Here is a 41197-nt window from a genome sequence, read left to right on the forward strand (position 1 = left end):
CGGCCTGCGCGGCGTGGTGCACAGTTTTTCCGGCAGCCCCGAACAGGCCGCGCAACTGCACAGGCACGGCTTCCTGCTGGGCCTTGGCGGTCCGCTGACCTACGAGCGGGCGCAGCGCCTGCAACGGCTGGTACGCGGGATGCCGCTGGAGCAGCTGCTGCTGGAAACCGACGCGCCCGACCAGCCCGACGCAGGGGTCCGCGGCCAGCGCAACGAACCGGCACGGCTGGCAACCATTGCCCGGCACGTGGCCGCGCTGCGCGGAATGGAGCTGGAGGCCCTGGCACAGGCCACGACAGAGAATGCACGGCGGCTGTTCGCGCTGCCGGCAATGTGACGGCGGGGGCCCGACCTTGGCCGGCACGCTGTAACGACGGCGACGAACCCGATGCCGGCCAGCGGCCGGCACCACCGTCACGCGTCGGCGTAAGCCTCGGCCACCTCGGTTTTCGCCTTCTTCGGCTCCAGCAGCATCTCAAGCGCCTTGCCCACCGCCGCAAAGGCGAACGCGCCGGTGATGTGGGTCGCCGCGCCCAGACCGGCGCCGCAGTCCAGCTTCAACGCCGCATCGGCACCCAGGTTCGGACGAATCCCGCAGACGCTGCCATCGGCCTGCGGGTACTTCACATTCTCCAGCGAATACACCGCCGGCACGCCGAAATAGCGCTTGGCGTTCTTCGGGAAGTTGAACTCGCTGCGCAGCTTCTTGCGGATCAGCGCCAGCATGGCGTCATGCTCGGTGCGCGAGACATCGCGGATACGTACCAGGGTCGGGTCGGTGCGGCCACCGGCAGCGCCGATGGTCAGCAGCGGCAGCTTGCGGCGGCGGCACCAGGCGATCGTCTCGACCTTGACCCGGAAGCTGTCGCAGGCATCGATCACCAGATCGAACCCGCGGTCCAGCAGCTCAGCCATGTTGGACATCGTCAGGAATGCCTGCACGGCATCGACGTCGATCCCCGGATTGATCGCACGGCAGCGCTCGGCCATCGCCTCGGCCTTGTTGCGCCCGTAATTGCCTTCCATCGCCGGCAGCTGCCGGTTGGTGTTGGACACGCAGATGTCGTCGGCATCGATCAGGGTCAGATGACCGACCGCCGAACGGGCCAGCGCCTCCACCACCCACGAGCCGACGCCGCCCATGCCGACCACCGCCACGCGGCTGCCCTGCAGGCGCTCGAGCGCACCCACGCCATACAGCCGTTCGATGCCGGCAAAGCGTTGTTTGACCTGTTCGTTCATCGGGCTATTTTAACGTGCAGGTGCCAGCCCCCAAAGCACGCCGGCGTCGAACCCACCGTTGCACGCCCGGAGAGCCCGCATGAACGCCAGCCCGCCCCGCCGCCTGTCCCCTGCCCATCGCTACCTGTTCGTACTGTGCCTGGGCCTGCTGATCGGCCTGGTCGCCACGGTGATGGTAGGCCGCGCCCTGCAGGCGCGTCGCGACCCGTTCCCGGACAGCCTGATGCAGGTGATGCAGCGGCAGTCGCAGCTGCTGCAGCGGGCCCAGCAGCAGAACCGCTGCAGCCTGGCCGACAGCGTGCCGCGGCTGCAGGCGCTACGCCTGTTGTCCAATGACCTGGACCTGGCGTTTCCCGGGCTGAAGGACAGCACGCAGTTCCAGCAGCACGCCAGCCGACTTCGCGGCAACCTCAACACGGCGCTGGCTGCACCGCCAGGCGACTGCAGGGCCTTGGCCCAGCTCGTGGAAACGCTGCAGGCCGATTGCCGGGCCTGCCACCAGGATTTCCGCTGAGGCGCGTTCATCCTGCAGCCGGGCATCGGGTGCGTGGTTGGCGCGTTGTTCACGTTCGAAGGGAGAGGATTCGTCCACCCTGCTGCATGACGCAGTACCACCCAACATACCCGCCTTCACGGCCAGGAGACGCCCCATGAAGATCCAGCTCATCGCCGCCAGCGCCATCGCTACCCTCGCGCTGGCCGGTTGTGCCACCTCGCCCGGTTACAGTGGCGGTGGTTACAACAACGGCTACAACAACGGCGGCTACGGCAACAACGGCGGCTACAACCAGGGCCGCTGCGCGGACTGTGGCATCGTCACCCGCATCAACACCGTGCCCTCGGGCCGCACCGCGCCCAGCGCGACCGGCGCGATCCTCGGCGGCATCGTTGGCGCCGTGGCCGGCCATGAAATCTCCGACCACACCGGTGGCAGCCGTGGCAACAAGAACATTGCCGCCGCTGCAGGCGCAGTCGGTGGCGCCCTGGCCGGCAACCAGATCCAGAAGAATGTGACCAGCGATACCTACGACATCAGCGTGCGCATGGATGATGGCCGCACCATCGTGGTCAACCAGCGTGACCTGGGTGGCATCCGTGAGAACACCTATGTGCGCGTGGTCAACGGCAAGGTCATCCTGCGCTGACCTGCAGCGGGCCAAAAGCAAAGAAAAAGGCCCGCTTGCGCGGGCCTTTTTTCATGCCGACGGACGGCAGGTGTTACATCGGCTGGACCTTGTCAGCCTGCAGGCCCTTCTGGCCCTGCACGACTTCAAAGCTCACACTCTGGCCTTCCTTGAGGCTCTTGAAGCCCTGGGTCTCGATGGCGCGGAAGTGCACGAACACGTCCTCGCCATTCTGCCGGCTGATGAAGCCGAAGCCCTTCGCATCATTGAACCACTTTACGGTACCGGTCTCGCGATCAGCCATCTCACTAACTCCCTTTGACTCTCTCTTGTTGTTGGAAACGCCTGGTGGGCGGCTGACAAGCAAGGGGGAAGCGAGGTGCATCGATGCAGCGGATCGGGAAGATCTTGCTTCATCAGGCCACGATCCACGGTGACCTTGCCAAGCTCAGCGACTGCAACTTAACCCGGCCAAAACGAAAAAGCAACTGGCAAAATCTTTCACTGTCAACCCCAAAACGGACTCCATACGGGACAGCATGGGACTCTCATTCATCTTGTATCTGCTAGCGGTCATTTTTGTCCTGATAGGCATCGCCGGCATCATCCTGCCGGCCCTCCCGGGCATCCCGCTGGTGTTCATCGGACTGCTGCTGGCCGCCTGGGCCGACGGCTTTGCCCACGTCGGCTGGCCTACCCTGGTCGCGCTTGGGTTACTGACCCTGCTTTCGCTGCTGGTGGACGTGCTGGCCACGGTGGTCGGCGCGCAGCGTGTCGGTGCCAGCCGCAAGGCGCTGTGGGGAACCTTCGTCGGCAGCATCGTCGGCCTGTTCTTCATGCCCATCGGCCTGTTCGCCGGACCGCTGGTCGGTGCCCTGCTCGGCGAGTACTGGCACACCCGCGAACTCGGCCGCTCGACCAGGGTCGGTCTGGCCACCTGGCTCGGCATCCTGCTTGGCCTGGCACTGAAACTGGCGGTTGTGATCGCGATGCTGGGCCTGTTCGCGTTCGCCTGGTTCTTCTGAGCCACCGGGCCTTCACGCCACGCGCACGCTGTGACCGTGCATAAACCGTGGGGCTGGCCGCGATCCGGCACAGCCGCCACACTGTGTGATTCCCGAATTCATCGAAGGGCCTGCTGCAATGACCCTCCCCACGCTGTTTCCCCGTCTGGCGCCGCTGGCGCTTGCCCTGGCCAGTGCACCGCTGGCTGCGCAGGAGTTCGCGCCCACCGCCGATACCTCACCGGCCGCCTGCGCGGCAATTACCACCGACGCGGCCCGGCTGGCCTGCTATGACCGCCTGTTCGGGCATACCCCGGAGGCTACCGCCGCCGCTGATGCTGCCGCCGAAGCGGCTGCACAGGCCCGCCGCGAAGAACGGGAGACCGCGCGCGTGAGCCAGGGCGAGGAAAAGCTGCGCGAGCGGGTGAGCGACCTGTTCCGCCCGGCGACGCCGGACAGCGCGCTGGCCAACGCCGGCCGCGGTTCGCTGCTGGACAGCCGCTGGGAACTGGCCGAGGACTCCAAGCTGGGGCCGTTCCAACTGCGCGCCTACAAGCCGGTGTACCTGCTGCCCGCCTTCTGGACCAGCGATCGCAACACCATGCCGCACTCGCCGAACCCGGCCAACAGCGTAACCACCCCGCAGGTACTCGACAGTGCCGAGCTGAAGTTCCAGATCAGCTTCAAGACCAAGATCGTCGAGAACCTGTTCGGCGACAACGGCGACATCTGGGCCGGCTACACCCAGAGTTCGCGCTGGCAGGCCTACAACAGCGAGGATTCGCGCCCGTTCCGCGAAACCAATTACGAGCCGGAAGTGATGATGGTGTTCCGCAACGGCTACTCGATCGGTGGCTGGCGCGGGCGCATGACCGGCATCGCGCTGAACCACCAGTCCAATGGCCGCGCCGACCCGCTGTCACGCAGCTGGAACCGGGTCATGCTCAACATCGGCCTGGACCGCGAGAACTGGGCGCTGGTGCTGCGTCCCTGGTACCGCATTCCGGAAAGCCGCAGCGAAGACAACAATCCGGACATCGAGGATTACATGGGCCGCGGCGACGCCACCCTGACCTGGAACCGCAATGGGCATGAGGTCTCGCTGATGGCGCGCCATTCACTGCGCACCGGAAGCCGTTCGCACGGTGCGCTGCAGCTGGACTACGGCTTCCCGATCAGCAACCTGCTGCGTGGCCATGTGCAGGTCTTCGACGGCTACGGCGAAAGCCTGATCGACTACAACCACAAGGCCACCTACGTGGGTGTGGGCGTGTCTCTGCTGGAGTGGTTCTGATGGACGTGACGATCTGGCACAACCCGGCCTGCAGCAACTCGCGCGGCGCACTGAAACTGATCCGCGATGCGGGCTTCGAGCCGGTGGTGATCGACTACCTGGGCAACCCGCCGGACGCAGCCACGCTGCGCCAGGTACTGGCCGAATCCCGGCTGCACGCACAGGAACTGGTACGCAGCAAGGAGGCGCTGTTCGCCGAACTGGGCCTGGACGGCGCCGACGACGCCACGCTGCTGGCGGCGATGAGCGAACATCCCCGCTTGATCAATCGCCCCGTGGTGCGCACGACCAAGGGCACGCGGCTGTGCCGCCCACCGGAAACAGTGCTGGAGATCCTATAGCCCGGAAAAGGGGACGGAGGGAATTAAGTCGTTTGTGCACAAACGACTTAATTCCCTCCGTCCCCTTTTTTGGTTACCGCCAGTCGGTGATGCCTTCGCGGCGGTAGACCTCGGCGAACGCCGGGCGCGCCTTCATCGAGGTGGCATGCGCCTTGAGCACCGGCCAGGTGTCACTGGGCCTGGGCATGTTGCGCGACCAGCGCATCAGCATCACCAGCATGTAGTCGACCACGCAGGGCGTGGCGCCCAGCAGGTACGGGCCGTGCGCCTGCAGGTGAGCGGCAACGTGCTGCCAGGCCGCTTCGAGCCGCTGACGCGCCCTCTCGCGGCTGGCCTCGACGTTCGCCTGGCCGGCCATTTCATGCGGATAGAACCAGGCCCGATAGGCCGGCTGCAGCGTATTGGCACACCAGAACATCCAGCGGTAGGCATCGCCACGCTGCGGCGTGCCCGGTACCGGGAGCAGGCCGGCCTCCGGGTGGCGATCGGCCAGGTACAGGGCGATGGCCGCCGCTTCGGTCAGTACCAGGCCATCGATCAACAGTGTCGGCACCACACCGGCCGGATTGAGCGCCAGGTACTGCGCCGACTTGTGCTCGCGCGCGTCGAAATCCAGCAGCACCAGTTCATGCTCGATGCCGAACTCGATCAGCAGCCAGTGCACGACCAGCGCGGCGGTACTGGTCGAACCATACAGCGTGGTGCTCATGCGGAAGATCCTGTGCAGGGGGATCAGCCGATTATGCGCCCACGCGCGCGATCGTTGCTCAGCCGCAGCTGCTCATGCAGGAATCCCGGCGCTCGCCACAGGACATCATCGGCGCGCGCATCGCGCAGTCGTGCGTCTTCAGTTCGCAGGCACGGCGCAGGTCCGGATTGTCCACGTCCTTGCAGCGTTTGTCCGGCGCCGGCACCACCTGCTGCTCGCAGTTGCTCTGGCGGCTGCCGAAGGAGTCATTCTGCGCCATGCAGCTGCGATAGCCGGCCTGGCACTGCACGCGGCATTGCGCGGATGCTGGGAAATCCGCGCCTTCGTATGACGCCGGGGTGCTGCAACCGGCCAGGGCCAGCAGCACGCCTACCACGATGAACCGATGCAGCGCCATGGACACGTCCTGTGCGAGGGTGTACCGACCGTAGCAGAACAGAGGCTACAGGCGCGTTAATCCTTCTGCCCACACAACAACGGCGCCACAGGGGCGCCGTTGTCTGCTCCGGGATGGAGGGCTTACTCCACAACCACCGGAATCTTGCCGATGCGGGCCTGCCATTCGCGCGGGCCGGTCTTGTGCACCGATTCGCCGGTGGAATCCACCGCCACGGTCACCGGCATGTCCTGCACGGTGAACTCGTAAATCGCCTCCATGCCCAGGTCGGCGAAACCGACCACCTTGGCGGCTTTGATGGCCTTGGACACCAGGTAGGCCGAACCACCAACGGCCATCAGGTAGGCCGACTTGTGCTTCCTGATCGCCTCGATCGCGGCCGGGCCGCGCTCGGCCTTGCCGACCATGCCCAGCAGACCGGTCTGCGCCAGCACCTGCTCGGTGAACTTGTCCATGCGGGTCGCCGTGGTCGGGCCGGCCGGGCCCACCACTTCGTCGCGCACCGGATCGACCGGGCCGACGTAATAGATGAAGCGGCCCTTCAGGTCGACCGGCAGTTCCTCGCCCTTGTTGAGCATGTCGACCATGCGCTTGTGCGCGGCATCGCGACCCGTCAGCAGCTTGCCGTTGAGCAGCAGGGTCTGGCCCGGCTTCCAGCTGGCCACGTCTTCCGGGGTGATCGTGTCCAGGTCCACGCGGGTGCCCTTGGACGCGTCATAGGTCAGTTTCGGCCAGTCTTCCAGCGACGGCGGGTCCAGCATCACCGGGCCACTGCCATCCAGGGTGAAGTGCGCATGGCGGGTGGCGGCGCAGTTCGGGATCATCGCCACCGGCAGGTTGGCCGCATGGGTCGGATAGTCGTTGATCTTGATGTCCAGCACAGTGGTCAGGCCGCCCAGGCCCTGCGCACCGATGCCCAATGCATTGACCTTCTCATACAGCTCCAGGCGCAGCTCCTCGATGCGGTTGGAGGCACCACGGGCCTGCAGCTCGGTGATGTCGATCGGTTCCATCAGCGCCTCCTTGGCCAGCAGCATCGCCTTCTCGGCGGTGCCACCGATGCCGATGCCGAGCATGCCCGGCGGGCACCAGCCGGCGCCCATGGTCGGCACGGTCTTCAGCACCCAGTCGACGATGGAGTCGGACGGGTTGAGCATGGCGAACTTGGTCTTCGCTTCCGAACCACCGCCCTTGGCGGCAACGATGACGTCGACCTTGTTGCCCGGCACCACCTTGACGTTGACCACACCCGGGGTGTTGTCCTTGGTATTGATCCGCTTGCCGGCCGGATCAGCCAGCACCGAGGCGCGCAGCTTGTTGTCCGGATGCATGTAGGCGCGGCGAACGCCTTCATTGGCCATGTCTTCCACGCCCATGGTGGCGTCATCCCAACGCACGTCCATGCCGATTTCCAGGAACACGGTGACGATGCCGGTGTCCTGGCAGATCGGACGGTGGCCTTCGGCGCACATCCGCGAATTGATCAGGATCTGGGCCATCGCTTCCTTCGCGGCCGGCGACTCCTCGCGCTCGTACGCGGCGGCGAGGTTCTTGATGTAGTCGACCGGGTGGTAGTACGAGATGTACTGCAGCGCGTCGGCGATGGACTGGATGAGGTCTTCCTGCTTGATCGATGTCACGGCTTGCTCGCTTGCTCGAGGCTGGCGGGGGTAATCCGCCCATTTTACCCCCTCCCCCGGCCCCGGGGTGGTAGTGCCGGCCGCTGGCCGGCAAGATTCCCCCCGACGCTCTGTCACGCCACGCGCCACTGCGGCGTCCTTGCACACATGAACGCCGAAACCGTTTTCCAGACCCACCGCCCGCGCCTGATGGCGCTGGCCTATCGCCTGCTCGGCAGCCGCGCCGACGCCGAAGACGTGGTCCAGGACGCCTGGCTGCGCTGGTCCGGCGCCGATCCCGCCAGCGTCCGCGATGCAGAGGCCTGGCTGGTCACCACCACCACCCGGCTCGGCCTGGACCGCCTGCGAGCGGCCAAGCGCGAGCGTGTCCACTATGTCGGCCCATGGCTGGCCGAACCGCTGGCGGTCACCCTGGAGCCTGACCCCTCGCCCGGCCCGGCCCAGCTGCATGCGCTGGCCGACGAGGTCTCGGTCGCCTTCCTGACCCTGCTCGAACAGCTCGGCCCCGAAGAACGCGCCGCCTTCCTGCTGAAGGAGGCCTTCGACCACGACTACCGTGAGATCGCCGATCTGATCGGCCACAGCGAAGCCAACTGCCGGCAGCTGGTGCACCGTGCCCGGCAGCGCCTGCAGGCCGGACGGCCGCGCTTCAACGCCGATGCCATCCAGCACCGGCAGTTGCTGGCGCGCTTCATGGATGCCTCGCAGCGCGGCGACAGCGAAGCGATCCAGGCCCTGCTGCACGCCAATGCGGTACTGGTCTCCGACGGCGGTGGCGTAGTCACTGCGGCGGTACGGCCCCTGCTGGGCGCCGAACGCATCGGCCGCCTGTTCTGGGCCATCGCCCGCCGCGGCGCGGCGCATCCGGCGCAGCTGGGCTACGTCAACGGCGAACCGGCGATCCTGCGTTTCCAGGGTGACCGCCTGCACTCGATCACCACCATCGAAGTGGTCGATGGTCGCATCGCCAACGTGTACAGCGTGCTGAATCCAGAAAAATTGCCGAAGGTTGTCACGCACCACGACGCTGCGGCGTCCTTGTGATGAAAGGCGGCCATCGTGGCCGCCGTGGAGCCCACGATGTCCGATCACACCTTCCCCCGCGTCCCCTACACCCGCCTGGCCGCCGAGGCCTTCAAGGGCCTGCTGGCCACCAGCCAGGCGGTGCATGACAGCTCGATCGACCCGACCCTGATGGAACTGGTGTTCCTGCGCGTGTCGCAGCTCAACGGCTGCGGCTACTGCATGGACATGCACGGCACCGCGCTGCGCAAGGGTGGCATCGAGCCGCGCAAGCTGGACACCCTGCCCGCCTGGCACGAAAGCCGCTTCTTCGATGCGCGCGAACGCGCAGCACTGGGCTGGGCCGAGGCGCTGACCCGCTTGACCGACGGAGCGCCGTCGCAAGCGGCGTTCGATGCACTGGAACCGCACTTCGATGCGAAGGGCATCAGCGACCTGAGCATGGGCATTGCGGTGATCAATGCCTGGAACCGGCTGGGTGCGGGGCTGCTGCCACCGCTGCCGTAACGGAGAGCGGGGTCGGATCCCTTCGCATGGCGAAGGGCTCTGACTCCGAGGCGCGGTGGCGGGATCAGAGCCCTTTGCGCTGCAAAGGGATCTGACCCCATATGACCCCATCTGCACGCCGTGCGCGCGCACAATGGCGGCATGCCTACTGCCGCCGCGAAGAAACCCAGCCTGCGCCAGCGCTTCAGGGCGATGCGCAATCTGCCCCCCTTCCTGCGCATGGTCTGGAAGACCAGTCCGGCGCTGACCCTGGCCAGCCTGGGGCTGCGCCTGATCCGTGCGCTGCTGCCGGTGGCGATGCTCTACGTCGGCAAGCTGATCATCGACAGCGCCCTGCACCTGAGCCAGCACGATGCCGGCTTCCCGCCGCTGGGCGAGGCGCTGTCCAGCGGCCTGCTCAATCCACTGCTGGGCTTGCTGGCACTGGAATTCGGCCTGGCCATCGCCTCAGACCTGCTCGGCCGGCTGGTCAGCTATGCCGACGTTCTGCTTTCCGAACTGTTCGCCAACGCCACCAGCATCCGCCTGATGGAACACGCCGCGACGCTGGACCTGGAGGATTTCGAAGACCCGGACCTGCAGGACAAGCTGGACCGTGCGCGCCGCCAGACCATGGGCAGGATGAACCTGATGAGCCAGCTGTTCGGCCAGGTGCAGGACGCGATCACCGTGGCCAGCCTCGCCGTCGGCCTGCTGGTCTACGCGCCGTGGCTGATCCTGCTGCTGGCGCTGGCACTGGTGCCGGCCTTCATCGGCGAATCGCACTTCAACGCGGCCGGCTACAGCCTCAACTTCCAGTGGACGCCCGAGCGCCGCCAGCTCGACTACCTGCGCCAGCTGGGCGCCAGCGTGGAAACGGCCAAGGAAGTGAAGATCTACAACCTGCACCGCTTCCTGGTGGAGCGCTACCGGCGCCTGTCGGTGGCATTGTTCCAGGCCAACCGCGCCCTGGCACGGCGCCGCGCGTTCTGGGGCACGCTGCTGGCTGCGCTGGGCACGCTGGGGTATTACACCGCCTACGCCTACATCGCATGGCGCACGGTGCGCGGGGACTTCTCGATCGGCGACCTGACCTTCCTCGCCGGCAGCTTCCTGCGCCTGCGCCAGCTGCTGGAAGGCCTGCTGATCGGCTTCTCGCAGGTGGCCAGCCAGGCGCTGTACCTGGATGACCTGTTCTCGTTCTTCCAGATCCAGCCGGAAATCCACTCGCGCGATGGGGCCGTGCGCGTGCCGCAACCGATCCGCCAGGGCTTCGTATTCGAGAACGTCGGCTTCCGCTACCCCGATGCCGAACAGTGGGCGGTGCGTCACCTGGATTTCCAGCTGCACGCCGGCGAAGTGCTGGCCCTGGTCGGCGAGAACGGCGCCGGCAAAACCACCCTGGTGAAGCTGCTGGCGCGGCTGTACGAACCGGACGAAGGCCGCATCCTGCTCGATGGCCGCGACCTGCGCGATTACGACCTGGATGACCTGCGCGCCAACCTCGGGGTGATCTTCCAGGACTTCGTGCGCTACAACCTCAGCGCCGGCGAGAACATCGGCGTCGGCCAGGTCGAGGCGATGGACGACCAGGCACGCATCGCTGACGCGGCGCGACGCGGCATGGCCGAGGAAGTCATCGACGACCTGCCCGGCGGCTACGACCAGCAGATCGGCCGCCGCTTCAAGCAGGGCGTGGACCTGTCCGGTGGCCAGTGGCAGAAGATCGCCATTGCCCGCGCATGGATGCGCAATGCGCAGGTGATGATCCTGGATGAGCCAACGGCAGCGCTGGATGCCCGCAGTGAGTTCGAGGTGTTCCAGCGGTTCAGGGAACTGGCGGATAATCGCACCGCAGTACTGATTTCCCACCGCTTTTCCTCGGTACGCATGGCCGATCGCATCCTGGTGCTGGCCGATGGCCGGATCGAGGCCAGCGGCACCCATGCGCAGCTGATGGCGCAGGGCGGCCGCTATGCCGAGCTGTTCGAGCTGCAGGCGGCGGGTTACCGCTGAGAACGCCTCTCGTTCCGCCCAATGAGAACTTGTCTCATTTGAGATAGAATCACCCCCGACGACTTTCGATAGATACGCCCATGTCCTCCGCTTTCGGCGCCGAAACGGTGCTTGAGGTCCGCCACTGGACCGATGCCTACTTCAGCTTCACCACCACCCGCGACAGCGGCTTCCGCTTCGAGAACGGCCAGTTCGTGATGATCGGCCTGGAAACCGAGGCGCGACCGCTGCTGCGCGCCTATTCCATTGCCAGTGCCAACTGGGAAGAACAGCTGGAGTTCTTCAGCATCAAGGTGCAGGACGGCCCGCTGACCTCGCGCCTGCAGCACATCAAGCCGGGCGACAAGGTACTGGTCGGCAAGAAGCCCACCGGCACCCTGCTGATCAGCGACCTGCATCCCGGCAGGAACCTGTACCTGCTGGGCACCGGCACCGGCCTGGCGCCGTGGCTGTCGGTCATCAAGGACCCGGAAACCTACGAGCGCTTCGAGAAGGTGATCCTGTGCCACGGCGTGCGCTACGAAAAGGACCTGGCCTACCGCGATTACTTCGAGAGGGAACTGCGTGAGCACGAGTTCCTCGGCGAGATGATCGGCGACAAGCTGCTGTACTACCCGGCCGTCACCCGCGAGCCGTTCGCCAACCAGGGCCGCCTGACCCAGCTGATGGAGAGCGGCGAGATGCAGCGCACCCTCGGCCTGCCGGAACTGAGCCCGGAAAACGACCGCGCGATGATCTGCGGCAGCCCGCAGATGCTGGCCGACCTTCGCACCGTGCTCGATGCCCGGGGTTTCCAGGTTTCGCCGCGCATCGGCCAACCGGGCCACTACGTGTTCGAGCGCGCGTTCGTCGAGAAATGATGCTGCAACGGCAGTGCCGGCCGCTGGCCCGCGCTTCCTGGCACCATGGGATTGCCGGCCAGCAGCCGGCACTACCTCACAGCAGCGCTTCGATCGCGCTGCGCAACTGCTCCGGCCTGGTGGTGGGCGCATGCCGCGACACCACCTGCCCCTGGCGATCGACCAGGAACTTGCTGAAATTCCACTTGATGCGGGCACTGCCGAGCAGGCCACGCTTTTCGTGCGTCATCCAGGCCCACAACGGATCAGCGCCCTCGCCGTTGACCTCGATCTTCTCCGACAGCGGAAAGCTGACCGGATAGTCCAGCGAACAGAACTGGCGGATCTGCGCCGCGTCCCCCGGCTCCTGCGCACCGAACTGGTTGCACGGGAAGCCGATCACCACCAGGCCGCGCTCGCGGTAGTCCTGCCACAACTGTTCCAGGCCGGTGTACTGCGGGGTGAAGCCACAGCGGCTGGCGACGTTCACCAGCAGCAACGGGTGGCCCTGATAACGGGCCAGCGCCTGCGGCTGGCCGTCGAGGTCACGGAAGCTGAAATCGTAGGCGCTGGTCATGATGGCGGGCCGTGGGCGGTGAATGCATGGTACCCGCGCCCGGAGCCGGCAACATGCCTTTTGACACAAGTGCGGGCGCCGCCGGCCGGGTTACCCTCGGGCCCTTGTTTGCCTTACCGGAGTCCCTGCCTTGACCACCCGCCTTGCCCTTGCCGTGGCCATGTCCCTCGGCCTTGCCCTGCCCGCCTTCTCGGCCAGCGCCGTCACCCCGTCTGCCAGCACCCATGCCCAGCAGGCCAATCCGTTCTTCGCCGAAAGCCCGCTGCCCCTGCATTATCCGCAGTTCGACAGGATCAAGGACAGCGACTTCGCCCCGGCCTTCGACGCCGGCATGGCGCAGCAGCTGAAGGAAGTGGAGGCCATCGCCAACAACAAGGCCAAGCCGACCTTCGACAACACCATCATCGCCCTGGAAAAAAGCGGTGACATCCTCGACCGCGCGACCACCGTGTTCTTCAGCCTGGTCGGCGCCGATACCAACGACACCCGCAAGAAGCTGCAGGCCGACTACTCGGCGAAGTTCGCCGCGCACAGCGATGCGATCGCGCTGAACGGCAAGCTGTTCGCCCGCATCCAGGCGCTGTATGACACCCGCAGCCAGCTGGGCCTGGACGCCGAAGGCGTGCGCCTGGTCGAGAAGTACTACGACAACTACGTGCGCGCAGGCGCCAAGCTGTCCGAGGCCGACAAGGCCAAGCTGAAGGAGATGAACGCCGAGCTGGCCAACCTCGGCACCAAGTTCAGCCAGAACGTGCAGTCGGAAGTGAACGCTTCGGCAATCACCGTCGACGACGTCAAGGCGCTGGACGGCCTGTCCAAGGAGCAGATCGCCGCCGCCGCCGAAGCCGCCAAGGCCCGCGGCCAGGACGGCAAGTACGTGATCACCCTGCTCAACACCACCGGCCAGCCGCCGCTGACCAACCTGGCCAACCGCGCCCTGCGCCAGAAGATCTACGAAGCGTCGGTCAGCCGTGGCAGCCGTGGCGGTGAGTTCGACAACACCGCGCTGGTCTCGCGCATCATGCAGCTACGTGCCGACAAGGCCAAGCTGATGGGCTTCCCGAACTTCGCCGCCTACAACCTGACCAACCAGACCGCCAAGACCCCCGAAGCGGTCAACGCGATGCTGGGCAAGCTGGCTCCGGCCGCCGTGGCCAACGCCAAGCGCGAAGCTGCCGACCTGCAGGCGATGATCGACCAGGAACAGAAGGCGGCCGGCAAGCCGACGTTCAAGCTGGAACCGTGGGACTGGGCCTTCTACAGCGAGAAGGTGCGCCAGGCCAAGTACAACTTCGACGAGTCGCAGCTGAAGCCGTACTTCGAAATGAAGAACGTGCTGGAGAACGGCGTGTTCCATGCCGCCAACCTGGAATTCGGCCTGACCTTCAAGCAGCGCACCGACCTGCCGGTCTATCACGATGACGTCACCGTCTACGACGTGTTCGATGCCGACGGCAGCCAGCTGGCGATCTTCATCTTCGACCCGTATGCACGCGCCTCCAAGCGCGGTGGTGCGTGGATGAACTCCTACGTCTCGCAGTCCAAGCTGACCGGCTTCAAGCCGGTGGTCGCCAACCACCTGAACATTCCGAAGCCGCCGGCCGGCCAGCCGACCCTGCTGACCTGGGACGAGGTGAACACCACCTTCCACGAGTTCGGCCACGCCCTGCACGGCATGTTCTCCAACGTGAAGTACCCGTACTTCTCGGGCACCTCGGTGCCGCGTGACTTCGTCGAGTTCCCCTCGCAGGTCAACGAGATGTGGGCTGACAACCCGGTCATCCTGAAGAACTACGCCAAGCACTACCAGAACGGTTCGGCGATGCCGCAGGCGCTGCTGGACAAGGTGCTGGCGGCGGCCAAGTTCAACCAGGGCTTCGCCACCACCGAGTACCTGGGTGCGGCCATGCTGGATCAGCGCTGGCACCAGATCGGCCCGGACCAGGTGCCGGCGGCCAAGGACGTGATGGCCTTCGAGCGCGCCGCGCTGGATAAGGACGGCATCTACTACGCGCCGGTTCCGCCGCGTTACAAGACCCCGTACTTCAGCCACATCATGGGCGGCTATTCGGCCGGCTACTACGCCTACATCTGGTCGGAAGTGCTCGATGCCAACACCCAGAAGTGGTTCAAGGACAATGGCGGCCTGAGCCGCAAGAACGGCGACCACTTCCGCGCCACGCTGCTGTCCAAGGGCGGCAGCGTCGACGCGATGCAGCTGTTCCGCGATTTCGCCGGCCACGAGCCGCAGATCGAACCGCTGCTGGAAAAGCGTGGCCTGACCGGCGCCGGCAACTGATCACCTGCGCGGTAGCGTGAAACGAAAACCGCCCGGGAGACCGGGCGGTTTTTTTGTTGTGGTTGGGGTCAGAGCCCTTTTCTGTGAAAAGGGATCTGACCCCGGGGTCTCCGACCCCGCGCTGGCTTCAACGTGGCGCCACGTACCCGCCCGGCACGCCATCCGGCGATAGCACCAGCTGCCACAGCTGCGCGTGCCGGCAGCGGAAGGTGGCCATCGACCCGGCCAGGTAGAAGCGCCACATGCGGCGGAAGTGCTCGTCGTAGCGCGCATCCAGCCGTGGCCACGCCGCCTCTACGTTGCGCCGCCAGGCCTGCAGGGTCAGGTCGTAGTCGGTGCCGAAGTTGTGCCAGTCTTCCAGCACGAAACGGCCTTCGAACGCCCGGGTGATCTGCGCCGCCGACGGCAGCATCGAGTTGGGAAAGATGTAGCGCGCGATCCACGGATCGGTGCGATGCCGGGAGATGTTGGTGCCGATGGTGTGCAACAGCAGCAGGCCGCGCTGCGACAGGCAGCGCTTGGCCACCTCGAAAAAGCCCGCGTAGTTCTTGTCACCGACGTGCTCGAACATGCCGATCGAGAAAATCGCATCGAACGGTTCGTCCAGCTCGCGATAGTCCTGCAGTCGGATCTCGATCGGCAGGCCCGCGCACAGGTTCCGCGCGAACTCGGCCTGCTCCTGCGAAATCGTCACGCCGACGCCACTCACACCGTAGCGCTCAGCGGCGAACTTCAGCGCTTCGCCCCAACCGCAGCCGATGTCCAGCACGCGCTGGCCCGGGCGCAGGCCCAGCTTTCGGCAGACCAGGTCGAGCTTGGCTTCCTGTGCGGCGTCGAGATCATCGGCGTTGCGCCAATAGCCGCAGCTGTAGACCAGGCGCTGGCCCAGCATGGCCTGGTAGAGATCGTTGCCCAGGTCGTAATGACGGCGCCCGACCTCGTAGCTGCCCTGCCCCGCCTGCAGGTTGAACAGGCGCGCCTTCAGCGCATCGGCCACTTCGCGCCAGCCGTGCACCCGTTCATCCAGGTGCGCCTGCATCAGGTGGGCGAGGAATTCATCCAGGACGTTCGCATCCCACCACCCTTCCATGTAGCTCTCGCCCAGGCCGAGCGAGCCTTGGCCCATGACCCGCGCGAAGAAGCGCGGGTCATGCACCTGGATGTCCTGTGGCTGGGTACCGCCGATGCGGACCCCGGCTTCGTGGAGCAGGCCGGCGACCCGCTCCTGCAACCCTGTATCCACGTCACCTCCTCGACTGCGGTCAACCGCGTGCGAACAGCTCCACGTAGTCCTTGGCCACGTGCGGCAACAGCACCGCCGCCGGTACATCGGCGGTCTGGGTGCCGTCCGAGTATGGACCCACCTGGTACGGAGGGAAAACAAAGCGCAGCGCGGTGATCTGCCCCTTGTCGTCGGTCAGTGGCTGGAACTGGCTGAAATTGTCGGCCTGCGGGCCAGTCCCGTCGGCGATCATGCGCGATGCGTTGCGCAGCGATTCCTGCAGTTGGGCCGGGTCCATGTCCTCGCCGCTGAGCCGCGTGGCCACGCGTTCGCGCAGCTGGTCGGAGACGAAATCGCTGATTGCCTTCCAGCCCTTGGCATCGGTCACCAGCTTGTCGGCACTGAGCATCTGCTGCTGCTGCGGCAGCCATACGAAGCGCGCCACCAGCGGTTCGCCATGGGCGCCACCGGTGTAGCGGCTGCCATCGGCACTGACCACCACCAGCTGCGGGGTTTCCAGCAGCTTCTCGAAGCTCAGCGACAGCTCGTAGGGCATGGTCGGCTTGTCATTGCCCAGCCCGTCCAGAGCCTGCTGCAGGTCACTGCGTGCACTCGTCGCATAACTCTGCAGCGCGCGCGCCAGGCCGGGGTAGCGGTCGATACCGGCCGGGTAGCTGATGCCCACCACTTCGCGCTCGTTGTTTTCGATCACGTCGCGCAGGTCCAGCGGCGCTTCCGTGGCCGGCGTCTCGCCGGCGGCGGTGGCTTCGGCGGCGGGCGCCGCGTCGGTTACCGGCGCCGGCTCGCTTTCACGCTGGCAACCGGCCAGCAACAGCACGCCCACCACGCCGGCCAGCACGCTGCCGTGCAGTGGCCGGTTGTTTCCAATCTTCATCGGGATCCCCTGTTCATGTTTGTACATCATCGCCTGCCATGGCTGAAGCGTGGCCCGCTGGCATTCAGCCAACGAGCAGGTCGTGGTACTCCTCGTGCCGCTGCAGGAAGGCCTCGGCGTAGGAACATGCCGGCACCACCTTGTACTTCTGCTCGCGGGCGAAACGCAGTGCCACGCGGGTCAGCTCACCGGCGATGCCACGGCCGGCGATCGGCTCAGGCACCTCGGTGTGGGTGATGACCATGCGCTTGCGCTTGATCTGGTAGTCCAGCACCGCCAGCTGTCCTCGCACACGGGCGGTGAAGCGGTGGTTGGCCAGATCGTGTTCGACCTCGTAGGCCAGACCGGGGGGCGTGACCGAAGCCATGGAACTGTCTCCTGCGGCGACTGCGTGGATGGTGCGCAGCCGGGCGCCATGATCGCGTGAAGCCTGAACAGGGGCAAGTCCAGTCCATTCACGTCAGTTTTCGCCCTCAAGCTGGAGGGTCGCCGGCCGCTATCGCCTATGGCGGGGTACGGCCAGGCTGGCACGACCCTTGCGACCGTTGATCATGCGCACCACCGTGGAGGCTCCCATGCACGCCAGCGATTCCCATTCCGATACCGACCGCGCCCTGCTGGAGGGCCTGCTGCAACTGGCGGTGGAAGGGCAGACCGAGGATCAGGATTTCCAGCGCATCGGCGAGGAAGTATTCGCCCGCCTGCTGGATACCTACGGCCACACGACCCAGGCCTGAAACCGGATACGCCAGGGTCTGATCCGCAGGATCCGACCCTGGCACGCTTCAGCCGCCCAGGCGGAAGGTCGGGTTGGAGAGTTCGCGCAGGAAGTGGTTGAAGATGCTCGGCTGCATGGCCAGCATGAAGATCACGCCGAACGCCGCACCTGCCAGGTGCGCGCTGTGGTTGATGCGATCGCCGCCGCGCTTGTCCATCCAGATGCTGTAGCCGACGTAGAACGCGGCATAGATGATCGCCGGTGCCGGGATGAAGAACACCAGGATGATCGACCACGGCTTGATCAGGATGAAGGCGAACAGGACCGCCGACACCGCACCGGATGCCCCGAGGCTGAGGTAGTTCGGATTCTTCTGGTTCTTCAGGTAGCTGGGCAGGATCGAGACCAGCAGCGCGCCGATGTAGAACGCCGGGTAGGTCAGGTAGCTGCCGGTCAGCTGCACCATCACGCTCTCGATGAATCCCCCGAAGAAGAACAGGGTGATCATGTTGAAGATCAGGTGCGACCAGTCGGCGTGGATGAAGCCATAGGTCACCAGCCGGTCGTACTGGCGATGGCGGTCGACGGCCGGCGGCCACAGGATCAGGCGATCGGCCAGCTTGCGGTTGTTGAAGGCCATCCACGACAGGATGGCGGTGATGGCGATCAACAGCAGATTGACGGGGGTCATGTCAGGCTCAGGCGCTACGGTAGTTATCGACCATACGATAGCGTTTCGCGTACCAACCGAAGGCCAACGCCGCGACGAAGGCGAAACCGGCGAAGAAGAACATCAGGAACGCCGCTTCGCTCAGGCCCGTACTGGCAATCCTGTGGGTCACGGCATCGTTGCGCACGGCAGCGTTCGACAGCAGCACCCACAGGTTGCCGATGGTGGTGGTCAGGTTCCAGAAGCTCATCACCACGCCCTTCATCGCCTGCGGCGCCTGGCTGTAGGCGAACTCCAGGCCGGTGGCCGAGACCAGCACCTCACCGAAGGTCAGCAGCGCATACGGCAGCATCTGCCAGAAGATCGACATGGCGTTGCCGCCGTCCATCACCACCTGGATGCCGCCGACCACGATCCAGGCCAGGCCGCTGAAGGCGATGCCGGCGGTCATGCGGCGCAGCGCGGTCGGCTCGAAGCCGAAGCGGCGCAGGGCCGGGTACAGCACCAGGTTGTTGAACGGAATCAGGATCATCACCAGCAGCGGGTTCAGCGCCTGCATCTGCGAGGCGGTGAACCAGCTCGGCATCTGCATCTGCTGGCCCTGCAGGACCCAGGTCGAGGCCTTCTGGTCGAACAGCGAGAAGAACGGCGTGGTCAGCGCGAAGATCACCAGCACGCGCAGCACCGAGCGCACGCCTTCCACGGCTTCGGCCGGATGCTGGCCGCGGGCGCGGTCCAGCTGCAACCAGGTACCGCCACCGATGCCGGCGAGGATGGCCACCAGCGCCAGGCACAGGCAGATCACGATGCCCAGCGAGCCGACCAGGCCGAACGAGGCCGCCGCCAGCGCCAGGCCGAGCACGGCGATCACCAGGCCCGGACGGCCCTGGCCGGCCACGCGCGTGGTCAGCGCGGTACGCACCACGTTGGCGAACGAATGCGGATCCTTCGGCGGCAGCGGCACCAGCACGTAGCGCTTGCGGCCCAGCCAGAACACGAAGGTAGCAATGAACATCAGGATGCCCGGGATACCGAACGCCCACTGCGGACCCCAGTTCTTCAGTGCCAGCGGGATCAGCAGCGAGGCGAACAGCGAGCCGAAGTTGATGATCCAGTAGAAGGCGTCGAAGACGATCTTGGCCAGGTGCTTGTTGCTCTGGTCGAACTGGTCGCCCATGAACGAGGCCACCAGCGGCTTGATGCCACCGGCACCCAGCGCGATCAGGCCCAGGCCGAGGAAGAAGCCCTCGCGGCTGTTCTCGAACAGCGCCAGGCACAGGTGGCCGGCGCAGTAGACCAGGCTGAACCAGAGGATGGTGTGGTATTTGCCGAAGAACCTGTCGGCCAGCCAGCCACCGAGCAGCGGGAAGAAATACACGCCGATCATGAAGCTGTGCATGATGTCCTTGGCTTCACCGGCACGGCCTTCCGCAGTGATTTCCTGCAGCAGCAGCGAGGTGATCAGGAACTGCACCAGGATGTTGCGCATCCCGTAGAAACTGAACCGTTCGCAGGCCTCATTGCCGATGATGTACGGAATCTGGCGCGGCATCTTTCCTTGGCCGGCGATGGGGGCGACTGCGTCGTGGCTCATCCTGTAAGGCATTCCTGCAAAGCGAAAGGCGCAAGGTTACCGGAACCGGGGCTTGCGAAGCACGCTGCAGGGCTGCATGACAACGGTGCCAATCCATGGCAGGCAGTGCAGGCCCTGCCGGAAGTCACGGCACCTGCACGACAAAAGCGTAAACTTATCGTTATGCGCCCCCTCGCCCCCGCCCGCCTCCTGCTCAGCTGTCTCGTGCTGCTGCCGGCGTTGCAGGTACAGGCGCGGCCGCAGGCGCCGGCCGCCGCCAGTGAGAGCGCGCCCCGGCAGCTGACCGTGGCCGCGCTGGAGTTGCCCAGCCGCGATGGCGCGCAATGGAAGCAACGCCGCGAGCAGGTCGCACAACTGCTGACCGACCTGCAGCCGGACGTGATCTCGGTGCAGCAGGTGCTGCAGCAGCAAGGCCGCAACCCGGCCTGCTGGCTGGCCAGCCGGCTGCGCTACAGCTGCGACTTCGTCACTGCCGACCCACCCAGCCAGCCACTGCGGCATGGCAACGCCATGCTGACCCGGCTGCCGGTGAGCGAGGACGGCGTGACCCTGCTGCATCCTCCCGGCACCTTCAGTGCGGCCGGCATGATGCGGCTGAAGCTGGGCGAGGCGCTGGTCAACATCTATGTGGCGCGGCTGCGCCCGGACCCGGACGAGGCCACCGCCCGCCAACACCAGACCAGCGACCTGATGACCTGGATCGGCGCCACCGCCGAAGGCATGCCCAGCCTGATCGCGGGCGACTTTTCGGCCAGCACGGTGGAGCTGGTGCGGAGCACGCCCGGCTTCCAGCCGGCACGGCGCAATCCCGGCGGCCGCGCCGAGCCGCCTGCAGCGAGTGGTGGCGGCGCCAGTGGCCACGGCTTGGACGTGCTGTTCCAGGTCAAGCACTTCGGCGGCATACGCCAGCAGCCGATCCTGCTGCCCGCCGACGGCGACCTGCCCGGACTGCGCCTGGGCGTGTTGGCAACCCTGCGCCTGCAGGACGCTACGGCCACGGCGGAATAGGTCGTGCCGGGATCCTGCAACAGAAAAGGCCGGGGTCTCCCCCGGCCTTTCCACTCATCCCGTCACCGCGATCAGGCGATCGCTTCCTGGTAACGGCGCTCGACTTCATTCCAGTCGATGACGTTGAAGAACGCGCCGATGTACTCCGGGCGGCGGTTCTGGTACTTCAGGTAGTACGCGTGTTCCCACACGTCCAGGCCGAGGATGGGGGTGTTGCCTTCCATCAGCGGGCTGTCCTGGTTGCCGGTGCTCTCGACCACCACCTTCTTGTCCGGGGTCACGCTCAGCCACGCCCAGCCGCTGCCGAAACGGGTCAGCGCCGCCTTGGTGAAGGCGTCCTTGAACTTGTCGAAACCGCCCAGGTCCTTGTCGATGGCCTTGGCCACGTCACCCACCGGGTTGCCACCTGCGTTCGGGGCCATCACGGTCCAGAACAGCGAGTGGTTGGCATGGCCACCACCGTTGTTGCGCACCGGACCCTGCAGGTTCTCCGGCAGCGACTTGAGCTTCTTCACCAGCTCTTCGACCGGCAGGTCAGCGTATTCGGTGCCTTCCAGCGCCGCGTTGACGTTGTTGATGTAGGTCTGGTGATGCTTGGTGTGATGGATTTCCATCGTCGCCGCATCGATATGCGGCTCCAGCGCGTCGTAGGCGTAGGACAGCTTGGGCAGGGTGTAGGCCATGATGCATCTCCTGATTGCGAGGGCACCCGACGATGTCGGGCGGTGCGCCGTGAATGATGGGGACAGACCCGCAGATTACCAAGGGGGATGTAAAGGAAATTGCGTCCTGCCAGTGAGCACGACGGCAATTGTTACGCAGCAGTGACGCGGCGCCCTCCTCATGTGCCATGCAGCGCGCAGGCGCTACAGTGCATGTACCACCCTCGCCCGCCCCTGCCCATGCGCAACCCCCGGCTGCTGATCACCGCCATCGCCCTGCTGCTGCTCGGCCTGGTCGCCAACCATTTCCTGCAACGGCCGCCGGCGCCACAGTTCGCACCGGACCTGCAGGGAACACCGACCGCCCGGGCGCCTGCCACGGCCACGCCCGGACGGGACAACGGCCTGCCCGCGTTCCTGCCCACCGAAGCACGCCAGACCATTGCCCTGATCCAGCGAGGCGGTCCATTCCCGCACCGCCAGGACGGCACCACCTTCGGCAACCGTGAACAGCAATTGCCGCAACGTCCGCGTGGCTACTACCGCGAGTACACCGTCGACACCCCCGGTGCACGCACGCGTGGCACGCGCCGCATCGTCACCGGCGGCGATCCGCCGGAGGCGTGGTACTACACCGACGACCACTACGAATCGTTCCGCAGCTTCACCGTACCGGCCCAGGGAGCGCAGTGATGAGCCACGATGATTTCGGCCTCGGCCTGCATGACATCAACAATGCCGGCGTCTATGCCATCGACAGCGATGACATCGGCGCGCTGGCCGCAGCAATGCGCGATGCCAGCCTGAAGGTGATCCGCATCGATCTGGAGGGCGTGACGGACAAGCGCACCCTGCTCGCCCGGCTCGCCGCGCAGCTGGATTTCCCGGCCGGTTTCGGCGGCAACTGGGATGCACTGTCGGACAACCTGCGTGATCTGCAATGGCTGCCAGCCAACGGCTACGCGCTGTTCCTGGCCGACGTGGATGCACTGCGTGCCAACGCACAGAGGGACTTCGCCACCCTGCTGGACGTGATGGATGAAGCCAGCCGCGATTGGGTCGGTCGCGATGTACCGTTCTGGGTGTTCCTGTCACAGAGCGCGTAAGGGCAACGCCCTGATAGAGGCTGACCTTGGTCGGCATGGGCGTGCCCCCCCATGGATCATCCACGCATGGCGTGGATCTACCCGGCGCAGCTGGATGCACAGTAGATCCACGCCATGCGTGGATGCGCCGTCCTAGCGGCTGCCGTTGTCTTCCTGAAGTTCCTTCTTGAACGGAATGTCCGGCGGCGGCCGTGCCACGGCCGGCTGGTCCTGCATGTTGGGGTTGGTCAGGCCACAGCCACCGCCGGCCTGCAGGATCGAAATGACGCAGGAAATCCTCGTGTTGGTGCCCGGCAGTGGAATCTCCATCGCCTTGACGCCCTTGCGCACCCATTCGGCCAGCAGCGATTCCTGTGGCACCCAGTACTTGTCGAACGACGTCGGCGTGTAGTCGTACGGCGGACGTTTCAGCCATGTGCCCGATTGCGCGATGCGCTCCTTGCTCCAGCCGTCGTTGGCGCCACCGGGCGCACCTCGCTCGGCGTGGCCGTCGCGGTCCTGGCCCGGCACGCGTACGCTGCCATCGGCATTGAACAGGCCATTGCCCCTGCCGGCGGCACTGGCCTGGCGGGCACCGCCATTGCTGCCGTCGCGGCTGCGGCTGGAAGATCCCCAGTCATCGCCCTTGGCCGGTGTCGCCCAGTTGCCGGGATCGGGGGCCGGGCGCGCTCCTGCGTTTGCCGGTGTGCTGCTGGAGGCTGACGGACGCGTGCTGCTGCTCGTCTGCGCCGCGCGGCCTTGGGCCGCAGCCGCAGGCGTCACGGTGGCACTGCCACTGGAGGATGCCGGTGCCACCGCCGGTGCCGGGGCCACTTCACGCTCCCGCACCTGTACATCACGGCCGGTGGGCGCGCGTACGGCGGGCTCACGCCCGGCCACCGCCGCCATCCGCACCTGCGGATCGGCCACGGCCTGCACTTCACGTTCACGCACCTGCACGTCCTGCTGTGGCACGCGCACCTGCATTTCAGGGCTGCGCAGCGGTTTGGGCGCGACGGGCGCTTCGACGATGCTGACTTCGCGTTCGCGCACCTGGATGTCACGCACCTGCGGCGTGCGCACGGCCAGTTCCGGGCTGCGCATCTGGCTTGGCGTCGGCGGCGCCTGCACCGGCTGCACGCTGCGCTCGCGCACAACGGGCGTGCTGTCACGTGGTACGACGCTGACTTCGGTTCGCGGCACGCTGACCGGCGGCACCACGAAATCCGTGCTGGCCTGCGCCACCTCGGTGGCCTGGACCGGTGAAGGCGGCGGCGCGGCAACCGGCGCCGGCTCGGCTTCGGCTGGCGGCGGAGGAACACCGGCGGTCGGCGCGGATGCAGGGGAAGATGCGGCGGCTTCGGCAGCCGCCGGACGCGGGGCAGGAGCTGTGGCGGCGTCCGCCTGCTGCCCCGTCGCAACCCGACCTGCCGCAGCGGCCGCAGCGACTTCGGCGCCGGGCTGATCGCCCCCGCCTTCCTGGGTCGCGCGGCCGACGAACTCCACCTGCACGCGCTCGCCCTCGGCGCCCTCTTCGTCTGGCGCAGTGGTGCGGATCACCGCCACCCACAGCAGCAGCATGAAGAACAGCAGGTGCAGCAGTGCGCTGATCAGCGCCGAGGTCCAGCGCATCCAGCGCTGGTCGCGCGGCGCAGCGTCCCAGTCCTGCCAGAACAGACGGCGCAACGCCTGCCACGGTGACAACTGCGGCGATTGGCCTGGCCGGCCGGGCAGCGGACGCGGCAGCAATACCACAATCACTTCGCGGGCATGCAACGGCCGCGGCAGCGGCCCCAGCGAGCGCAGCCACAGCGCCCAGCCATAAGGCAGGCGCGTGGTCTTCTCAAGGACGGCGCGGGGCTGCTGGCGGGCCAGCAGCAGATCGATGAGTTGCTCGGCCCGGGTCAGAGGCACGCGTCAGCGATCAGGCGACGTTGTCGCGCGGGATGTACGGCGCGTGGCCGCTGTCGTGGTCGGTCGCGTCGCGCACGGCGGTCACGCCCGGCACACGGCCCATCAGGGTCTTTTCGATGCCCTGCTTGAGCGTCACGTCGGCCATGCCGCAGCCCTGGCAGCCACCACCGAAGCGCAGCAGCACCACGCCGTCGGCCGAGACTTCCTGCACGGCCACCTTGCCGCCATGCGAGGCCAGCTGCGGATTGACTTCGTTCTCCACCACCCAGTGCACGCGCTCGACCAGCGAGGCCGCATCACCGGGCGCTTCACCCTTGATGCGCGGCGCCTTGATGGTCAACTGCTGGGCACCGGCGGTGCCGGCGACGATGTCGATCTCGGCACCGTCGAGCCAGCCAACGCTGCCAGCATCGACATAGAGGGTGAAGCCATCGCAGTCCACCGCCCACTCGTCGCCCAGCAGGTCGGTGGGTTCGGCGAATTCCAGCCGGGCGTCGGCGCGCGGGGTACCGGGGTCGACCGCGCTCAGGCGCACGCCCATGCCAGGCACGCCCTCGCGTTCGATCAGCTTGCGGAAATGGGTCTGGGCAGTGTCGGAGATCTGGATCATCGGGCTATTCTAGCCAAGTAAGCGTCAGCCGCTCATTCGGTTTATACACCGTCCGGCGCATCGTTCAGTCAACACGAGGTGGAGATTCCCATGGCCGACCTGATTCCACTGGCCCAGGCCCGTTGCGTGCCACGCAAAGGCAGCGACCACAAGCTCGGCGAAGCCCGCCTGGCCGAACTGCTGCCGCAGGTTCCCGGCTGGGAGCTGAGCGAGGGCGGGCAGGCCCTGACGCGCACCTTCCGCTTCAAGGATTACTACGCCACCATGGCCTTCGTGAACGCGCTGGCCTGGATTGCCCATCGCGAGGACCACCATCCGGACCTGGGCGTGCACTACGACCGCGCGGTCGTGCGCTTTTCCACCCATGACGTGGGCGGTCTGAGCGAGAACGACTTCATCTGCGCGGCCAAGACTTCGACCCTGACGGAGCAACTGCCATGAACGTACGCTTGCTGAGCCTGTCCCTGATCGCTGCGGCCGGCCTGGCCGGCTGCGGCTCGTCCGAACCGCCGGCACCACCGCCGCCGCCGCCAACCGAAGTCGCAGCAGTGAAGACGCCGCCGCCGCAGTACCCGCTTGAACTGGCCTGCATGGGCGTGGGCGGCACCAGTACGTTCAAGGTGACCATCGGCACCGACGGCAAGCCGAGCGAGGTCGCCCTGCTGACTGGCGCGGGCAACCCGCAGCTGGACGAACTGGCCAAAACCGCCGTGCAGGGCTGGCAGTTCAAGGCCGCGACACGCAATGGCCAGGCGGTGCCGGCCACCATCCAGGTGCCGGTCAGCTTCAACCCGCCGCAGCCGAAGCCGGACCAGTGCTTCGCCATTGAAGAGCGCCTGCGCCGCGGCGGCTGATCGCACGCACCCGACGAGGCCAGCCGGCGCCCGCCTCGCCCTCGCCGCCCCGGCCCTGTCCGGGGCGGTTGTCTGTTGACCAGGACTGCGTCGGTAGATGCTGCAGATTCCCCCCGAAAACATCTGGATTGCGCTGGCGGTCACCCTCGCGGCCGGCCTCGCCACTGCGATCGGCAGCCTGCTGGTGCTGTTCTCGCGCCGCCCCAACCCGCGCCTGCTGGCCTTCGGCCTGGCCTTCGCCGGCGGCGCGATGGTCTATGTGTCGCTGTCGGAAATCCTCAACAAGTCCATTGCTTCGTTCGCACTGGCCCATGGCGAACGCACCGGTTTCACCTACGGCACCCTGGCGTTCCTGCTGGGCGTGATCGTGATCGTGCTGATCGACCACTTCATTCCCAACCCGCATGACAGCCTGGACAAGCAGGATCCTGCGTTCCGCGAGAACAGCCGCGAGTACCTGAAGCGGGTCGCGCTGCTGACTTCCGTCGCGATCACCGCGCACAATTTCCCGGAAGGGCTGGCGACCTTCTTCGCCACGCTGGAAAGCCCGTCGGTGGGCATGCCACTGGCCTTTGCGATTGCCATCCACAACATCCCCGAGGGCATCGCGATCGCGGTGCCGGTGTACTTCGCCACCCAGAACAAGGCCTATGCATTCAGCGCCAGCCTGCTGTCGGGTCTGGCCGAGCCGGTGGGCGCGGCGCTCGGCTACTGGTTGCTGTCCGGGTCGCTTTCGCACGCCACCTTCGGCTGGGTGTTCGGGCTGATTGCCGGCGTGATGGTGTTCCTGGCACTGGATGAACTGTTGCCGGCCGCCAAGCGCTATGCGAAGGGCCACGAGACCGTTTATGGGCTGGTGGCGGGCATGGGCACGCTGGCGATCAGCCTGGTGCTGTTCAAGTGGTGAGGGGTTTGCAGCCAACGGGCTGAGCCCCCTCGCGGCTGGTACGTCCCACAGTATCGAGAGGTCACGGGCGGGTATGGGCCTACGCTGCGGATGTCCGGGTCCGCCTTGTAGCGAGCCGAGCACCGCAGGTCCGGCGAGGGCGAAGAGGCGCGGGTGTCTGAGCGCAGCGAGTTCCGCGCCGTCCCTCGGCGGACCGAGGAGCGCAGGGCACCGGCGCGCGGCGCCGGCTCGCGGATGGCGGCGTGTTTCTTTGGTTACTTTCTTTGCACGAGCAAAGAAAGTGACAAGCCCACTCTCCGCAGGGAAGCGACGGCGCCGACCAAGCACCCGGCGCCGCCGAACCGCCGTCAGCGCAGCCGGTCCAGCGCCTCGACCAGCTCATCGGCCAGCGGCGCGTTCAGCACATACGGACTCTTGCCGTCGTCCAGTGCAAACTCCAGCGAGGCCGCGTGCAGAAACAGTCGCTTCAGTCCGATCTGCTCACGAAGCCGCTTGTTGACCGCAGGATCGCCGTATTTGTCGTCACCGGCCACCGGATGGCCCAGATGCTGGGCATGCACGCGGATCTGATGGGTGCGGCCGGTTTCGATGCGCACCTCGCAGTACGAATGGCCGCCGCGGCGCTCCAGCACCCGGAAGTGACTGATCGATTCCTTGCCGATCGCATTGACCTGTACATGGCGCTCGCCGCCCTGGCGCAGGCCCACGTGCAGCGGGGCGTCGACGGTCATCACGCCGTCCGGCATGCGGCCGGCCAGCAGGGTCAGATAGCGCTTGCGGATGCCGGCGCCGTGGTCTTCACGCAACAGCGCCTGCAGTTCGCTCAGTGCCGAACGCTTCTTGGCCACGATCAGCAGGCCCGAGGTGTCGCGATCCAGCCGATGGACCAGCTCCAGTGTCTGTCCCGGGCGCAAGGCGCGCAGGGTCTCGATGGCACCGAAGCTGATGCCGCTGCCGCCGTGGCTGGCCACGCCGGAGGGCTTGTTCAGGGCCAGCAGCCGGGCGTCCTCGAAGACGATGGCCTGCTCCAGGCGGCGCATGAACGCCTCTGGCGGACCGGCCTTGTCTCCTTCCTCGCTGAGACGGACCGGCGGCACACGCACCTCATCGCCCGCCTCCAGCTTGCGCTCGGCCTTGGCGCGGCCGCCGTTCACCCGAACCTGCCCACTGCGCACCAGCTTGTACACCAGACTGCGCGGGGCTCCCTTCAGCTGGCCGAGCAGGAAGTTGTCCAGGCGCTGGCCGGCGCGGTCGGCGGGAACGGTGATCATGCGCACGGAAGGCTTGTCGCCAGCGGGTTTGGTCGGGTCTTGGGCGGTCATCAGGCTGTTTATTCTGTTACACTCGGGGGGCGAGATAAGGGATTGATTTCGTTGGAAGTTACTCAGGGCCAGAAGCCCAGCTTCCGACGAATCCGGCACAGTGCGCGACCACCGCCCGCGGGGCGGCCATGTTAGCGGCTCACCGGCCTTCCCGGCCATCGCCGGATGCCTGACACGCAACCGTGCTGAACATGTCCCGCGTGGCGCTCCAGCCTGGCTGACAGCTGCCTGCGGCCCTGCAACACCCAAAAACCCATAAGAGTGAAGCGCTCCCGCGGCCTGCCGTGGTGTCGTAGCGCTGGAAACCCAAGCCGCCCTCCCCGCGCTTGCGCGAATGGGCGGCGAGCCGTGTCCAGAGGCGAAACCCCATGGCGTTCCGCGCGGTAGCCGCTTGCGAGGAACGCAACAATGAAGCGAATGCTGATCAACGCCACGCAGGCTGAAGAGCTGCGTGTTGCCATCGTGGATGGCCAGTCGTTGTATGACATCGACATCGAACAGCCGTCGAAGGAACAGAAGAAGTCCAACATCTACAAGGGCCGGATCTTCCGCATCGAGCCCTCGCTGGAAGCCGCCTTCGTCGAGTATGGCGGTGGCCGCCATGGCTTCCTGCCGCTGAAGGAGATTTCCCGCGACTACTTCCAGGCCGGTGTCGACCACAACAAGGCCGGTATCCGCGAGCTGCTGAAGGAAGGCCAGGAGATCGTTGTCCAGGTCGACAAGGAAGAGCGTGGCAACAAGGGCGCCGCCCTGACCACGTTCATCTCGCTGGCCGGCCGCTACATGGTGCTGATGCCGAACTCGCCCAGCGCCGGCGGTGTGTCCCGCCGCATCGAGGGCGAAGACCGTGCCGCGCTGAAGGAGGCCCTGGACAAGCTGAACATTCCCGACGACATGGGGGTGATCATCCGCACCGCCGGCGTCGGTCGCGATGCGGAAGAGCTGCAGTGGGACCTGGACTACCTGCTCAACGTCTGGCGCGCCATCGCCGAAGCCGCACTGAGCAAGCCGGCCCCGTTCCTGATCTACCAGGAATCACGCCTGATCGTGCGCGCCCTGCGTGACTACCTGCGCGCCGACATCGGCGAGATCCTGGTGGACACCGAGGAGATGTACGAGCACGCCCGCGAGTTCATGCAGCAGGTGATGCCGCAGACCCTGCGCAAGCTCAAGCACTACAAGGACGACATCCCGCTGTTCAACCGCTTCCAGATCGAGTCGCAGATCGAAGGTGCCTACGAGCGCAACGTGCGCCTGCCGTCGGGTGGCTCGATCGTGGTCGACCAGACCGAAGCACTGACCGCAGTCGACGTGAACTCCTCGCGCGCCACCAAGGGCAGCGACATCGAGGACACCGCGTTCCAGACCAACCTGGAAGCGGCCGAGGAAGTGGCTCGCCAACTGCGCCTGCGCGACCTGGGCGGCCTGGTGGTGATCGACTTCATCGACATGGCTTCCAACAAGCACCAGCGCGAGGTCGAGAACCGCCTGGCCAACGCGCTGAAGTACGACCGTGCCCGCGTGCAGGTCGGCCGCATCTCGCGCTTCGGCCTGCTGGAAATGAGCCGCCAGCGCCTGCGCCCGAGCCTGGGCGAATCCAGCCAGATCGTCTGCCCGCGTTGCGACGGCCACGGCCGCATGCGCAGCGTCGAGTCGCTGTCGCTGTCGATCATCCGCGTCGCCGAAGAGCACGCGATGAAGGAGAACACCGGGCAGGTGCTGGTCCAGGCGCCGGTGGAGATCGCCAACTACCTGTTGAACGAGAAGCGCAGCGCCCTGCGCGAGATCGAGCAGCGCCACGAAGCGCCGATCGTGATCGTCGCCGACGAGCAGCTGCACACCCCGCACTATGCCGTCACCCGCCTGCGTGAGAACGAGCTCGGTGAAGAGAGCAGCAAGCCCAGCTACCAGCGCGGCACCCCGCGCAAGCTGCCGGTGCACGCCCTGACCAAGGGCCAGCTGAACATCCCGCCGCCGGCCGTGACCCAGGTCAAGCACACCTCTCCCGCCCCGGTGCGCGAGGAAGCGGCTCCGGCTGCAGCCGCTCCGGCTCCGGTCGTGGCAGCGCCAGTGGCGCCGGCTTCGAGCGGCGGCGTGATCGGTTGGCTCAAGCGCGTGTTCGGTGGCGAGCCGGCACCAGCGCCGGCTCCGGCCGCCCCGGCTCCGCGCCAGCAGCAGGACGGTGGTCGCAAGGACCGCAACAAGGATCGCAACAAGGATCGCAAGGACCGTCGCGACGAAAACCGTGGCAACGGTGGCAACGGTAACGCGCAGCAGCAGAAGGATGGCGGCAACCGCAAGGACCGTGGTGAGCAGCGCAACAAGGACGGCCGCAACGGCAACAACGGCAATGCCCAGCAGCAGCCACAGCAGGGCAGGCAGAAAGAACCGCAGCAGAAGGATGGCCAGCAGCAGCCGCAGCAGCAGCACAAGCCGCGCAACGAGCAGCAGGGCCAGAACCAGAACCAGAACCAGCCGAAGCTGAAGCAGCCCAAGCAGCCGCGCCAGCAGCAGGACGGTGACAAGCCGGCCGAAAAGCCGCAGCGCAGCGCCGCCGAGCTGCCGGCCGAGGCCGTGGCGGCAGCCGTAGCCGCTACGGCCGTCGCTGCCAACGTCGTGACCGCGCAGGAAGCCACTGCGCCGGTGGCGCCGGTTGCACCGGCTGCCTCCGCTCCGGCGGCAGTCACTGCACCGGCCGACAGCACTGCCAACGCCGCCAATGAGGCCGAGGCGATTGCCGTGACCGGTGAAGAGGCTGCCCTCGACGCCAACGGCGAGCAGGCCGGTGAAGGCGCAACCCGCCGCCGCCGTGGCCGTCGTGGTGGCCGTCGCCGCCGTCGTGGTGGCGCCGAGAACGCTGCCGGCAGCGATGGCCTGGGCGATGATCAGGACGACGCGGACGACGGTGATGACACCGATGCCGCTGATGTCGCCGGGCAGAGCAACGACAGCGTTGCCGGGACCACTCCGGTGGCCGCGGCACAGCCGGCGCGTTCGCAGCCGGAGTTCGAATTCGATGACGAAGCCGAACCGACCGCTGCCGAAGCCGAGAAGCCGGTCCGCGCCGCCGCCGCTGCTGTCGCCGCACCGGTCGCGGTGGTGAGCAGCGCCGTGATCGACGCTCCTGCACCGGTCGTGGCGAAGGTACAGGCTCCGGTCGAAGCCGTCGCCAAGGCCGAACCGGCGGCGTCGCCGGTGCAGACCAGCATGCTTGATGCCATCGACGCTGCAACCCCGGCCCAGCCAGCGGTAGCGGCAGCCCCGGCGGTCGAAGCGAAGCCGGTGGTGGTTGAGGCTGCCCCGGTCGCTGAAGCCACTGCGGTGGTCGAAGTGAAGTCGGCCGTGGCCGAGGCCGAGGCTGCTGCGGTCGTGGAATCGAAGCCGGAGATCGCTGAAGCCGCTCCGGCGGTCGAAGCCAAGCCGCTGGCCGTTGAGGCTGCCCCGGTGGCGGAAGCCGCTCCTGCATTTGAAGCCAAACCGGTCGTCGAGACCGCACCGGTCGCCGAACAGCCGGTCGCGCCGGTGGCAGTTGAAGCGGCACCGGTGGAAGCTGCGGCCCCGGTTGCCAATGCAGTGGTGACACCGTCGATCGATCCGGTCGCCGATGGCCACGCCGATGCGGCAGCCCAGGCGGCCGAAGCCAAGGCCGACGAAGAAGGCGAAGAAGGCGCCAAGCGCACGCCGCCGGCGAACTGATCGCGCTTTGATCGCGTGAAAAAGCGGCGGGGATCGATGATCCCCGCCGCTTCTGTTTGTGCGCTGGGCGCGTGCAGCGCTCTGGGAGGCCAACCCTGGTCGGCGCCGTTGTTGGAGCGAACGCGGACACGTCCGTGCCAACCCAGGGTGGCACCTACCAGGACATCAGCGCGTCGGAGCGAACTGCAGGCGGGTCCACACGCCGTAGTGGTCCGAGGCCCAGCGACCGCTGTCATCGGGCTGGTCGAACAGGAGCTTGGCCTCACGTGCAACCATCGCGTCCTGCTGGAAGAAGATGTGGTCGATCCGCGAGGCCACCGGGTAGTAGTGCCTGTTCAGCGTACTGACCCCGGCCAGGTCGGTGTTGACGTGCACGCTGCCGTAGCTGTCACCGTAATGGCTGCGCAGCTCGCTCAGGTCACTGGCATCGACCAGTGCGTTGAAGTCGCCCGCGATCACCACCGGTGCGCCGGCCGAGGTGCTGGCGATGAAGCGCAGCAGGTCCTCGACCTGGGTGCGACGGATGCGCTGGCCATTCTCGTCGCTGCGCTCGTTGAAGTGGGTGGCATAGACGTTGACCGCCTTGCCGTCCACATCGATGCGCAGATGGGCGACCGTCCGATAATCGTCCAGCGGCCGCAACAGGTGCTCACCTTGGGCGAGGATCGGGCGCCGGCTCAGCAGCGCGTTGCCGTAACGTTTCGGCGCGCCCACCGGATCGGTGGAGACGAAGATGTACCTGTAGCCCAGCTGGCTGGCCAGCCACTGTGCCTGGTTGCGCACGTTACGGCGTTGGATCACCTCCTGCAGGGCAACCGCATCCGGCTGCAGGCGCTTGAGTTCGGCCAGGATGGTGCGGCGGCGGCTCGGCCAGTCCTCGCGGTCGTGATGCAGGTTGAAGGTCACCATGCTCATGCCTGGCGCGCTGGCGACGTCAGCCGCCGTCGCGGCGGTTGGCACGGCTGCCATCACGGCACCCGGCAATGCCAATGCAATGGCCAGTCCCAGGGCACGCACGGCCGCGCGCACCCTTGCCCCCTGCTGCTTCATCGTTACTGCCCCTTGCGCTCGGCGCGGCGCACCGCGCCCGGTACATCGATCTCGACCCGCGCCGGCAGCTGGTGCACGTGCAGTTCCCTGTTGGTCCATTCGGCCGCTTCGCCGTTGATGGTCGCCTCGCCCGGATCACCGGCGTACGGCCACGGCAAGACCACGCCACCGACCGGTGGCACCAGGCCCGGCTGCACCTCCAGCACCAGCTGCTTGTCGCTGCGCTGCAGGTGGTAGTTGAGCTGGCCCTGCGGCGTGCGCAGGCCCTGCACGGCGATGCCCTCGCCCTGCAGCCAGGCGGTCGGAATGCCGGCGGCCAATACCAGCGCATCGTCCATGTCACGGCTGTAGGCGAACATGTCCAGGGCCGAGCGCACGAAGTCCGAGGCCACCCAGGCATGCGGCAGGTCACCGACGAAGAACGGCTTGCGTGGCGTGCGCGAGACCACTTCGGCCCACTGGTTCCAGGCCTGCGGCGTACGGTCCTTGAAGAAGAACTCAGTCGCCTGCCAGGCGCGATCGCGCCAGCCGAGGCGGACGAAGGCGGCCACGTTGCGCCACTCGTAGGGCGTGTAGTCCTTCCACTCGCGCTTGCCATCGCGACGGGCCACGAACTCCTTCCAGTAGCGCTCGAAGGTGGCATCGAGCGCCTGCTGCGGAAGGCGCCCCTGTTCACCGCCCGGAGCCAGCGCGATGGTGGTCGAGGTCGCATCGAAATCGCCCAGCTCGGCCGAGCCCGGCAGGTAATCGATGTTGTGCTGCTGCATCGCCGACAGCAGTGAGGCCTGCAGGTCATCACGGAACTGGTCACGCGATTCGGCAATCTGCATGGCTTCGACCTTGCCCAGCTGGGCCGCCAGCGATGCCGCATCCTTGTAGCCGCGCAACGCCCAGAAATTGTCCCAGTACGAATGCATCGGCTTGGCCGAATAGCCTTCATGGCTGATAGAGGCCGGCATCATCCCGTAGAACGCCGGATTGCGCGCCCGATTCTCGTCCGTGCGCTCGCTGGCGCGCAGTTGCTCCATGTAGTTATAGGCGCCCTGCACATGCGGCCACATCAGTTCGGCGAAGGTGCTGTCACCGGTATAGCGCCCATATTCGGCAATGCTGTAGATCAGCTCGCCATGGCTGTCGTTCTCCGGCACCGGATCGCTGCCACGTGCATCGACACAGCACGGCACCTTGCCATTCTCGAACTGATAGGGCGCATACCAGTTGATGTAATCACGCACCGCATCACTGCGCCCCATGCGCAGCAGGCCCTCGGAAATCATCGCGCCATCGCGGATCCAGCTGCGCGCGTACGAGCGCGTGCCCGGCTGCAGGCGCGGGCCGACCCGCGAGATCAGCATATGCGCCACGGCGGTGCGCAGGGTATCGACCAGTGCCTGGCCCGCAGCCGGTACCTGCAACGAGACCACCCCCAGCTTCTGCCGCCACTGCTCTGCGACCTGCGCCTGCGCCTTGGCCACATCCAGCGCCTGCGGCGCCCAGCCTCCGGTCTGTGGCAACACCACCGCCACTTCTCGGCTCTGGCCAGGCTCCAGCCTGATCGTATACAGCAGCGCACCGGACGCCATGCCGGTGCTGTCCTTCACCGCCGTGCTGGCCGGGTATTTCCCGGAGGCCAGATGCATCGCGTCGAGCTTGCCATCGAACGTGCTGGCGAAGCGCGCATCCGGCACTTGCAACGGATAGATGCGCGGCTCACCGTTGATGCGCACCAGCTGTTCGCCCACATCCAGCGCATCGATGCGACTGAAGCCGCCGACGGTGTTGAGGAACTGGGTCGGCGGGTTCACCTGCCACGGCCGGATCGCCAGCGCCAGGGTGTACTCGTGCGCCACCTTGTCCGGATTGCTCAACCGGTAGCGACCGATCAGCTGCGCGCGCTCCGGCGTGCCCTGCACGAAGCTGGTTACCGCCAGGCCGGCCTTCTCATGCACCCAGTCGACATTGGCGATGGGCAGGTAGCGATCCTGCAGCGACTGGGTGATGGCCACCTTCGACCAGTCCAGCAACTTGCCGTCCACGCGGATGAACGGCTCGATGCTGAAACTGCCCTTGGCCGGTTCCAGCGCACCGTCCTCGCTGATCAGTGCCTGCTCCTGGCCGCCATCGAGGCCGAGCAGGGTCCAGTACGGCTGTTCGCCCACATATGCGCGCGGCAGCGAGCCGCGCGGCAGGTCGGCCGCCACCGAGGACAGGAATGCGTTCGGCGTGGCCGCGAACGCCAGCGGCTTGAGCGTGATGTCACGGATGCCATAGCGCCAGTTCGGGCCATCGTGCAGATCGAAGCGCACGTAGCGCGCGTCGGTATCCGGCAGCGCCAGCCAGTCGCGGCCGCCCGCACCGCCGGCCACCTCGCGCACGGTGCGCCAGTCCCGGCCATCCTCGGACGTACGCACGGTGTAGCGATTGGCTTCCAGGTTCGGCAGCCAGTCAATCACCGCACCGCCGATCTCGCGGCTCTTGTGCAGGTCCAGGCTGATGGTCTGCTGCTTGACCCCGCCACTGATCCAGAACGTATCGCTCTTTCCGTCAATCATCCGGTCCTGCAGCGCGGTGGCGGTGTCGGCGATCACCGATGGCACCAGCGCCGAATCATCCTGCGGCGGCAGGCCCTGCAGGGTCAGCTTGTCGAAGCACACCGTGCCGCGGCCGCCGACCTTGCTGTAGATCGTGAACTCGACCGCAGCGCTGCGCGCCATCTCCTTCTCCGGCGACGGCCCCCACGCCTTGTCGATCTGGCGACGGCGGTATTCGACCGGCGTCCACGCCTTGGGGAAGCTGTAGCCCGGGTGATTGACCCACCAGACATTATCGCCGCTGGCATCGATCAGCTTGAACTGCAGGTCGTTGCCCGGCGAATCTCCCCGCAGCTGGAAGCCGAAGCGGTAGTTGGCCGGGTACTCGATGCCCAGCGCGCGGCGGATGCCGACGTAGCCCGACACCTTGTGGAAATCGTAGTCCAGGCACAGCGCGCGGCCGCCACCGGCACCGCTCACCGGCCGCAGCGAACCGCTGACCTGGTCGGACAGCACCAGCTTCCAGGCGCCGATGTCGTCGAAATCGTCCAGTACCTTCGGCGCCGGCAGTGCCGGTGGTGCGGCGATCGCCAGGGAAGTCCACAACAGGCCCAGTCCAACGGCGATCGCTCGCTTCATCCCTTGACGCTCCCCAGCAACAGACCTTGGATGTAGTAACGCTGCAGCACCAGGAACAGTGCCAGCACCGGAACCACGGTGACGACCGCGCCAGCCATCATCATTTCCACGTCCATGATGTGCTCGCGCGAGAGGGTGGCCAGCGCCACCGGCAAAGTGTAGTGCTCCTGGTCGGTCAACACGATCAGCGGCCACATGAAATCGTTCCATGCACCCATGAAGGTGAAGATCGCCAGGGTCACCAGTACCGGCTTGAGCATCGGCAGCACGATCTGGAAGAAGATGCGCAACTCCCCCGCGCCGTCGATGCGCGCCGCTTCAAGCAGCTCGTCCGGGATCGAACGCGCGTACTGGCGCACCAGGAAGATGCCGAACACGCTGGCCAGCGCCGGCACGATCACCCCGCCAAAGCTGTTGACCAGGCCCAGCTGCTTCATCAGCAGGAACAGCGGCAGCATCGCCACCTGCGCCGGAATCACCAGTGCTGCCATCAGCACCTGGAACAGGCGTTCGCGGCCAACGAAGTTGAGCTTGGCGAAGGCGTAGCCGGCCATGGTGTTGAGCAGCAGCGAACCCAGCGTGATAGCCAGCGACACCAGCAGGCTGTTGGCGAAGTTGCCGCCCATGCCGGTGCGCGCGAACAGCTCGTGGTAGTTGTGCGTGGTGATGCTCGAAGGCAGCAGTGGCGGCGGGAAATGACTGGCCTCACCCTGCGGCATGAACGAGACCGAGAGCATCCACAGCAGCGGTGCAAGGCTGACCAGGGCCAGCACCAGCAGCGCACCATTGATCATCCACGGATACCAGCGCGACTGGCCGATTTCACGACTCATACCAACTGCCTCTTGCGGCCGAAACGCAGCATCACGGTGGTCACCGCCAGGATGATCAGGAACAGCAGGAACGCTACAGCCGATGCGCGTCCCAGGTTCCACCACTTGAAGCCTTCCTCGAACATGAAATACAGCACGCTGACGGTGCTCTGCAGTGGATCGCCGCGGGTCATGACGTACGGCTCGGCGAACAGCTGGAAGTAGCCGGACACGGTGATCACCCCGACCACCAGCAGTACCGGGCCGAGCATCGGCAGGGTGATGTGCAGGAACTGCTTCCAGCGCGAAGCACCGTCGATGCGCGCGGCTTCGTACAGGTCATGCGGGATCGCCTGCAGGCCGGCGAGGAAGATCACCATGTTGTAACCGAAGTTCTTCCACACCGCGAACAGCATGATGGTCGGCATTGCCCAGTTGGGATCACCCAGCCAGTCGATCGGACTGATGCCCAGGTGGCCCAGCCCGTAGTTCACCAGGCCATAGCTGGTATGGAACAGGTAGCGCCAGATCACCGCCACCGCCACCAGCGTGGTCACCACCGGCGCGAACAGTGCCGTACGGAACAGCGCCTTGAAGCGCGCGGCCGGTGCGTTGAGCAGCATGGCCGCGCCCAGCGACACGCCGATCGACAACGGTACGCCGATCAACACGAAGTAGGTGGTGTTCCACAGCGACTTCCAGAACATCGGCGTCTGCAGCAGGTCGATGTAGTTCCCCAGGCCGACGAAGCGCAGGTTGCTGCTGTCGGCCAGTGCATAGAGGTCGAAGTCAGTCACGCTCAGCGCCAGCGCCGAGGCGACCGGCAGGCCGAAGAACACGCCCAGCACGATCAGCGAGGGGCCGGCGAAGATCCAGCCGGCCAGCGAAGTACGTTTCATTGCGCGCTCCCGGCGGCCACTGCGCTGCTCGAGCGCGGCGACGGCGCGCGCTCCTGCAGGCGTTGTTGTTCATGCATCCAGCGGCGCTTGGCCAGCACCTTGTCCACGCGCTGGTCCAGTTCGGCCACGGCCTTGTCCTGCGGCAGGCCACCACGCACGACCTTCTCGGTGACAATGCGCATTTCCTGCACGATGCGCTCCCATTCGAGCACCTTCGGCGTCGGCTTGACCCGCTCCAGCTGATCACGGAACGCGGCGGCCAGTGGATCGTTGGCCAGCGACGGCGCGTTCCAGGCACTGCGGCGCGGCGGCAGATCGCCGATGATCGAATGGAAGCGTGCCTGGATTTCCGGGCGCGACAGGAATTCGATCAGCTTCCAGGACGCCTCCTTCTGATGCGATTTGCGGAAGATCACCAGGCTGGTGCCACCGGCGATGCCCGCGCCCGGACCGTCCGGCCCCGGCAGCGCAGCGGTGCCCCACTGTCCTTCCAGTTCCTTCGGCTGCAGTTTCTTGAACTCGCGGATGTTCCAGGGACCGGAGATGTAGAACACGTTGAAGCCGCGGAAGAATTCATCCCAGACGTTGGAGATCTGTGTCTCGGACATCTTCGGCGCCCAGCCCTGCTCGAACATGTTGGCGTAGAAGGACAGCGTGCGGCGGAACCCCGGGCTGGCGAAATTGCCGCGGGTATCGTCGTCGCGCAGCAGCGGATCGGGCTGCTGCAGGGCCAGCGACAGCTGCTGCTCGAACTCATTGATCGGCATCAGCACCGCGTAGCGGTTCGGGCCCTGCATGCGCTTGATCGCCGCCATCTGCTCCTCCCACTCCGGCCACGTGCGCGGCGGGTGGTCGTAGCCGGCCTTGGCCAGCAGGTCCTTGCGGTAGTAGATCAGGCGCGTATCGACGTACCACGGCACGCCGACCAGCTCACCGTGGATCACGTTGGTGTCCCAGATGCCCTGGAAGTAATCTTTCGGGTCGACCACGGTGGAGCGCTGCACGAACGGCTGCAGCGGGGTCAATGCATCGAGTTCGGCGAACTCCGGCACCCAGGTATTGCCGAGCTGGCACACGTCCGGCAGTCCGTCGGCAGCGAACGCGGTCAGCAGCTTTTCGTGCGCGGCGGTCCACGGGATGTTCTGCACATCCACCTTGATGCCGGGATTTTCGGCCTCGAACTCGTGGATCAGCTCGCTGACCACCTCGGCTTCGCGGCCCATCGCCCAGAAGCGCACGGTGGTGGTGCCCGGTTCGGTGCGGGCGCAGCCGGCCACGGCCAGGGCGGCCAGGGCAGGCAGCGCCCAGCGGCGCAGGCGGTCGATCCAGTTCGGCATCGGGTTACTTGCCCTGGCCTGTGGTGCGGTTGGCATTGTTCTTCTGTTCCTGCGCGGCAGCCGCGCGTGATTCGGCGATACCCACCGCGCGTGCTGCCGCGGCCTTTTCGTCCTTCTGCAGTTCCAGCGGCTGGAACGACCCTTCCGGCGCCAGCCAGCCGCCGCTGAATCCGGCCCGCTCCAGGCCCTTGCGGATGTACGGATTCTTCTTCATCACTTCCCAGACGAAGTCGTTGCGGTAGTTGGCGATCATGGTCAGGATCGGCCCCTGGTCGATGGCGATGTAGTCGCTGGCGACCCAGCCGCGATCCGGCACCAGGCGACCGGTCTTGATCGGGATGTCATAGTTGAAGCTGGGATTGAACGAATCCAGGAAGCCGTAGCTGGAATAGATGTAGTCGCCGTAGCGCTTGTGCATTTCCAGCGTGGCCGGGATCACCTGCTCGGGCGCGAACACCACCGAGGCGATCGCCGCAGTCGGGGCAATGGTGCCGTCATCGAAGTTCTCGCGCAGGCCGGCGCCGCGCGAGGAGTAATGGCGGAACTGGCGCTGTTCGCCGCGGTACTCCTGCGTGGTGTTCTGCGGGCCATCACTGGCGGTCAGGCCCCAGACGTTCTCGCCATAGTCCTTCCACTGCATCGGGTTGGCGATGGCGTATTCGCGCTGGGCCAGCGCGGCCGAGCGGCTGTTGAGGAAATAGGTGCTGCCGCGCTCGCGCATGTACGCGTCCTGGATATCGCGGAAATCGATCCAGACGTGGCTGTACTGGTGGCCGAACAGCGGGCCGAAGGAAAGGTATTCCTGGCCCTGGTAGACACCCCAGTCGTTGTCATAGGTGCGCGTCCACACCGTCCACGCGTCCGGGCTGACCGGGTGCGTGGGCGAGCCCAGGGCGAGGATGTAGACCATCATCGCCTCGTTGTAGCCCATCCAGTCGTGGTCGATGAAGCCGCTCTCGGGGAACCAGCCCATCGAGATCAGCGGTGCACGCTGCTGCAGCCACGGCCAGTCGACCTTCTTGTACAAGGTATCGGCAATCTGGCGGATTTCCTTCTCGCGCGGATCGTCACCGTCGTAGTACGACTGCGCGAACAGCACGCCCATCATCAGCAGTGCGGTATCCACCGAGGACAGTTCGACCCAGCTGTCGTAGCGACGGCCTTCCTGCATGTCCAGGAAGTGATAGTAGAAACCCTTGTAGCCCGCCTTGCCGGTGCGCTGCGGGCCCATCGGCACGTCGCGGAAGAATTTCAGGGTGGTCAGGGTCCGGTCGATCGCCTGGTTGCGGCTGACCCAGCCGTTCTCGATACCGATGGGATAAGCGGTCAGCGCGAAACCCACCGACGCGATGCTTGCGAACGGCCGCGACGGATAGCGGTCCGGGGTCAGGCCATTGATCTCGTTGGTGGTGTCCCAGAAGAACTGGAAGGTGCGGCGCTCGATGTCATCGAACAGCGGCGGCAGCTCCGGCTTCATCGGCCGCGGCGGTGCATCGGCCTCGATCAGGATCACCGGCGGACGCGGCTTGGCAGGCTCCTGCTGGGCCGGCTGGCAGGCGGCGACGGCCAGGCTCAACGCTGCCGCGGACAACAGATGGCGTGCCTGCATGGCGCGGTTCCTCCGGTGGTCTGATCGATGGGAAAGCATACCGTCCAATGATCTGAAATCGTTTACAAGATGCGCTCTTAAAAAACCACGAAAAACGTGGTTTGACACCGCGATCATTGCCCACGCCGCTGCCCCCTGCCCGGCATCAAGGTGGATGTGCAGAACATCCCGT

At 66.2% G+C, this 41197-nt stretch carries 40 protein-coding genes (1 of these 40 running past the window's edge); 19 read left to right on the top strand and 21 right to left on the bottom strand.

Translation table 11 applies throughout. From position 1 onward, the window contains the following. A protein-coding gene (locus tag ACM0PB_RS01245) for a TatD family hydrolase (RefSeq protein WP_138952032.1) crosses the window boundary here: on the top strand, positions 1-337 show its end. 437 nt of this gene lie to the left of the window's left edge; only the last 337 of its 774 coding nucleotides appear in the window; its start codon lies off the left edge, out of view; its stop codon occupies positions 335-337. A gap of 77 nt (positions 338-414) precedes the next feature. Here the strand turns inward: ACM0PB_RS01245 and ACM0PB_RS01250 are convergent, their stop codons facing one another. Then, on the bottom strand, positions 415-1242 hold the full coding sequence (locus ACM0PB_RS01250; protein WP_065186068.1) for a tRNA threonylcarbamoyladenosine dehydratase: 828 nt from the start codon (positions 1240-1242) through the stop codon (positions 415-417). Between the two features lie 79 nt (positions 1243-1321). Here ACM0PB_RS01250 and ACM0PB_RS01255 point away from each other — a divergent pair, with 79 nt between their 5' ends. Together ACM0PB_RS01255 and ACM0PB_RS01260 are read left to right on the top strand one after the other, a co-directional pair. After that, on the top strand, positions 1322-1756 hold the full coding sequence (locus ACM0PB_RS01255; RefSeq protein ID WP_005417544.1) for a cytochrome c: 435 nt from the start codon (positions 1322-1324) through the stop codon (positions 1754-1756). Positions 1757-1892: 136 nt separating this feature from the next. Continuing rightward, positions 1893-2387: a glycine zipper 2TM domain-containing protein gene (locus ACM0PB_RS01260; protein WP_005417545.1), complete on the top strand. Its 495-nt coding sequence runs from the start codon at positions 1893-1895 to the stop codon at positions 2385-2387. Between the two features lie 73 nt (positions 2388-2460). Here the strand turns inward: ACM0PB_RS01260 and ACM0PB_RS01265 are convergent, their stop codons facing one another. Next, entirely contained in the window at positions 2461-2670 is a 210-nt protein-coding gene (locus ACM0PB_RS01265; protein ID WP_005417546.1) for a cold-shock protein, read from the bottom strand. Positions 2671-2905: 235 nt separating this feature from the next. Between ACM0PB_RS01265 and ACM0PB_RS01270 the strand changes: the two genes are divergently transcribed. From ACM0PB_RS01270 to arsC, 3 genes are all read left to right on the top strand, one after another. Further along, positions 2906-3391 (top strand): DUF456 domain-containing protein, encoded by a 486-nt coding sequence (locus ACM0PB_RS01270; RefSeq protein ID WP_171955553.1) that lies wholly within the window; start codon positions 2906-2908, stop codon positions 3389-3391. A gap of 118 nt (positions 3392-3509) precedes the next feature. Further along, positions 3510-4664 carry a phospholipase A gene (locus ACM0PB_RS01275; protein WP_171955554.1) on the top strand — a complete coding sequence of 385 codons (1155 nt, stop codon included), beginning with the start codon at positions 3510-3512 and terminating at the stop codon, positions 4662-4664. Beyond that, complete coding sequence (arsC, locus tag ACM0PB_RS01280; protein ID WP_005417554.1) at positions 4664-5005, top strand: arsenate reductase (glutaredoxin); 342 nt, start codon at positions 4664-4666, stop codon at positions 5003-5005. The genes ACM0PB_RS01275 and arsC overlap by 1 nt, the downstream gene beginning before the upstream one ends. Positions 5006-5078: 73 nt before the next feature. On the opposite strand, the gene ACM0PB_RS01285 is transcribed toward arsC, so the two are convergent. From ACM0PB_RS01285 to ACM0PB_RS01295, 3 genes are all read right to left on the bottom strand, one after another. Continuing rightward, on the bottom strand, positions 5079-5714 hold the full coding sequence (locus tag ACM0PB_RS01285; RefSeq protein ID WP_065186067.1) for a glutathione S-transferase family protein: 636 nt from the start codon (positions 5712-5714) through the stop codon (positions 5079-5081). Positions 5715-5772: 58 nt separating this feature from the next. Further along, entirely contained in the window at positions 5773-6111 is a 339-nt protein-coding gene (locus ACM0PB_RS01290) for a hypothetical protein (RefSeq protein ID WP_414604914.1), read from the bottom strand. Between the two features lie 122 nt (positions 6112-6233). Continuing rightward, positions 6234-7751: a fumarate hydratase gene (locus ACM0PB_RS01295; protein WP_005417564.1), complete on the bottom strand. Its 1518-nt coding sequence runs from the start codon at positions 7749-7751 to the stop codon at positions 6234-6236. Between the two features lie 147 nt (positions 7752-7898). Here ACM0PB_RS01295 and ACM0PB_RS01300 point away from each other — a divergent pair, with 147 nt between their 5' ends. The 4 genes from ACM0PB_RS01300 (at position 7899) to ACM0PB_RS01315 (ending at position 12136) form a co-directional block, all read left to right on the top strand. Beyond that, positions 7899-8795, top strand: coding sequence for an RNA polymerase sigma-70 factor (locus ACM0PB_RS01300; RefSeq protein WP_065196642.1), 897 nt, complete (start codon positions 7899-7901; stop codon positions 8793-8795). 36 nt (positions 8796-8831) lie between these two features. Further along, on the top strand, positions 8832-9281 hold the full coding sequence (locus tag ACM0PB_RS01305; RefSeq protein ID WP_053497828.1) for a carboxymuconolactone decarboxylase family protein: 450 nt from the start codon (positions 8832-8834) through the stop codon (positions 9279-9281). 141 nt (positions 9282-9422) lie between these two features. Then, complete coding sequence (locus ACM0PB_RS01310; protein WP_053497830.1) at positions 9423-11276, top strand: ABC transporter ATP-binding protein; 1854 nt, start codon at positions 9423-9425, stop codon at positions 11274-11276. An 80-nt stretch (positions 11277-11356) separates the two neighbouring features. After that, complete coding sequence (locus ACM0PB_RS01315) at positions 11357-12136, top strand: ferredoxin--NADP reductase (RefSeq protein ID WP_005417572.1); 780 nt, start codon at positions 11357-11359, stop codon at positions 12134-12136. 76 nt (positions 12137-12212) lie between these two features. On the opposite strand, the gene ACM0PB_RS01320 is transcribed toward ACM0PB_RS01315, so the two are convergent. Further along, on the bottom strand, positions 12213-12692 hold the full coding sequence (locus tag ACM0PB_RS01320; RefSeq protein WP_053497833.1) for a glutathione peroxidase: 480 nt from the start codon (positions 12690-12692) through the stop codon (positions 12213-12215). A 130-nt stretch (positions 12693-12822) separates the two neighbouring features. Here ACM0PB_RS01320 and ACM0PB_RS01325 point away from each other — a divergent pair, with 130 nt between their 5' ends. Next, positions 12823-14991, top strand: a complete 2169-nt coding sequence (locus ACM0PB_RS01325) for a M3 family metallopeptidase (RefSeq protein ID WP_279946266.1) — start codon at positions 12823-12825, stop codon at positions 14989-14991. Positions 14992-15118: 127 nt separating this feature from the next. Here the strand turns inward: ACM0PB_RS01325 and cfa are convergent, their stop codons facing one another. From cfa to ACM0PB_RS01340, 3 genes are read right to left on the bottom strand one after another with little or no spacing between them, the layout of a single operon-like run. Continuing rightward, on the bottom strand, positions 15119-16234 hold the full coding sequence (gene cfa / locus ACM0PB_RS01330) for a cyclopropane fatty acyl phospholipid synthase (RefSeq protein WP_279946267.1): 1116 nt from the start codon (positions 16232-16234) through the stop codon (positions 15119-15121). A gap of 19 nt (positions 16235-16253) precedes the next feature. Then, positions 16254-17135, bottom strand: coding sequence for a DUF3298 and DUF4163 domain-containing protein (locus ACM0PB_RS01335; RefSeq protein ID WP_005417582.1), 882 nt, complete (start codon positions 17133-17135; stop codon positions 16254-16256). Between the two features lie 37 nt (positions 17136-17172). After that, positions 17173-17475, bottom strand: a complete 303-nt coding sequence (locus tag ACM0PB_RS01340) for a GNAT family N-acetyltransferase (protein ID WP_005417588.1) — start codon at positions 17473-17475, stop codon at positions 17173-17175. 208 nt (positions 17476-17683) lie between these two features. Between ACM0PB_RS01340 and ACM0PB_RS01345 the strand changes: the two genes are divergently transcribed. Further along, positions 17684-17845 (top strand): hypothetical protein, encoded by a 162-nt coding sequence (locus tag ACM0PB_RS01345; RefSeq protein ID WP_162911592.1) that lies wholly within the window; start codon positions 17684-17686, stop codon positions 17843-17845. A gap of 48 nt (positions 17846-17893) precedes the next feature. On the opposite strand, the gene ACM0PB_RS01350 is transcribed toward ACM0PB_RS01345, so the two are convergent. Further along, the gene (locus ACM0PB_RS01350; protein WP_005417591.1) at positions 17894-18517 is read right to left on the bottom strand and encodes a rhomboid family intramembrane serine protease; all 624 of its coding nucleotides are present in this window, start codon (positions 18515-18517) and stop codon (positions 17894-17896) included. Between the two features lie 7 nt (positions 18518-18524). Next, entirely contained in the window at positions 18525-20090 is a 1566-nt protein-coding gene (locus ACM0PB_RS01355; protein ID WP_061477998.1) for a POT-type proton-dependent oligopeptide transporter, read from the bottom strand. Positions 20091-20252: 162 nt separating this feature from the next. Between ACM0PB_RS01355 and ACM0PB_RS01360 the strand changes: the two genes are divergently transcribed. Then, positions 20253-21098 (top strand): endonuclease/exonuclease/phosphatase family protein, encoded by an 846-nt coding sequence (locus ACM0PB_RS01360; protein ID WP_414604723.1) that lies wholly within the window; start codon positions 20253-20255, stop codon positions 21096-21098. Positions 21099-21169: 71 nt separating this feature from the next. Here the strand turns inward: ACM0PB_RS01360 and ACM0PB_RS01365 are convergent, their stop codons facing one another. After that, positions 21170-21781 carry a superoxide dismutase gene (locus ACM0PB_RS01365; RefSeq protein WP_005410310.1) on the bottom strand — a complete coding sequence of 204 codons (612 nt, stop codon included), beginning with the start codon at positions 21779-21781 and terminating at the stop codon, positions 21170-21172. A gap of 219 nt (positions 21782-22000) precedes the next feature. Between ACM0PB_RS01365 and ACM0PB_RS01370 the strand changes: the two genes are divergently transcribed. Both ACM0PB_RS01370 and ACM0PB_RS01375 read left to right on the top strand, forming a co-directional pair. Further along, positions 22001-22453: a guanyl-specific ribonuclease gene (locus ACM0PB_RS01370; RefSeq protein WP_061478000.1), complete on the top strand. Its 453-nt coding sequence runs from the start codon at positions 22001-22003 to the stop codon at positions 22451-22453. After that, positions 22453-22866 (top strand): barstar family protein, encoded by a 414-nt coding sequence (locus ACM0PB_RS01375; RefSeq protein ID WP_171955558.1) that lies wholly within the window; start codon positions 22453-22455, stop codon positions 22864-22866. The genes ACM0PB_RS01370 and ACM0PB_RS01375 overlap by 1 nt, the downstream gene beginning before the upstream one ends. 132 nt (positions 22867-22998) lie before the next feature. Here ACM0PB_RS01375 and ACM0PB_RS01380 read toward each other — a convergent pair whose 3' ends face one another. Next, the gene (locus ACM0PB_RS01380; RefSeq protein WP_414604724.1) at positions 22999-24759 is read right to left on the bottom strand and encodes a hypothetical protein; all 1761 of its coding nucleotides are present in this window, start codon (positions 24757-24759) and stop codon (positions 22999-23001) included. 10 nt (positions 24760-24769) lie between these two features. Next, entirely contained in the window at positions 24770-25369 is a 600-nt protein-coding gene (locus ACM0PB_RS01385; RefSeq protein ID WP_049417239.1) for an NfuA family Fe-S biogenesis protein, read from the bottom strand. A 90-nt stretch (positions 25370-25459) separates the two neighbouring features. Between ACM0PB_RS01385 and ACM0PB_RS01390 the strand changes: the two genes are divergently transcribed. From ACM0PB_RS01390 to zupT, 3 genes are all read left to right on the top strand, one after another. Beyond that, a complete protein-coding gene (locus ACM0PB_RS01390) occupies positions 25460-25810 on the top strand; it encodes a 4a-hydroxytetrahydrobiopterin dehydratase (RefSeq protein WP_065196635.1) in 351 nt (116 codons plus the stop codon). Next, positions 25807-26223 (top strand): energy transducer TonB, encoded by a 417-nt coding sequence (locus ACM0PB_RS01395; protein ID WP_065178285.1) that lies wholly within the window; start codon positions 25807-25809, stop codon positions 26221-26223. The genes ACM0PB_RS01390 and ACM0PB_RS01395 overlap by 4 nt, the downstream gene beginning before the upstream one ends. Positions 26224-26320: 97 nt before the next feature. Then, positions 26321-27130 carry a zinc transporter ZupT gene (zupT, locus tag ACM0PB_RS01400; RefSeq protein WP_005417614.1) on the top strand — a complete coding sequence of 270 codons (810 nt, stop codon included), beginning with the start codon at positions 26321-26323 and terminating at the stop codon, positions 27128-27130. Between the two features lie 347 nt (positions 27131-27477). Here zupT and ACM0PB_RS01405 read toward each other — a convergent pair whose 3' ends face one another. After that, positions 27478-28452: an RluA family pseudouridine synthase gene (locus tag ACM0PB_RS01405; RefSeq protein ID WP_031269982.1), complete on the bottom strand. Its 975-nt coding sequence runs from the start codon at positions 28450-28452 to the stop codon at positions 27478-27480. A gap of 408 nt (positions 28453-28860) precedes the next feature. Between ACM0PB_RS01405 and rne the strand changes: the two genes are divergently transcribed. Then, complete coding sequence (rne, locus tag ACM0PB_RS01410) at positions 28861-32148, top strand: ribonuclease E (protein ID WP_111200746.1); 3288 nt, start codon at positions 28861-28863, stop codon at positions 32146-32148. A gap of 165 nt (positions 32149-32313) precedes the next feature. On the opposite strand, the gene ACM0PB_RS01415 is transcribed toward rne, so the two are convergent. From ACM0PB_RS01415 to ACM0PB_RS01440, 6 genes are read right to left on the bottom strand one after another with little or no spacing between them, the layout of a single operon-like run. Then, entirely contained in the window at positions 32314-33198 is an 885-nt protein-coding gene (locus ACM0PB_RS01415; RefSeq protein ID WP_065178282.1) for an endonuclease/exonuclease/phosphatase family protein, read from the bottom strand. A 2-nt stretch (positions 33199-33200) separates the two neighbouring features. Beyond that, positions 33201-36368 carry a discoidin domain-containing protein gene (locus ACM0PB_RS01420; protein ID WP_065178281.1) on the bottom strand — a complete coding sequence of 1056 codons (3168 nt, stop codon included), beginning with the start codon at positions 36366-36368 and terminating at the stop codon, positions 33201-33203. Then, the gene (locus tag ACM0PB_RS01425) at positions 36365-37201 is read right to left on the bottom strand and encodes a carbohydrate ABC transporter permease (RefSeq protein WP_005417620.1); all 837 of its coding nucleotides are present in this window, start codon (positions 37199-37201) and stop codon (positions 36365-36367) included. Before ACM0PB_RS01425 ends, ACM0PB_RS01420 begins: the two co-directional genes overlap by 4 nt. Next, on the bottom strand, positions 37198-38079 hold the full coding sequence (locus tag ACM0PB_RS01430; protein ID WP_005410323.1) for a carbohydrate ABC transporter permease: 882 nt from the start codon (positions 38077-38079) through the stop codon (positions 37198-37200). Before ACM0PB_RS01430 ends, ACM0PB_RS01425 begins: the two co-directional genes overlap by 4 nt. Next, positions 38076-39416, bottom strand: a complete 1341-nt coding sequence (locus ACM0PB_RS01435) for a sugar ABC transporter substrate-binding protein (RefSeq protein ID WP_329888854.1) — start codon at positions 39414-39416, stop codon at positions 38076-38078. Before ACM0PB_RS01435 ends, ACM0PB_RS01430 begins: the two co-directional genes overlap by 4 nt. A gap of 4 nt (positions 39417-39420) precedes the next feature. Continuing rightward, positions 39421-41025, bottom strand: a complete 1605-nt coding sequence (locus ACM0PB_RS01440; RefSeq protein WP_005417626.1) for a glucoamylase family protein — start codon at positions 41023-41025, stop codon at positions 39421-39423. Between the last annotated feature and the right edge of the window lie 172 nt (positions 41026-41197).

The sequence above is a fragment of the Stenotrophomonas sp. AR029 genome (assembly GCF_047520695.2).
Taxonomy (GTDB): domain Bacteria; phylum Pseudomonadota; class Gammaproteobacteria; order Xanthomonadales; family Xanthomonadaceae; genus Stenotrophomonas; species Stenotrophomonas sepilia.

Excerpts from the sequence above, each read along its gene's own strand:
- ACM0PB_RS01250 (WP_065186068.1), bottom strand. The coding sequence starts at position 1,242 with ATGAACGAACAGGTCAAACAACGCTTTGCCGGCATCGAACGGCTGTAT.
- ACM0PB_RS01255 (WP_005417544.1), top strand. The coding sequence starts at position 1,322 with ATGAACGCCAGCCCGCCCCGCCGCCTGTCCCCTGCCCATCGCTACCTG.
- ACM0PB_RS01260 (WP_005417545.1), top strand. The coding sequence starts at position 1,893 with ATGAAGATCCAGCTCATCGCCGCCAGCGCCATCGCTACCCTCGCGCTG.
- ACM0PB_RS01265 (WP_005417546.1), bottom strand. The coding sequence starts at position 2,670 with ATGGCTGATCGCGAGACCGGTACCGTAAAGTGGTTCAATGATGCGAAG.
- ACM0PB_RS01270 (WP_171955553.1), top strand. The coding sequence starts at position 2,906 with ATGGGACTCTCATTCATCTTGTATCTGCTAGCGGTCATTTTTGTCCTG.
- ACM0PB_RS01275 (WP_171955554.1), top strand. The coding sequence starts at position 3,510 with ATGACCCTCCCCACGCTGTTTCCCCGTCTGGCGCCGCTGGCGCTTGCC.
- arsC (WP_005417554.1), top strand. The coding sequence starts at position 4,664 with ATGGACGTGACGATCTGGCACAACCCGGCCTGCAGCAACTCGCGCGGC.
- ACM0PB_RS01285 (WP_065186067.1), bottom strand. The coding sequence starts at position 5,714 with ATGAGCACCACGCTGTATGGTTCGACCAGTACCGCCGCGCTGGTCGTG.
- ACM0PB_RS01290 (WP_414604914.1), bottom strand. The coding sequence starts at position 6,111 with ATGGCGCTGCATCGGTTCATCGTGGTAGGCGTGCTGCTGGCCCTGGCC.
- ACM0PB_RS01300 (WP_065196642.1), top strand. The coding sequence starts at position 7,899 with ATGAACGCCGAAACCGTTTTCCAGACCCACCGCCCGCGCCTGATGGCG.
- ACM0PB_RS01305 (WP_053497828.1), top strand. The coding sequence starts at position 8,832 with ATGTCCGATCACACCTTCCCCCGCGTCCCCTACACCCGCCTGGCCGCC.
- ACM0PB_RS01310 (WP_053497830.1), top strand. The coding sequence starts at position 9,423 with ATGCCTACTGCCGCCGCGAAGAAACCCAGCCTGCGCCAGCGCTTCAGG.
- ACM0PB_RS01315 (WP_005417572.1), top strand. The coding sequence starts at position 11,357 with ATGTCCTCCGCTTTCGGCGCCGAAACGGTGCTTGAGGTCCGCCACTGG.
- ACM0PB_RS01320 (WP_053497833.1), bottom strand. The coding sequence starts at position 12,692 with ATGACCAGCGCCTACGATTTCAGCTTCCGTGACCTCGACGGCCAGCCG.
- ACM0PB_RS01335 (WP_005417582.1), bottom strand. The coding sequence starts at position 17,135 with ATGTACAAACATGAACAGGGGATCCCGATGAAGATTGGAAACAACCGG.
- ACM0PB_RS01340 (WP_005417588.1), bottom strand. The coding sequence starts at position 17,475 with ATGGCTTCGGTCACGCCCCCCGGTCTGGCCTACGAGGTCGAACACGAT.
- ACM0PB_RS01345 (WP_162911592.1), top strand. The coding sequence starts at position 17,684 with ATGCACGCCAGCGATTCCCATTCCGATACCGACCGCGCCCTGCTGGAG.
- ACM0PB_RS01350 (WP_005417591.1), bottom strand. The coding sequence starts at position 18,517 with ATGACCCCCGTCAATCTGCTGTTGATCGCCATCACCGCCATCCTGTCG.
- ACM0PB_RS01355 (WP_061477998.1), bottom strand. The coding sequence starts at position 20,090 with ATGAGCCACGACGCAGTCGCCCCCATCGCCGGCCAAGGAAAGATGCCG.
- ACM0PB_RS01360 (WP_414604723.1), top strand. The coding sequence starts at position 20,253 with ATGCGCCCCCTCGCCCCCGCCCGCCTCCTGCTCAGCTGTCTCGTGCTG.
- ACM0PB_RS01365 (WP_005410310.1), bottom strand. The coding sequence starts at position 21,781 with ATGGCCTACACCCTGCCCAAGCTGTCCTACGCCTACGACGCGCTGGAG.
- ACM0PB_RS01370 (WP_061478000.1), top strand. The coding sequence starts at position 22,001 with ATGCGCAACCCCCGGCTGCTGATCACCGCCATCGCCCTGCTGCTGCTC.
- ACM0PB_RS01375 (WP_171955558.1), top strand. The coding sequence starts at position 22,453 with ATGAGCCACGATGATTTCGGCCTCGGCCTGCATGACATCAACAATGCC.
- ACM0PB_RS01385 (WP_049417239.1), bottom strand. The coding sequence starts at position 25,369 with ATGATCCAGATCTCCGACACTGCCCAGACCCATTTCCGCAAGCTGATC.
- ACM0PB_RS01390 (WP_065196635.1), top strand. The coding sequence starts at position 25,460 with ATGGCCGACCTGATTCCACTGGCCCAGGCCCGTTGCGTGCCACGCAAA.
- ACM0PB_RS01395 (WP_065178285.1), top strand. The coding sequence starts at position 25,807 with ATGAACGTACGCTTGCTGAGCCTGTCCCTGATCGCTGCGGCCGGCCTG.
- zupT (WP_005417614.1), top strand. The coding sequence starts at position 26,321 with ATGCTGCAGATTCCCCCCGAAAACATCTGGATTGCGCTGGCGGTCACC.
- ACM0PB_RS01405 (WP_031269982.1), bottom strand. The coding sequence starts at position 28,452 with ATGACCGCCCAAGACCCGACCAAACCCGCTGGCGACAAGCCTTCCGTG.
- rne (WP_111200746.1), top strand. The coding sequence starts at position 28,861 with ATGAAGCGAATGCTGATCAACGCCACGCAGGCTGAAGAGCTGCGTGTT.
- ACM0PB_RS01415 (WP_065178282.1), bottom strand. The coding sequence starts at position 33,198 with ATGAAGCAGCAGGGGGCAAGGGTGCGCGCGGCCGTGCGTGCCCTGGGA.
- ACM0PB_RS01420 (WP_065178281.1), bottom strand. The coding sequence starts at position 36,368 with ATGAAGCGAGCGATCGCCGTTGGACTGGGCCTGTTGTGGACTTCCCTG.
- ACM0PB_RS01425 (WP_005417620.1), bottom strand. The coding sequence starts at position 37,201 with ATGAGTCGTGAAATCGGCCAGTCGCGCTGGTATCCGTGGATGATCAAT.
- ACM0PB_RS01430 (WP_005410323.1), bottom strand. The coding sequence starts at position 38,079 with ATGAAACGTACTTCGCTGGCCGGCTGGATCTTCGCCGGCCCCTCGCTG.
- ACM0PB_RS01435 (WP_329888854.1), bottom strand. The coding sequence starts at position 39,416 with ATGCCGAACTGGATCGACCGCCTGCGCCGCTGGGCGCTGCCTGCCCTG.
- ACM0PB_RS01440 (WP_005417626.1), bottom strand. The coding sequence starts at position 41,025 with ATGCAGGCACGCCATCTGTTGTCCGCGGCAGCGTTGAGCCTGGCCGTC.